Source organism: Paenibacillus thiaminolyticus (assembly GCF_003591545.1).
GTDB classification, from domain to species: Bacteria; Bacillota; Bacilli; order Paenibacillales; family Paenibacillaceae; genus Paenibacillus_B; species Paenibacillus_B thiaminolyticus_A.
In genome coordinates this window covers 208-57,878 of record NZ_QYZD01000028.1, presented here as the reverse complement: position 1 = coordinate 57,878, position 57,671 = coordinate 208, and the positions used below count along the sequence as shown (strand labels likewise).

Genomic DNA, 57,671 nt, shown 5'->3' with positions numbered 1-57,671 from the left:
TTCCGCGAGATCGAGCAATTGGCTGCAGAGCGGCTTATCGGCATGATTCCGGCTGAGCTGCAGACGGCCTATGCGCCGCTCATCGATCAGACGCTGGATGAGGAACTGAAGCGCTATGTGAAGGCTGCCGATCTGCTCGACGCCTACTTCAAATGCGGAAGCGAAGCGGCAGCGGGCAACCGGGAATTCGATGTGGCCCGGCGGCAGACCGAGCAAAAATTGCGGGCGCTCGGCCTGGAGGAAATCGACTATGTCCTTACCCGCCTCGCGCCAAGCTTCGACATGACGCTGGACGAAATGTCGTTGCCCGACAGCTAGACTCACGTAGTTCCTCCTCCCTATCCCGCAGACTGGCGATGGTTTTGGAAATCATCCCGCGGTCTGTTAAAATTAAGGTAAAAAATACAGCGAAAATTGTCGCCGTTGGATAGGAAGAAAGGAAGAACGCCATGCCATTATTCAATGTCACACTGGTTCATCGCATTTTTCGCGGCATATGGGTAACCATCGTCACACTCGGGGCTATCCTGCTATTTTATTATGGCTTCCGGATAATTTACCCGTTCCTGATTGCCTGGCTGCTGGCCTATATGATGAACCCGCTCGTCCGGTTTTTGGAGCAAAGATGGAGGTTCCCGCGCTGGACCGCCGTAGCCTCCTCCATTCTACTGTTCGGCTCGATCATAACCTTCGCGATCTTCGTCTTCACGACCAAGATCGTGTCGGAGTCCTGGCATATCGTCGGCCTCGTGCAGGAGCAGATCGCCGAGTGGAGGAATTGGCTGAATGATTACTATCATTCCGCTGAATTCCAAGCTATCCTGTCCGATCTAAATGAGACGCTGACAGCGATCGACTTGCAATCGTCCTTGTCGAAATATACGAGCACGATCGCGACGACCGGCTCGGCTCTCGTCGCCTACTTATTCAACTTTATTAAAGCGAGCGTGCTGTTCCTGCCCAAGCTGGCTGTGATCACCGTCATTATTATGGTCGCTACCTATCTCATCAGCAAGCAGTGGAATTCGCTGGCGACGGCGAGCAAGCAGATGGTGCCCGAACGGGTACGCGCCTCCCTCAGCGTCGTAAGCGGCGATCTGCAGCATGCCATTTTCGGTTACGTGAAGGGGCATATTATTTTATCCAGCATTACCGCACTCGTCTTTTTCCTCGGGTTGCTTGTTCTTGGCGTCGAGTATGCCTTCACGATCGCGATTATCGGCGGCATCGTCGATCTGATTCCGCTGATCGGCATCCCCGCCATAGTCGTCCCGTGGGCGGTGTTCTCCTTCATCGAAGGCAACCTGTTCCTGGGCACCGGTCTTCTGGTGTTATGGCCGATCATTCTTGTGACGCGGCATGCCTTTGAACCGAAGGTGTACGGCTCCAGCATCGGACTGAATCCGCTTATGCTGCTTATCTTTTTGTTCGCGGGACTTCATCTGTTCGGGGTGATCGGCATTTTTGTTGGCATCATCGCCCTCGTCGTGCTGACGGCGCTGCAGCGGGCCCATGTATTCCGCGATGTCTGGCGCTATATTATGACCGGCTCCTTCTTTCCGATGGCGCCCCCTGCACCCAAATAATCACGCAGCTTCGCAAGGACAACAAAGAGAGCGCCATTCCCCCGGAATGCGCTCTCTTTGCCTGTCAGGCCCGCCGCAACTCTTCACGCTTTCTTACCCGAAGGACGTCACTAGCCCATTCAGCAGCGTTCTAATGTCATATTGATACTCGTTGCAGTCCGACATTTTTTTCTTCACATAGTCGCCTTCATTATCCGGGTACAGACCGTAGCCCTAGAACACGCGGACATGCTCCGGCTGGTTCCGGAAATGCGGCTGATGCGCTAGCACAATCGACATCAACCAACTGGACTCCTTGAATGTGACCAAGGCGCCTGTTCGTGCTTTATTGCGGGAGAAGGCTTCCATCCGATCGAAAAATCTCGAGTCCTGACAGGTTACGGTGAAGGACTCCCACTTCGAGCCTTCGATATGGTCGTCGAATGAAGAAGGGATTTCCCAATCCGGGCTTCTTCGCGGCGATGCGATCCCATAGCTTCCACGAGCTTCCCTTGCCGTTCAAGCTTGGGCGGACGTCATCGAGCCAAGGCTATAGCCCTCCGTCATCGACCCGTCACGATGATAAGGTCGCCGTCATTGAGCTCTATCGTTCCCGGCGATCCCTCTTTGACATAATGAATTCTCGTTACCGTAATGCCGCTGCCTTCTTTGAAATCCAGATCGGTCACCGTGCATTTCATATTGAAATCGACGCCATGCGGCGGCTGTATAATTTTTTGCCATTGGCAATAAAATGTATAGTTTTCTAGCGAGAGGCAGCCTCGCTTACTGGGGCTTGTGCTCATAGCGATGCAGCGCTTTGGAGAAATTGCCCTCCAACAGCTCGTTCAATTTTTGGATCATCCGGTCCGGATTCTCGGTCATTCCGTTCTCCATCCACTGAATCACGAGGCCAGTAAAGGCAAGCGTATAGAAATTGGCGATAAATTTCTTATCCTCTTCCCGAACCTCCATTGTATCCGAGACTTCGTTCACCACATCCCTCATTAAGCCCATCGTGACGCTGTACAAATAATGATCGAGATGGTTCCTTGCCAATGAGTTAAGCGTGTTGAGACAAAATGCTTTGTTGTTCTCGATATAGAGAAAAATTTTGCGGAGTCCTTGCGTCCATGTGCTGTAGCTTCGGTAGTGGGCGATGCTCTCGACGGCTTCAGATTGGTAAACCCAGCCGAGCAAATCGTAAATGTCCTGGAAATGGTAGTAAAACGTTTGCCTGTTCAAGCCGCAGCGATCCACGATATGCTTGACCGTAATTTTATTGAAAGGGCGGTCGTTCATCAGTTCCTTGAGTGAGGTCGCAAGCGCTTTCCTCGTTATAAGCGAGCTGGACATTCCATCACCTGCTGTATCAGAATACAACTCTGAAATTTATGCTTATTATACCCGCAATCGTATCCCGCTACAAATGACTATGGGAATCAAGCCGATTATGTCGTCAGCCGGCCCGGATCTGCCCGATTACTTGAAGGACAAGCTGGAATGAGTAACCTTGGTGGATGCCGGCTCCGTGAAGGTGGAAGACGTAATGGCGCTGAATCCGGATTTGATTATTACGAGCGGCCGCACGGAGAAATTGTACGATCAGCTTACGCAAATTGCGCCGACAGTGCAGTTGGAGGGCGATTTTTACACTTGGCGCGAACGCTTCCCCGAGATGGCCGGCATCTCGGGCAAAGAAAAGGAAATGAATGAATGGCTTGCTCATTATGAAGAGAAGGCCAAGAAAATCGGCGATGAAATTAAAGCCGTCACGGGAGATGCAACGTTTGCCCTGTACGTGACAAATGCGTCGCAATACCGGAATTACGGAAAAGCTTTGCTCGGCGACGTCCTGTTCTCTGATTTGAAGCTGCCGATAGGCGAAGGGGCGCCGACGGAGTCAAGCGTCGAAATGGTATCTCTTGAAAATCTATTCATGTTCGATCCGGACTATATTTTCTTGGGGCTGTATGGAGATAATCTGGCAGTGGCTCAAAAAAAGCTGGATGACATGCAAAAATCCGAGCTGTGGAGCAAGCTGAAGGCAGCGAAAAACGGCCACGTCTATATGTTGGACAATCCAACATGGTCGTTAGGAACATTCCCGCTCGGCAAAGAAAAAGTGCTGGAAATGGTGCGCGATATGGTGTTGAAAAAATAGAGCGATTGGCAAGAAAAAAAGGGCGGTCCCGTTCGTCATACTGCATGACGTACAGGACGGCCCTCCCTGTTCCGCTTCGGATTAAATGTAGCGGTAGACCATCAAAATAACCATGATGATGAACAGGATGAAGACGAGCGTGGCGAACATCTGCGTCTTGTCAATCGCCGCCGTATTACTCTGGCCGGCCTTCGCCGACTGCAGCGCAACCTTGATCTGCTTGCCCATAATGCCGCCCAGCGCGGCGATGGCGAGGAACACGACCATCGTCAAAATAATCCACAGCATGGAATAGCTGCCTTTGCCAATCATATAGCCGCCCGTCAGAAATTGCGCGATTAGTGCATATTGGGCAATCCGGTTCGCGGAATGAACGCCAAGCAGCAGCCCCTCCTGCCCCGATGCCGACACGAGCTTCAGCTTATTGACGACAAACGGGATGACCGCATAAATCCCCATTGCGACTGCCCCCAGAATATGCAAGAGTACAAGAGCCGTGTACATAAGGAACATTCCCTCCATAGTCATGTTATGTATGTAATTTTGCTTCCTATTATACTAGACTCTCCCTCTGAACACAAAGAAAGATGGCCATTTTTGGGCCATCTTTCTGTATATCGCTATAATATTTGTCACAATTTCAATTTATCCGGCGACAACTTTGATAACATTCCGCACGGATTCGGCTGATTTGTCCAATGCCGCCCGCTCTTCCGGCGTCAAGTCAATCTCGAGCACTTTCTCGATGCCGTCGCCGCCCAGTATGGCCAATACGCCCATGAATAGCTTGTCGTAGCCATATTCACCTTCCAGGTAAGCAATGACCGGCAGAATGCGCTTCTTGTCCTTCAGAATCGCTTCGGTCATCTGTACCAGCGATGCCGCCGGCGCATAGTAGGCGCTACCGTTGCCAAGCAGGTTCACGATCTCGCCGCCGCCTACGCGGGTGCGCTGCACGATCGCATCAATGCGCTCCTGCGGAATCAGCTTCTCAATCGGCACGCCGCCGACATTCGTATACCGAACGAGCGGCACCATGTCGTCGCCATGTCCGCCAAGCACGACCCCGCGGACATCTTCCACCGACACGTTCAATTCCTGCGCGATGAACGTACAGTAACGAGCCGTGTCCAGGACGCCGGATTGGCCGATGACGCGGTTCTTCGGGAAGCCGAGCGTTTCAAATGCTGCGTAGGTCATCGCATCAACCGGATTGCTCAAAATGATGACGTAAGCATTTGGGCAGTACTTTTTCACATTTTCGCAGACGGACTTCACGATGCCTGCATTCGTGTTGACGAGATCGTCCCGGCTCATGCCCGGCTTCCGCGCTACACCCGCCGTTATGATGACGATGTCGGAATCCTTCGTATCTTCATAGTTGGAGGTACCTGTAATCTGGCTGTCGAACCCTTGCACCGGGCTTGCCTCCAGCATGTCAAGCGCCTTCCCCTTCGTTGGATTCTCGAGTTGGGGGATATCCACCAATACAACGTCTCCGAGTTCCTTTTGGGCGAGCATCAAAGCAGTAGTAGCGCCCGTGAATCCCGCACCTACTACCGTAATCTTGTTGCGTCGAATAGCCATTCCGGTCGACCCCCTATTTCATATGGTTAATGATATGATCAGCGAATTGCGAGCATTTCACTTCCGTTGCGTCGTCCATCAGACGGGCAAAGTCATAGGTTACGGTCTTATTGTTGATCGCCGTCTCCATGCCTTTGTAGATCAAGTCAGCAGCTTCCTGCCAGCCAAGATGCTCCAGCAGCATGACGCCGGACAGAATAACGGAGCCCGGATTGACGACATCGAGATCCGCATACTTCGGCGCGGTTCCGTGCGTCGCTTCGAAAATGGCATGTCCGGTCACATAGTTGATGTTCGCGCCAGGCGCAATGCCGATGCCGCCGACTTGCGCAGCCAGGGCGTCGGACAAGTAGTCGCCGTTCAGGTTCAGCGTAGCGATGACGTCGAAGTCCTTCGGACGCGTCAGCACTTGCTGCAGAGCGATATCAGCAATGGCGTCCTTGATGATGATCTTGCCAGCCGCTTCCGCTTCCGCTTGGGCCTTGTTGGCCGCATCTACGCCTTCCGCTTCCTTGATGCGATCGTACTGGCCCCAAGTGAACGTCTGCTCGGCGAATTCCTGCTCGGCCACTTCGTAGCCCCAGTTCTTGAACGCGCCTTCCGTGAACTTCATAATGTTGCCTTTGTGAACCAGCGTTACGCTCTTGCGCTTATGAGTGATCGCGTATTCGATCGCTGCGCGTACGAGGCGCTTGGAGCCTTCGGAAGATACCGGCTTGATGCCGATGCCGGAAGTCTCAGGGAAGCGGATTTTCTTCACGCCCATCTCCTGCTGCAGGAAGGCAATCACTTTCTTCACTTCTTCCGATCCGGAAGCATACTCGATGCCGGCATAGATATCTTCGGTATTTTCACGGAAAATGACCATGTCAACCAATTCCGGACGCTTGACCGGAGAAGGAACGCCGTGGAAATAGCGAACCGGACGCAAGCATGTGTACAGATCCAGCTCTTGGCGAAGCGCGACGTTCAGAGAACGGATACCGCCGCCGATTGGCGTCGTCAACGGTCCCTTGATCGCGACGATATATTCGCGGATCGCTGCCAGCGTATCGTTAGGCAGCCATTCGCCGTATGTGTTATAGGCCTTCTCGCCCGCGAACACCTCATACCAAGCCAGCTTGCGTTCGCCATTGTACGCCTTCTCGACTGCGGCATCGAGCACCCGCTTCGATGCGCGCCAAATATCGCGGCCCGTTCCGTCTCCTTCGATGAACGGGATAATCGGATGGTTAGGCACTTGCAGCTTGCCGTCTTGAATTGTAATTTTCTCGCCTTCAGTAGGTAATTCGAACTTCTCCAATTGAACCATGGACGTTCCTCCTTAAGTAAATTGCCGCACCATCATGTGATGCAGCCTTCGTCTGCCATACGATCGGCGGGAGCCACAACTCCATTGTAGCAACCCGCCGTCTGGTAGCACAAGCCAGTTCGATTATTCGCTGCTCCATCCCGTGTCCGTCGATTATCGCTCCGCGAGCGGAACGTAGCGCTGGACGGCCGGTCCGGTGTACTCGGCGCGCGGACGGATAATCCGGTTGTTCTCGTATTGCTCCAAAATATGAGCCGTCCATCCGGATACCCGGCTTATCGCGAAGATCGGAGTAAACAGATCGCGCGGTACGCCAAGCAGCGTGTACACCGAGGCTGAATAGAAGTCGACGTTCGGCTTCAGGCCCTTCTGACCGGTCACAATCTCTTCAATGCGGACCGACATGTTATACAGCTCGAGATTGCCGCTCTTGCCGCCAAGCTCACGAGACATCGCCTGAAGATGCTTCGCGCGCGGATCTCCATTCTTGTAGACGCGGTGTCCGAAGCCCATGATCTTTTCTTTGCGATCGAGCTTATCTTGAATGTAATCCTCCACGCGATCGGGAGAACCGATCTCTTCAAGCATCTTCATGACGGCTTCATTGGCTCCGCCATGAAGCGGTCCCTTCAACGCTCCGATAGCCGACACAACGCCGGAATAGATGTCTGAGAGCGTCGCCACCGTGACGCGCGCGGCGAACGTGGAAGCGTTTAACTCATGATCTGCGTGAAGGACGAGCGCTTTGTCCATCGCCTTCACGGCGCTTGCCTCCGGCTCTTCCCCTGTCAGCATATACAGGAAATTGTATGCGATGGAACGGCCGGCTTGCGGAGCCACCGGCTCCTTGCCCGCACGCAGACGCGCGTAAGCGGCAACCACGGTAGGCAGCTTCGCCTGCAGCTTCACCGCCTTGGCGACATTCGCCTCCCGGCTCATGTCGTTGGCCAGATCGTCATACAGGGCCAGAGCGGAAATCGCGGAGCGGAGAACAGCCATCGTATTGGCGTTCGACGGGTACAATCTCATTTGATCGATGACGGCAGGAGAAATTGCCGCACTCTCGTCGAATTGCTTCTGTAATGCAGATAATTCGTCACGGTTCGGCAGCTGGCCATGCCAGAGCAAGTACACAACCTCTTCAAAGGTTGCGTAATCAGCCAAATCGTCGATATTGTAACCGCGGTAGGTCAGCGTGCCGTCGATAATCGAGCTGATCGACGATTCCGCTGCAACAATACCTTCCAAACCTTTCGTCGCTGTCATCTGTCCTCTCTCCTTTGCATTACTTACCTATATCAATCCTAGTTTCCCTTTTCTCTGCCAATCCTGATGTTCCCTGACTATTTGAAAATAGGCAGGTTCTTTCTACTTTAAATCATAAAGGATTTTGTCGGAACTGTGAACGGTTTCATTACAGAATGTGGATAGAAATGCTTTATCACGTCTATAAATGCTTTTTGTGAAAATAAAAATGAAAGTCTTGTGATTTTAAGCATAGCATTACTTATAAAGGTCTGTCCTACGTACGGATCCGGGAAGCAGGAATCCCGGTCACCCAAGCCGGAAAGGAGACGGGAAAATGAATCACATATCGTTGAAACGGCTATGGAGAGGAAGCCTTGTCCTGGGGGGATCCATCCTTGTCTGCGTCGCTTGCTACATTCTCTTGCCTGTGATGTACCCGTTCCTGATCGCATGGCTGATCGCGCTCCTGCTGAACCCGATCGTCGATTGGATGAGCGAATCGCTGCGCTTTCCCCGCTGGCTTAGCGTCACGGTGTCGCTGCTGCTGTTCCTGCTCGGAATGATGACGATTGCGGCCGCCGTCATTACGCGCATCGTCAAAGAAATATATACAGTATCGTTAACGATGGATTATACACTCAATCAATGGAGGGAGTTGTTCATCCGTTTTTTCGATAGCGGGGAGGTACAGCAGCTCATTCATTTGATCAGTTCGATCTACAAGGACAATCCGAATGTCCAGGAATCGATCAACCGCAATCTGGCCGATACCGCGCAGACCGTCACGACCGCGATTACGAACCTGATCACGCTCTTCCTGGATGGCATCGTCCGGCTGCTCACCAGCCTGCCCAACGTCGCAACCATCGCGATCGTCGTCCTGCTCGCCGCCTTCTTCATCAGCAAGGATTGGCTGCGATGGCGGCGCACGGTGCTCGCCTGGGTGCAGGAGCCGCTCCGGACGCCAGCTGGCACCATTTGGCACGATCTGAAAGGGGCCCTGTTCGGCTACTGCCGGGCACAATTCATGCTCATCTCGATGACGATGGTCTTCGTCACGATCGGCCTCATCCTGCTCCGGGTCGACTACGCGATCACAATCGGACTACTGGTCGGACTTGTCGATCTGCTCCCCTACCTGGGAGTGGGAGCGGTCATGGTGCCTTGGATGATATACAGCTTCGCGATCGGCAATACCTCGTTCGGCATCGGACTTGCCGTCCTCTATGCGATTGTCCTCGTCGCCCGCCAGGTGATGGAGCCGAAAGTGCTCGCCTCCAGCCTCGGGCTCGATCCGCTTATCATGCTCATGGCCACCTTCGCCGGCCTCAAGCTGCTCGGCGTGCTCGGCCTGATCGCCGGGCCTGTCGCCGTCGTCATCATTGCCGCGCTGCACCGGGCCGGAATCTTCACGGACTTGCGCAACTACATTATGGCCGGAAGGCAGTAAGAAGCCGGACAAGCGCCCGCATCCTATCACCACCAGGAGGGGGTAGCCCCCCTCTTTCCACTTCGGCCGCCGGATTCCGCATGCAGTTATCAATTTTGGCTGCGGGACCGATCGAAATATGACATAGAGGTGTCAGGTTCAATCTAGTAAAATAATAGAAAAATCTGAAAAGGGGAGTCGCCATGGCGAGCTACGAATACGCATCCAAACAACAGCTGAAAGAAACCATCCATTCTGCTTATCTGCTGCTGGACGGTGAGTTCGAGGGGATGGACGACAGTCAAAAGGACAAAAGAGTTCCTGAAGTCGATAGAACTCCCGCCGAAATCATCGCCTACCAGCTCGGATGGCTGAATCTTGTTATGGGCTGGGATAAAGACGAACTGGCGGGAAAACCCGTTATCATGCCGGCGCCGGATTATAAATGGAACCAGCTCGGCGGCCTGTACCAGTCCTTCTACGCTGCTTACGCTGATCTTTCCTTGACCGAACTCCGGCGGTTGTTCCGAGATACAGAACGCCAGTGGCTGGACTGGATCGACACCTTAAGCGAAGAAGAACTGTTTATCCAATCTGTCCGCAAATGGACCGGGGACAAACCGAACTGGCCGATGGCCCGATGGATCCACATCAATTCCGCCGCTCCCTTCAAAACATTCCGGGCAAAAATCAGGAAGTGGAAAAAGCATCAGGAACAAGCGTAATCCGTCACCTCTGTCCAGCGACGCGGGTCTGGAAGCTTGAGGGGCAAGGTACCAGCCATTCTGCACATCGTTGGTTCGATAGGGAGCGCCAGGTACTTATGCTGATTCTTGTTCTTCGATCTTGTTCTTTGATCTTGTTCTTTTTGTTCTTGTAATAATTGTTCTTGTAATTGTTCTTGTCTCGTGCCGGGCCTTTATCGAATGGAAAGGTACCTTAGAAAAGTCCTTATAACCAATATCCCAACACGTCAGGGGCCCGGCTCTTGCCGGAAAGGCCACTCACCAAACTTCTGCAACTCGTTACTGCATAGGACGCACTAAGTACAAATGCTGATTCTTGCGCTAGTAATATTGCTTGTATTGATGGTTTTGTCGAATGGAGATGTAGCATAGGAGCGTCCTTATAACCAATATCCCAACGCGTCAGGGGCCGGATCATCCACAAAGACCGAATTGAACAAAGCCTATAAGCCCCTACCCTGAATAAACGGGATAACACTGATAAGGCTCGGTTACGGTTATGCTACCTGTCCTGACGCATTGGGATATCATTCATAGGGCCTCATTCGTGCTTACCTGACCTGAGGCATAGGGATTTCGTTCATAGGGCGCTCATTCGCGCTTACCTGCCCTTCTGACGCAAGGGGATAGCGTTCATAGGGTGCTTATACGTACTTACCTGTCCTGACGCAGTGGGATATCTTCCATAAGGAGTTCAGACGCTCCTACCTTCCCCCTGATGCAAGGGGATATCGCCCATAGGGCGCTCAGACGCGCTTACCTGTCCTGACGCAAGGGGATATCGCCCATAGGGCGTTCATACGCGCTTACCTGCTCCTGACGCAAGGGGATAGCGTTCATAGGGTGCTCATACGTACTTACCTGTCCTGACGCAGTGGTATATCGTCCATAAGGCGTTCATACGCGCTTACCTGCCCTGACGCAAGGGGATAGCGTTCATAGGCGGTTATACGTGCTTACCTGCACTAATCGAGGGGGCGATTTCTCAAAAGTGGCCGGAACGGAACAACGACGTGATGCACGCATCATGTCGTTGTCTGTGCAGGCGCACCTCATCAATATCGCTTATAGTAGATGAAGCTGCCATCCTTCATTTTCTTTTCAATCCATTTGAGCAAGTAATGCCTGTATAGGGGCCGGGTCAGTGGAAACACGAGCGTGAAGCCCACGATATCCGTGAAAAACCCGGGGGTCAGCAGCAGCACGCCGCCAGCCAGTATACAGAGACCGTCAATGACCGCCCGCCCCGGAACCTGTCTCGCTTGAAGCTGCTTCTGGGCCTCTCCCCATACTTGAGCCGCTTCGTAGCGTGCGATGATCGCGCCGATCACACTGGTCAAAAGGATCAGGAGGAACGTGTTCCACCCTCCTATCCAGCCGCTGACGAGGAGGAATCCATATATTTCCAAAGCCGGAATTAAGGTCAATACGATAAGTATGCCTATCATAATCGGGTTCATGCTCGCATCTCCTTCCCACTGAAGTTCATGCTGTAGCTGCGAAGCCGAGGCTCGCGCGAACACAGCCTGCCACATTATCTCCTTTGCTGGCGGCCAATGGCCAGTCGGTCATCAGCCCATACCACAACGCGAACGGCCGCCTAAGCAGCCCTGGAAGGAGCGTCAAGGGCATGCCTGCTTCAGCAGCTCCCATACATCAGGCGCTTCCCGCTCGATTCGAGCCGGTCTCCAGTTCGCGTTCAGCCAAGCCAGCGTCGTCTCGCCTTCAACGAGGCGCTCGCCTTCCGGCTCAACATACCAACCGGCTTCGGCACCCTCCTCGCCTGCACGGCAGATACTGGAGGCGAAGGTGAGGCGCAGAGGCGTCCGCTGAATGAGCTTCGTGAACACGACAACCGTGTCGTCGTATATAGCCGGGCGCATAAAATGCAGATGCAGGTCGACGACCGGCAACAGCAATCCCCGCGCTTCCAGTTCACGGTAGGTTAAGCCTTGGGCACGAATCCATTCAGTCCGGCCCACCTCGAACCAGGTGACGTAATTGCCGTGGAATACAACATCCATCCTATCGGTCTCCTGATATCTAACACGAAGCGGAAATCCATACCACGCGGCTTGCGTGTTCATTTCGGAATCGCTCATTCCCTTTCTCCCCCTATTGTATCCTATGGAGCCTTCGCTCACAAATGCAACAGAAGCAATGGCGGTTGCACCATTGCTTCTGCTTGTTTTTATGGAATCATTGTTCGTATCAAAAGCTGCCAATTAGGAAAGGCGGCTTTGGCCGATTTGGCTAATCTTGATCAAGTTCGTCGAACCTGCGCAGCCAGTAGGCACGCCAGCCGTAATGACGACGAGGTCGCCTTCGGATACGATACCCGTCTTCACGCCGCCGCGAACCGCTTCATCGAACATTTCGTCCGTCGAATTGGCCGCTTCACTCTTGACGGTAACGACGCCCCAGGACAGGCACAGTCCGCGCATCACTTGCTCCGATGGAGTGACGGCGATGATTGGCGCCTTCGGACGGTATTTGGATACCATCCGTGCCGTATAGCCTGTCTGCGTAGAGCTGATAATTGCCTTCGCATCCAACTCCAATGCAGAGTTCGCTACCGCTTGGCTGATAGCGTCGGTTACAGTTGCCTGCTGCTTCGAGCTTTGCTTCGCCAGAAGCTCATGATATTCGAGCGCAGACTCCGCTTTCTCCGCAATGCGGGACATTGTCAGCACCGACTCTACCGGATATTTACCTGCAGCCGTCTCGCCCGACAGCATGATTGCATCCGTTCCATCGAAGATGGCGTTCGCCACGTCGCTCGCTTCGGCGCGGGTCGGACGCGGGTTGCGCTGCATGGAATCAAGCATTTGCGTCGCAGTAATGACCGGCTTGCCGGCCAGGTTGCACTTCTCAATCATTCGCTTCTGAACGAGTGGAACTTCTTCGGCCGGAATCTCGACACCGAGGTCACCGCGCGCAACCATCAGACCGTCGGACACTTCCAGAATCTCGTCGAGGTTGTCCACGCCTTCTTGGTTCTCGATTTTCGAGATGATTTGGATGTGGCCTGCGTTGTTCTCTTCGAGCAGGTTGCGGATCTCCATGACGTCGCTCGCTTTACGCACAAAAGAAGCCGCAATAAAGTCGACACCCTGTTCAATACCGAAGCGGATATCACTTGCGTCTTTCTCTGTAATACCTGGCAGCGAAATCTTAACGCCTGGAACGTTTACGCCTTTTTTGCTCTTAATCGTTCCGCCGTTAACGATTTTACATTTGATTTCCGTGCCTTGAATATCAACAACAGATAGTCCGATCAGACCATCGTCGATCAAAATCGTCGAACCTACTTCCACATCTTGCGGCAATTCTTTATATGTAACCGAGATGCGGTCCTTGTCTCCCAAAATTTCTTCCGTGGTCAATGTGACATATTCGTCCTGAACGAGGTCAATCGGCTCTACCGCCAATTTTCCCGTACGGATTTCCGGGCCTTTCGTGTCGAGCAGAATAGCAACTGTCTTGTTGAGCTCAGCGCAAGCCTGGCGAATATTTTTGATGCGGTTGCCGTGCTCATCGAAGTCGCCGTGCGAGAAGTTCAGACGGGCGACATTCATGCCGGCCATAATCACTTTCTTGATGTTTTCCAAGGATTCGCTGGAAGGACCGATCGTACAGACAATTTTCGTTTTACGCATATGAGTTTCCTCCAATGTTGTGCTCTCTTTTTCTGTCTATTGTTGCATATCTTGCGTATGCCCTCATCTATCTAATTTACTATAATTCGACAAGTTTGTATATGAAGATTATCATAATATTTAGTTTTACCAGCATATACCGTTTTTATGATTCGGTACTTCCTACCTTGGTATGTTCTTCAAATACCCCGATGCGGCGGAATTTCTCATACCGGTCCTCCCGCAGTTCATCGGCGCTCATCTCCAGCAGTTCTGCCAGATGGCGGACAAGCGCTTCTCTGACTTCGGCCGAGGCAGCCGGCACATCTTTGTGAGCTCCGCCCTGCGGCTCGGGAATGATCTCCTCGATGACTTCCATTTCCTTCAGATCGTCTGCCGTAATCTTCATCGCTTCCGCCGCCTGATCGGCCTTCGACGCATCCTTCCACAAAATGGAAGCCGCGCCGTTCGGAGAGATGGCGGAATAGATTGCATTTTCAAGCATCAGCACGCGGTTGCCCACACCCAAAGCCAGCGCTCCACCACTGCCCCCTTCGCCGATTACGACGCAAATGACCGGCACGCGGAGCAGCATCATATCCCGCAGGTTGCGGGCGATCGCCTCGGATTGGCCGCGCTCTTCCGCCGTATTGCCCGGATAGGCACCCTTCGTGTCAATGAACGTTATGATCGGCCGGTTGAACTTGTCCGCTTGCTGCATTAGGCGCAGCGCCTTGCGGAAGCCTTCCGGATGGGGGCTGCCGAAGAAGCGTGCAATATTGTCCTTCGTATCTTTCCCTCGCTGATGACCAATAACCGTGACGGGAATGCCGTTCAATCGCGCCAATCCGCCAACGATCGCAAGATCGTCGCCGAACAAGCGGTCTCCGTGCATTTCGATGAAATCGGTAAAAATATGCTGAATGAAATCAAGCGCGGTCGGACGTTGATGATGTCGTGCCAAGTGCATCTTCTGCGACGGACTGATCGTAGTGTAAATGTCCTCGGCCAGCTTGGCGTAACGCTGCTCCAACCGGGCGATTTCTTCAGTAAAGTCAATGTTCTTTTCTTTGCCGAACCGCTTAAGCTCGTCTATTTTTTTCTTCAACTCTACCAAAGGCTGCTCGAACGGAAGCTCACCCGCCATGCGTCACCTCTCCTTTCACGGTATGCAGATCAATCAGCTTGTTCAATGTTTGGCGCATGTCTTTGCGCGGAACGACCAGATCGATCTGTCCGTGCTTCAAATTAAATTCCGCCGTCTGGAACTCGTCCGGCAGCTTCTGGCGAATCGTCTGCTCGATGACAAGTCGTCCGGCAAAGCCAATTCTTGCGCCTGGCTCCGCTATAATAATGTCGCCAAGCATCGCGAAGCTGGCCGATACGCCGCCCATCGTCGGATCGGTGAAGACGGAAATGTACAAACCGCCCGCCTCATGGAACTTGGCCAACGCCGCGCTCGTCTTCGCCATTTGCATCAGGCTCAGAATGCTTTCCTGCATCCGCGCTCCACCAGAGGTGGAGAAGATGATCAGAGGATATTGCTTCTGCTGCGCCGTCTCAATCGCGCGCGTCACCTTCTCGCCGACGACCGAGCCCATGCTGCCTGTGAAAAACTCGAAGCTCATGACGGCAACCACAACCGGAAAACCGCCTATGGTGCCTTCCCCCGTGATTACGGCTTCTTTCAAGCCCGTCTTTGCTTTTTGAAGATTTAGCTTCTCCATATAATCTGGGAATTGAAGCGGGTCGACAGAATCCATTTCCGCGTCATATTCAAAGAAACGGCCTTCATCCAAGGTCATTTCGATGCGTTCCCACGCATTCAATCGCAGATGATGAGTGCACTCCGAGCATACCTTCAGGTTTTTTTGCAATTCTTTATGATACTGAATCGTGCCGCATTTCGGGCATTTGTTCATTAACCCTTCGGGTATTTCACGCTTAGGACGATCATCGTTCATCATCGGCGAAGGCACTGTTGCGTACTTTTTCTTTTGAAATAAGTCTTTAAACACCCGTTACACCTCTTTAGGCGTGATTTCTCAGCAAGGAGCAGTCTTGCGGCTCCCCAGAGATTGTCCTAACCGCAGGCAATAAAAATCGGCTGTCTGAACAACCTAGCGTTCATCCATCAGCCGTCTCATGCATGCAAAATCGAATTGAGCACCTCTTGAACTTCCTCGACTTCCCCGGAAGGTACCAGGATTTCAAATTGTTGTTTGGAGAGATGGACAGGGCGAACCTGAACGAGAAATCCTTCCTCTGTCAATCTGATCCGGATCTTCTCTGCTAAATTGGCAGTCGGAGCGATGTAGATGACTGTCCACATGCGCGTATGACCCCCCTAACGTCCCAAGTACGGCTCATATAATGCCATTATGATAACATAATTGACATTTTCACCGCAACCAAATCCGGTGGAATCGCTAACCGCCATGTATGTCAGGGGAGTCCTCGGGGCCTCCGTTCAAGCTACAGCGCGTCATCTGCCGCATCGTAGCTGCGTGCGTCCCGGTTCCGGTGCGCGATGCGGGCGGAAGCTGCCGCTGCCAATCCGGCGACGATATCGTCGAGAAAGACGTGCACCTGTTCCCGGTTATCGTTGAGCTCACGGATGACGCCGATTTTTGCTTTGTCCAAATAGCCGAAGCTCGTTAACCCAATCATGCCGTATACGTTCGTAATCCCCATCGCGAGCGTTTCGTCCACCCCGTACAAGGATTCATCCGCCTCCATAATCGATTGCAGCGGCTCTGGCAGCCGTTTCTGCTCCGCCAGCTCATCCAGCGCAATGCCGGTAATGAGCGTGTATTGGACTTCCCGCTTGCGGATTACCGTCTGCACACTATCCAGGCACGCTTCCATCGTCAGGGACGCATTGTAAGGCGACTGAAGCTGATAGACGATGTCCGCGATGCTGTCCAGGGTGACACCCCGCCGGTTGAGCCATTGCTCGGCCAAATCGAGCGGCATGGCCATCCCCTCCCTTCCCTGTCCTCCGTTCGGACTTGTCTCCTGCATCTGAGACGTATCTAAAATGTATGCGGAAGGGCGGGGAAATGTTCACCGCTTCATCATTATTTTACGCGTACGCTTCCTTCGCCGAAGAGCGCCTCGATGCGCTTGAACAGGTCCGGCGAAGGCTTCAGCGCGTACGAGTCGTTCAGCGCGAGCAGCTGCTGTTCGCGCTCGTAGAACAGCACGGTCGGCAGCGGGCCGGGCTGCGTCTGGAGGAGCCGCTTGAGCTCCTCCAGCAGCTCCGGCCGCTCGCGGTCGGCCGTAATCTTGATGTAGACGCGCTGGCGCTTCGCCCCGCGCGGCGCGCCCTTGGCGCCGGAGCCCGCCGATGGCGCCTGCTGCGGCTGGCGGGCCGGAGCCGGGCGCTGCGGCGCAGCGCGGTGTCCGGCGGCTTCGGCCGCTACGGGCGCATCGCCGTCCGGCACGCGCATCCCTGCGGCAAGCGGCTTGCGCCGCCGGGCGGCGATGCGCTTCGCCAGGCCGGAGACCGCGCCGGCCTCGAGCGGCACCACCTCGTGGGCGAGCAGCTTGAAGCCCTCGTCCTCAAGCTGCACCTTCGCCTGCACCGCCACGAGCGCGCCCTTGCCAACGAGCCGCTCCGCCCGCTTCCACACTTCCGGGAACAGCACGACCTCGGCCCGTTCCACGCGGTCCTCCAGCTCGGCGAAGGCCATCGGCTTGCCCTTTTTCGTCGTAATGGTGCGGAGCGACACGATCATGCCGGCGACGATGCACTCGCTCTCGTCAGGCGCTTCGTGCAGATCGACGAGCCGGTCGGTGTCGAGCTCCTCCAGCAATTGATCATATTCGTCCAGCGGATGCCCGGACAAATAGAGACCGAGCAGCTCCCGCTCCAGCTCCAGCTGCTGCGACATTGTAAGCGGCTGGACATCGGGATAATCAATCGTCCAGTTGTTCACCTCGACGAGATCGAGGAATTGGATCTGCAAATCTTCCCGATCCTTGCGCCACTTCGCGGCTGCCTCCAGCGTCTCGTCGATCATGGCGAGCAGTTGGGCGCGGTGGCCCGGCAAGGAATCAAAGGCTCCGCCTTGGATGAGCGACTCGATAACCCGGCGGTTGCAGACCCGCAGATCGACCCGCTGGCAAAAATCGAGCAAATCCGCATAAGGCCGTTCCTGCCGCTCGCGAATAATGCTCTCGATCGCCAGCGTGCCGACATTCTTGATCGCGCCCAGGCCGAAGCGAATGCCGCCCGCAACCGGGGTGAACGGCACGAAGCTCTCATTGACATCCGGCGGCAGCACCTCGATGCCGAGCCGCCGGCAATCGTCGATATATTCCGCCACCTTCCGGTGGCTGCCCATATTGGCCGTCAACATGGACGCCATGAATTCTGTCGGATAATGCGTCTTCAGATAAGCCGTCTGGAAGGCAAGCACGGCATACGCCGCCGCATGGGCACGCGGGAAGCCGTAGTCGGCGAAGCGGACGATCATGTCGTACACCCGGTTCGCTTCTTCCGCCGAATAGCCTTGCCCCAGACTGCCTTCCACGAAATGCTGGCGCTGCTGATCCAGCACTTCACGCTTCTTCTTCGATACGGCCCGCCGCAGCAGATCCGCTTCCCCCAGGCTGAATCCCGCCATCTGCGAAGCGATATGCATAATCTGCTCCTGGTAGACGATAATGCCGTAGGTATCCCGGAGAATCGGCTCCAGATCGGGATGCGGGTATTCCACCGGCTTCAGGCCGTGCTTCCTCTGAATAAAATTCGGGATGAACTCCATCGGACCCGGCCGGTACAGAGCGAGGACAGATATGATATCCTCGAACGAGGACGGCTTCAATTCCCGCAGCACGCGGCGCATGCCGGCCGATTCCAATTGGAATACGCCCGTCGTATCCCCCTTGCCCAGAAGAGCATAGGTGGCCGGATCCGTATCGTCGAGCGCGTTCAGGCTGATCTCGTCCCCCGTATCCTTCTTCACCCAGCCAAGCGTGCGCTCGATGATCGATAAGGTGCGCAGGCCGAGGAAGTCCATCTTCAGCAGCCCGACCGCTTCCAAATGCTCCATCGAATACTGCGTAAGCGCCGCATGCTCCGTCCCGGCCTGGAGCGGCACGTAATGGGTCAGCGGCTCCCGGCTGATGACGACGCCAGCCGCATGGGTCGACGCGTGGCGCGGCATCCGTTCCACCTTCGCCGCCATGTCGAGCAGCTCGCCGATGCGGGGCTGGCGCTCCTTCCATTCACGCAGCTCGCTGCTGGCGTTCAGAGCCTTCGCCAGCGTCATGCCTACCTGGTTCGGGATCAGCTTGGCGGCCCGATCCGTCTCGTTATACGGCACGTTCAGCACCCGGCCGACATCCCGTACGGCCGCTCGCGCGGCCATCGTGCCGAAGGTGATGATCTGCGCCACTCGATCATGGCCGTATTTGTCTGCCACATAGCGGATGACCTCGTCGCGCCTCTCGTCATTGAAGTCGATGTCGATATCCGGCATCGTAATCCGTTCCGGGTTGAGGAACCGCTCGAACAGCAGCCGGTATTTGAGCGGATCCACATTCGTAATACGCAGGCTGTAGGCGACCAGACTGCCGGCGGACGAACCCCGGCCGGGTCCGGTCATAATGCCCTGCTCATGCGCGAAGCGGATGAAATCCCACACGATGAGGAAATAATCGGAGAACCCCATCTTCTCGATCGTGTCGAGCTCATAGTTCAGCCGCTCCTGCGCGGCCGTACGGAACTCCTCGTCCGACCAGGCGGGCAGCTCCGCATAGCGCCGTTCAAGCCCTTCCTGACACAGCTGGCGCAAATAATCAGGGGCGGACAGCCCCGGCGGCAGCGGCTCGAAGGAAGGAAGAATCGAGGCTCCAAGGTCCAGCGTCACCTGACACTCCTCTGCAATGCGCACCGTATTGGCCACCGCCTCCGGAACGTGGCGGAACAGCGCGTTCATCTCCTCCGCCGACTTGAAATACATCTGGGTCGTCCCCATTTTCAGCCGATCCTCGTCTTCCTTCGTCTTGCCCGTGCCGATGCAAATGAGGACATCCTGCACCGCGGCGTCCTCTTCCTCCATATAGTGCACATCATTCGTCACCGTAAGCGGGATGCCCGTCTCCTCGCTGAGCGCGACAAGGCCGAGATTGACCTTCTTCTGCTCAGGCAGCCCGTGGTCTTGCAGCTCGAGATAGAATCCGTCCTTGAAAATATCGCGGTAACGCTCCGCCGCCTCGCGGGCGGCCTCTGCTCGCCCGTGGAGCACATGCTGGGACACCTCTCCTCCAAGGCAGGCGCTCAGCGCGATGATGCCGTCCGCATGCCGGCGCAGCGTGTCCATGTCCACCCGGGGCTTGTAATGAAATCCTTCCAAATGCCCGATGGACGTAATCCGCATCAGATTGCGATAGCCTTCTTCATTTTTTGCCAGGAGAATCAGGTGATAGTTCGGCTGCTCCTTGCGGGAGCCCTTATCATGAAGCGACCCGGCCGTAACATAAGCTTCCATGCCAATAATTGGCTTGACTCCGTGCGCAAGGCAAGCTTTGTAGAAGGCGATGGTCCCGTACATGACCCCATGATCCGTAAGCGCCAGCGCTTTCATCCCATATTGAGCCGCCCGTGCGGCCAGATTCTCGATGCGGGCCGCACCGTCAAGCAGGCTGTATTCACTGTGAACATGCAGGTGCACGAACGGTTCCATAGCCTTCCCCTCCTTCTTATGCCGTGCCATGTATGGGAACATATTTTCGTCTATCTTGTATTGTATCATATTTTTTCACGGAAATTCTATATATGTATAAAGGACATCTTGTCCGCAGGCACCCGCGGGAGCAGGAAAGGAGAAGCCATTCAATGGGTACGTTTCTGTCCAAAGCGCTTATCGATTTTTTTATCGCCTTCGGTGTTGTGCTGGGCGGATCAATACTAGCCGGCATCGGAGCCGTCGTCGCGCTGCAATCGCCGATCGATACGATGCAGCATATTTCCGAGCAGCTGAAAATATGGGCCGTCGTCGCCGCCGTAGGCGGAACGATCGACCCGATACGTGTCATCGAAAGCAACTTCCTGGACGGGAACCTCTCCCCGGTGTTCAAGCAGCTGCTCTACATCCTCGTCTCCTTCATCGGCGCCCATATGGGAACCGAGATGATTCAATGGATATGCCGAAGCCGAATCTAGCCGCAGAAGGGTGCCGTCAGCGAGAGGAGGCGGGCCTATGCGGCTGAAGGCAGTACCTAGATGGCTGGGCGACATCGCGCTCGTCCTGGTCGGAGCCGTCATTGGGGCGGCGGTATACCACGCCATGCACCTGCACCAATTCAACGAGTTGATGATGATGAATATCGATCTGCAGGACAGGCTGGCCCACTATAAGGCGGAGGCGGAGGATCTGCTTCGCTACAAGAATCGGCGGACGATTATCAAGAGCATCGAGGTTCATATTTATGAGCCCGCTACGGGCACGGCTCTTCCCCAGGCCCATGAGACCGAGATTCGGCGCCGCCTGCTCAAGGATTTATCCGGCTTGAAGGGCAGGGACGTCTTCCAGATTGACGAACATTCGAAGCTGGTCGAGGGTCTCTTGGCCCACAAGATATATCCCGATGTGCAAGAGAAGGACTACACCGTGCTGCTGCGCACGATGCTTGTCACCGAGGGCGTGCTTCACGTGTGGGTCGATGTCAAACTTTATATTCCGGCGAAGGTGTCCTAAATATTGGGATGAGGCGCAATCTGTGATACACTAGGGACAGCCAGAAGCTATGAAAAGCAAGTGAGAAGGAGAGTTCTTCCTGATGGAATGGATTCAATGGACGCTATTCCTGTTATTGTGCATCACATCCGTGCTGTCCGTCTTTTTCAGCATCCGCTCCCGGCGGCAGACGGACACGGTGCTCCGCGGCCTGTTCACGGCCAGAATGAACATCTGCATGGGACTGATGCTGCTCTGCCTGGCCGGCATTCAGGCGATCGCGTACTCCGCCTCGACGATGCGCATCATTGTCGGTGCCGCCGTTATGCTGATCGGACTGTTCAATCTGCTGGCCGGAGTGCGCAACCATATGCATTTCCAGCGCATTCTTGACGGGGTCGGCTCCTCGAAATAAGCCCGTCATACATCCGTGCGTCACGCGTCAGCGCGCGACAATAGCCTCTGCCCGAGATGGGCAGAGGCTATTCGCCGGTGAAAGACGGGGATCAGTCGTGATCGATCGACTGCATCGTCATCATCGCTTTGGCCGCCAGCACCTCTCCATGCCGAATCTCGACCTCCAGCTTGCAGAACTTCCGGCTCATTTCGATCAATTGAGGCTTCAGGGTAACGACATCTTCAATCTGGAGCGGACGGACGAAATACGTGGTGATATTGTCCATCACATGATCGTAGCTTCGCATCTCCTTGACCGCCCTCAGCGCGGCTTGCGTCATCAGCGTCGTCAGTATGCCCTCCGACACCGCGCCGAAGCCGTTGACCATCTGGGGCGTAATCCCCCCACGGAACATCGGATTGCCTTCCTCGTCCCGCTGCTCCTCAAATCCGTTCCATATCAAATCAACGAACGTCTCCCCCAATTGCGTCTCCTGACGCGCGTCACGCAGCGCGCTCAGCACCTCGCGGCGCGTTACGACGGCAATCAGCTTGCGGCTCCGATCGACGACAGGCAGCAGCTCCACCCCTTCCCACACCATCGTATGGGCGGCCGTCGCCAGCGTCATCTGCAGCGTGGCCGTCAGCGGGCTGCGAGTATATAGCTTCTCGATGGTCTGCTGCGAATCCGCACCAAGCATATCCTTGTACGTCATCATCCCGATAACGCGGTTCCATTCGTCCACGACCGGGAAGCGGCTGTGCCCCGTCTCTTCCCGCATCCGCTCGAAATCCTGCACCGTGCTCGAAGGACGCAGCACATACATTTTCGATTTCAACGTAACGATATCCTCGATGATCATGATCTTCTTCTTGATTAACCGGTCGAACAGCGCACGGTTAATGATCGAGGCGACGGTGAACGTGTCATATTTCGACGAAAAAATCGGCAGATTCAGCGCATCGGCCAACAGCTTGACCTCGCGGCTGGTGCCGAATCCCCCGGTGATAAGAACGCCCGCGCCGTGCTGTAGGGCAAGCCGGTGGGCATCCTCCCGGTTGCCGACGATAAGCAGGCTGCCGGCATCGATATAGCGCTCCATCGCGTCGAGCTTCATCGCCCCGATGACATATTTGTTCAGCGTCTTCTCAAGACCTTTGCCGCCGCCCAGTACATGTCCGCCCAATATGTCGACCACTTCACCGAAGGTCAGGTTGTCCGACATATTACGCGGCTTTTTCTCGACGCGGACCGTTCCTATCCGCTCCTTCGTAATGACGATGCCGATGCTCTCCGCCTCCTTGACGGCGCGGTAAGCGGTCCCCTCGCTCACCGACATCTCCTTCGCCAGCTTGCGCACCGATATTTTCGTTCCCGGCTTCAAGCCCTCGATATGATGCAGCAACTGCTCATACTTCGTAACCGTCCCATCATTCCCTTCCATCTGTTACACCCCCGAACTCCGAACTGTTGTACTCTGTATTCATGATAGCACATCTTCAAAGAACGATGCAAAAAAAACGAGTCCGGCACTTGCATCCCATAGCATTCAAGGTAATACACCCTTCATCAAACTGCTCCTCATGCGGAGAACTATGAAGTGGCGCCTCATATTCAGGCGGCATTCAATTATAACAGCAGCTTCTTTCCCGACTCCTTGAACTGTTGAAAGATATAATGAAAAAAATGACCGGTTCACCGCCATTTAACGCCCTTCTCTCTTTGTTTGCTCTCCCGTTCAGTCAGGTACCCCAGGCATACTGGACGGCGGAGAACCCAACCAAAGAAAGTACCCTCCAGCTATCTTATGATTACTATCCCATCGAATCAGGTCTCCTTGCTGTCTTACGTTCACTATCCCATCAGATCAGGTGCCCCTTACTGTCTTTCGTTCACTATCCCGTTAAGTCAGGAGAGTCCAATCGACTTCTTTCAACACATCAAATTTCATCATCCTGGTTCAAACAACTGGTCAATGCCCATCTCTGGTTCAATCCTGACTTTTCTCGCAGGAACGGAACTATTCCAGGAAGCTACATCTATTCATCAAAATTTATCAAAATAAGGCGTGAAACTCTGGTTCACTGATTCGTCCATCGTGAACGGCGTTAGGGGTGTCAGGATGAGGGCGCTGGTTGAGTCATCGCGTTCTTTCTCTGAGTCGTTGGGATATTGGTCATAAGAGGCAAATAAGGGTACTAGTTTTATCCGCGATACGCCAGGTTTTTTCATTCCGGTAGTAACGGCTACTTGTCCTTGCTGTCCTGTGGAGATACTCGTCATTGCGCAAAATTATAACCGCCCATTAAAAAAGACGGTCACTTTATCTCGTCCACCTCAAAGAGTTCCGAATATTTACAGTATACTTCGTGACCATGTTGCCATCCTGAAAAAGAAAGATATAGGAAAACCAATTCCCCAGCTCCGATGGAAAAATATACCAATCAGTTCCTCTCATCATTCATGGCGAAATCGACAAGCAGATTCATTATTTCTTGTTCACTTCTCAATGCAGTAGTCCTCCGTTCTACCCTTTATCTGAGGTAAAAAGAATAACAGAGTGCCAATACGGCCGCATCCCTTGAACGAAGGCTTACATTTGTTGCTTTTTTCATAACAGACATCAATACCACGCGCGTGTTTTTCTTATTCGACGTTTTATTTTCATATTCCTTGCCTTCTCAGGTACGAACCATTGCCCATCAACGGTTACAAACGAAAAAAGACGCGGGAACGAAATGTTCCCAGCGTCTTTCTTCTTGCCGGCACCTATATTAACCTTTTTCACGATTTTTCTCTCTATCGGTACGGGCTGCGGCCGAATCGTCAACCGGTCATTGCGGTTCCGTCAATCGACGGCTCCGTCTTCGCCAGCTTCCGGTGGCTGAGAATGAAATAGATCCAGCTGCCGAGAAGCGACAGCACGAGGAAGATGGACAGCTTGCCGAGATTCAGCCAGACGTATTGGATGTCGCCCAGCGACACGACGCCGCGGAAGGCCCGGATCGTGTAAGTCATCGGGAACCAAGGGTGCAGCATCTGGAAAAATTTCGGCGTTAATTCAATCGGGAAGGTGCCTGCGGTCGAGGACAGCTGGAACACGAGCAGCAAAATGATAATGAAGCGCCCTACGTTCCCGAATGAGGTAATGAAAAATTGGATCATGGCAAAGAACGTTAAGCTCGTAACGAGACAAACGACGAAAAACATCGGCACGTTCGTCACCGGCAAATGAATCACATGGAGGACGACCAATCCGGCAATGGCAACCTGCAGAACGCTCTCCACCGTCATGAATCCGTATTTGCTCGTCATCCAGGCGGTGCCGGAAGGCGGCCGGGTGTAGGTCTCCCGCAGCGGGTAGACCATCGAGAACATCAATGCCCCGACGAAAAATCCAAGCGACAAAAAATACGGAGCCATGCCTACGCCGTAGGTCGTGACATCATGATTCGCGACTTTATCGCTGCCAACCGGGGACGTAATCATTTCATACGTCTTATCGGTCGGGTTCTGCTGCGCTTTATCCGCGCCTTCCTGTAGCTTCTGGCGAAGCTCCGCGCCGCCGGATAAAAGCTGCTCCTGACCGTCCAGCAACTGCTCGAATCCGCCGTTGATTGCATCCTTCGCTTGATCGACCTGATTCAGCATCTCGCTCATCTTGACGAAGATCATCTCCTGCACCTTATTGGCGGCTTCCTTCAGCTTCATCTCCGCCATGTCGTGCAGCAGATCTCGCGCCATCGGCTCCAGATTGTTCACCTTGTCGTCGGCCGCCTGATGAATCTTTGTGAGAATCTCCGGCGTCATCCGATCCAGCTCGTCATTCGCTTTCCGATGGAGGCCCGCCACGACCTGCGGCTCGTACTCCATCCATTTGGAATCGACCGTATCATGAAGCTTGTCGGTAAGCTGTTTCAATTTTTCCTGATAAATATCTTCGGCAACGAGATGCGCTTTGGCCAGCAGCTTCGGAGCCAGCTCATTCGCTTTGGACATCGCTACCTGCTGTGCGAGCGAACGCACCTGCGGATAGACCTGGTCGAATTTCTGGTCTGCTGCCTGATGCAGCTTGGCGAGCAGTGCGGGCTTCAACTTGTCGAGCTCCTTGTTGACCATGTTGTTCAAATCCTGCTTCACCTTGTCGCGCAGCTGCTCCAGATTGACCTGAGTCAGATTTTCCTCGACCTGGGATCGAACCTGTTCCAGCTGCTTCTTCATCGCCTCCCACTGCTGCTGGAGCTCTGGGGGCAGCTTCTCGCCGATGGGCTTAAGCTTCTCTTCCAGTTGATCGAGATTTGCCTGGATGTTATCCAGCTGCTCCTTCCCGCGCTTGATGGCATCGTCGAAGATCTGATCCACTTTCTCATCAATATAACGGTTCAGCGTCGAACGGATTGAGCTGTCAACATTCGCATACTCCTTGTCAATAATGCTGTGCATCTTCACCCGGGCAGCCGGCTCCATGTCGGCAATCGACTTGTCGACCTCCTGACTGATTTTGCCCAACACCTGGTTGAGGTTGCTATTATACGCAGTGTCGATTTCCTGATGCAGCTTCTTGCGAATCTCATCTCCATAGACGGCGGATTGCTTGTCGATCTGCGCATGAAGCTTCTCCTTCGACAATGGCGAGTACTCATTGACCATGTCGTCGATCCGCGTATGGACGGTATCATATACAATCTTGGTATACTTCTCGGCTTCGGTATCGATGTCTTGATGGACCTTTTTCATCAGTTCGGGCTTCTTCGTATCCATCGTTTTGTCTATTTCATCATGAATCAGTTGATCGAGCTTCTTCTCGTTCTCGGCCAGCATCTTCTCGACCATCGTCTCCGCTTCCGCCGTCTTCGAGTCGACCTGCGCATTCAATTCGTCCCGGAACATCTCGATTCCGGCGCCCAACTGGCTGAGACCGTCTTCGATTTTACCGGCCCCTTCGCTGGCGGCGCCTAATCCTTCGGCGACGGTATCGATCGCATTGAACATCTGCTCAACATAGGTCTCCGTCACCTTTTGCGACAGCTCCGACTTGATGCTCTGCACGACCTTGTCAGAGATTTGGCCGGACAAGAAATTATAGCTGCTATTCTCCTTATAGATCAGATTCATCGGCTTCGGATTGGGGTCGAGAATCGTGGTCGCGTTGTGCGACATCTCTTCCGGCACGATAATAAGCAAATAATACTTGTTCTCGCTTAATCCGCGCTCACCCTCCTTGCGCGACACGAAATGGAAGTCCACCGCATCATTGCTATGCAGCTTCTCAATCAGCTCATGCCCGATCGCAATCTCCTTGCCTTCATACGTCACCGGCCGGTCCTCATTAACGATTGCGACAGGCATGTTTTTGACATTGCTGTACGGATCCCAGTTCGCCACCAAATAGACGCCACTGTACAACAGCGGGATAACCAGGAGACCGAGTATCGGAATCAGGACATCCTTCGACCGGATGACCCCCATTAATTCCGACCAAAAAAACCGAAGACTCTTCATGCTGTCACCTCCTCACTGACCGAATGACCATTTTGTTAAAATAGTTCTGACACCGCAGATGTTTGATATTATACCGCCCGCCTTTTCAGAATTCAAACAGATTATTTCTGGCAATTACCCTTAAAATGGTTCGAAACTGGATTAAAATTGATATAAAAACGGCGATTTTCTCTTGTTTATAAAAATTTGCTACGGTCAAGTTCGCTGCATGAAAGAGTGGAGCGCGCATCGGCGCTTGAAGCTACGAAGAATGTATGCGAAGGGAATTCAGAACATGAAAAAACCTCCCTCTTCCTCAACGGGAAGAGGGAGGCATAGCCAGCCCATGTCGATTGCTGTTGATATTATATTACCGCTTGCCCGGCTCATATGGCGCGCCAAGCGCAGACGGCGAATTGCTCTTGCCGGCCGTGAAGATCAGCACGAGGAGCGTCAGCACATACGGTAGCATGTAAAATACTTCCGTCGGTACCGCATTGGCGAAGGAGTACAGCTGAACCTGATCTCGCAGCGCCTGCGCGAAGCCGAAGAACAACGCTGCGCACGTCGCGCCGATCGGATTCCAGCGGCCGAAGATAACCGCCGCCAGCGCGATATACCCCTGGCCGGAGATCGTATTGGACGCGAAGCTGCTGTTCGCTGTCAAAGCAATCGTCGCTCCGCCCAAGGCGGCAATCGATCCGCCGACCATGACGGACCAGCCGCGCAGCCGATTGACCTTCACCCCGGCCGTGTCCGCCGCTCCCGGGTGCTCGCCGACCGCCCGCAGCCGCAGGCCGAGCGGCGTCTTGAACATCACGTAATAGACGATGATGACGAACAGGAGCGCGATATACGTCGTCGGATACGACTGGAAGAACGCTCTACCCACGAACGGAATATCACTCAGCCAAGGAATGTGAATCCGGTGGAACACATGGCTGAGGACCGGCGTCTCGGCCGCCCCGTTGAAGATGAGCTTCACCAGGAAGAAGGTTGAGCTGGCGGCGAGCATATTGACCACGATACCGCTAATGACCTGATTCGCCTTGAAGCGAACCGAGGCAATGACATGAATGCCTGAGAAGATGACCGTAAAGATAAGCGCGGCCAGACAGCCCAGCCATGGGGAAGCCGCACCCAGTCCTGCCTGTTCGGCGTAATAAGCCACAACCGCGGAGGAAAACGCGCCTGACACCATGAAGCCTTCCAATCCGAGGTTGATAACCCCCGAACGCTCCGCAATGAGTCCGCCGAGCGCGGCGAAGACGAGTGCTGTTGCAAATACGAGAGTTCCGTTGATTAAAGATCCAAGCAATTCCATCTGTTATCCCTCCCGCTTCGCCTTTTTGGAACGTGAAAACCGTGCTAACAACCAGCGAATCATGCCTGGAGCCGCGGCGAAGAAGATGATGATGCTGATGACCATCTTGATGACCTCGCCAGGAACGTCCGCTCCGAAGCTCATGCCCTGCGCTCCGTACATTAACGCCCCGAACAGCGCGGCGGCCAACAGGACGCCCAGCGCGCCGTTCATGCCAAGCAGCGCGACGGCGATACCGTCAAAGCCGATACCGGAAGTAACGGAGGAGATAGCCATATATTTGAAGACGCCCAGCACTTCCAGCGTTCCGATCATGCCGCCCAGCATCCCCGAGAGGAAGAACGTCCGGGTAATGACCTTGGACACGCTCATGCCGGCATATTCCGCCGCATGTCTGTTATTCCCTACGGCGCGGGTCTCATACCCCCACTTCGTCCGGTTCATATATAAGTGGTACCCGATAATAGCGACGATGACGATAAAGAACCCCCAATGAACGCGGGCCCCGCTCATCAAATCGCTGAGCCAGCCGATCTGGATGCTGGCCGATTCCTGGATGCTCTGCGAACGGGACGTTCCCGATTCCGCCATGAACGCCTTGATGACTATATGGCTGAGATAGAGCGCGGTCCAGTTCAGCATGATGCAGGAGATAACCTCGTTAATGCCCCGCTTCGTCTTGAGCAGACCGACAAGCGCGCCCCACAGCCCGCCCAGAATCGTGCCGGCGATAATGGCGACGATGCCGTGCAGAATCGGCGGCAGTGATATCATATTGCCTACGATGAGCGCACCGAGCGAGCCCATCACAATCTGGCCGTCTACCCCGATGTTGAACATACCCGCACGGAACGCAATCGCTACGGCCAATCCGGCGAAGATAAGCGGAACGATCGCCCGCAACGTCTCTCCCATGTCATAGGCGGAGCCAAATATTTTCTCAACCAGCGACTGATATGCAAGCAGCGGATTATAACCTCCGGCAAGCATAACGAGAGCTCCGATAAGAATACCGAGGATGATGGCCACGAGAGAGATGATAACCGATTCTTTGGCTAGCATCGATTTAAGTTTGTTCATGACGTTCCCCCCCTTGATGCTTGCCGGCCATCATGAGACCCAGCTCCTGGTCTGTCGTTGTCTCCGGCGTCGTCTCTCCGACAATGCGCCCGTCGAACATGACGAGGATGCGGTCGGCCACATTCAATATCTCTTCCAGCTCGAACGACACGAGCAGGACCGCCTTGCCTGCGTCGCGCTGGGCGATTAATTGCTTATGCACGAATTCGATCGCCCCGACGTCCAGCCCCCGTGTCGGCTGGGCTGCGACGAGCAGCTTCGGATCTTTGTCGATCTCGCGCGCGATAATGATCTTCTGCTGGTTCCCGCCGGACATCGCCCGCACCAGTGTATGGATGCTTGGCGTCCGAATATCGAAATGCTCGACATACCGTTCCGCCACCTGTTCAATCGCCTGCTGATCCATCAAGCCTTTGCGGCTGAACTTCGGGCTGTCATATGATTTGAGCACGGCATTCTCGCTTACGTCGAAATCGAGCACCAGCCCATGCTTATGCCGATCCTGAGGGATGTAAGAGATACCCTTGTCCGAAGCGGCACGCGGAGACACGTCCGTCACATCCTGGCCAGCCAGCCGGATATGCCCGCCCGCGGTCCGGCGCATGCCGGTTATCGCTTCAATCAGCTCATTCTGACCGTTGCCGTCCACGCCCGCGATACCGACAATCTCTCCGGCGCGCACTTGGAAGCTGACGTTGTCCACGGCATGCTGCCCGTGCTCGTCCTTCACGATTAGGTTATCAACCTGAAGCATGACATCCTGCGGTGAAGCCGGCGCCTTGTCTGTCTTGAATTCGACATGCTTGCCAACCATCTTCTCGGCTAGCATCTCCGGATCCGTCTCAGACACCTTCACGGTATCAATGACTTTGCCGCGGCGGATAATCGTGCAGCGGTCCGCAACCTCCATTATTTCCTTCAGCTTGTGCGTAATGAGCAGAATCGACTTGCCTTCCGCCGCCAGCCGCTTCATAATGTGCAGCAGCTCATCGATCTCTTGCGGCGTCAGCACCGCGGTTGGCTCATCGAAAATAATAATCTCGGCGCCGCGGTACAGCGTTTTCATAATTTCGACCCGCTGCTGCATGCCGACCGAAATCGATTCGATGACCGCCTCCGGCTTCACATTCAGCCCATACTGCTCAGACAGCTGGCGTATTTTAAGGGCAGCGCCCTTTAAATCCATCTTTATGCCTCGCGTCGGCTCCATGCCGAGCACGATATTTTCCGTAACCGTAAAAGGGTGAACAAGCTTGAAATGCTGATGCACCATGCCGATGCCGCATTCAATCGCCTTGTTCGGGCCGTCCATCACAATCGGCCGGCCGTTCAGTTCAATACTGCCTTCATCAGGCTGATACAATCCGAATACGATATTCATCAATGTCGATTTGCCGGCGCCGTTTTCGCCGAGAAGCGCATGAATTTCGCCTTTTTTCAACTGCAAGCTGATTTGATCGTTTGCTACAATGCCGGGAAAGCGCTTTGTAATTCCTTTCAATTCCAGTATGATATCTCCCTTGTGCATATGGCGTTCCCCTCCGTAACACATCTCCCCGCCGCTCTAGCGGCGGGGAGACGGTATGGTGAAATTAAGTCGTCGGCACTTCAATCTCGCCGTTTACAATTTTTGCACGGTATTCTTCGACTTTGTCCAATATATCCTTAGGCACGTTTTTGTCGGAAGTCGGCGCAATATCGACGCCTTTTTCCTTCAGGCCCATAGAAGTGACTTGGCCGCCAGGGAAGTTGCCGTCCGCCAACGCCTTGGAAATCGTATATACCGCTTCGTCGACCTTCTTAATCATCGAGGTCAGCGTCACATCGTCGCCGAACTCAAGCGACTGGTCCTTGTCTACGCCGATAACCCAGACGCTGTCGCCGCGCTTCACACGCTCTTTGGCTTCATTGAATACCCCGTTGCCTGTCAAGCCGGAAGCGTGGAAAATAATATCGACGCCGTCGTCATACAACGTGGAAGCAGCCGATTTCCCCATATCGACGCGGGTGAATTGCCCCGTGTAAATCGCTTTGAAGGAAGCATCCGGATTAACCGCCTTGACGCCTTCGCGGAAGCCGGCTTCGAAGCGCTTGATAACCGGAATTTCCATGCCGCCGACGAATCCGATTTTGTTTGACTTCGTCATCGATCCGGCGATAACGCCGACCAGGAACGCGCCTTCGTTTTCTTTGAAGGAGACGGAAGCGACGTTCGGCACGATGATTTCCGAATCGACGATACCCAGCTTCGCGTCTGGATTCTCGTTGGCAATCTTCGTTACCGCATCATCCAGCGTATAAGCCGTGGCCCAGGTCAAGTCGTAGCCGCCCTTGACGAACTGGTTCAAGCTCGGATTGACTTCACCGTCATTTTTCGGCTCCAAATATTTGACTTCATAGCCGAAGTCGTCGCGCAGCTTCTGCAGGCCTTCCCAAGCGCTCTGGTTGAACGATTTATCATTCACGCTTCCCAGATCGGTAACCATCCCGACCTTGAGCTTCTTCCCGCCGTCTTCAGCGCCTTCGCCGCCGCCAGCGTTCGTGCCCCCGGATTTGTTGCCGCAGCCGGCCAGAGCGAAGGTGAACAATAGCATCGCTGATAATACCAACAACATCGATTTCTTCATTGACAAGTTCCCCCTTGAGATTAATCAATCCTTCTTCGTCTTGCATCTATCTAAAGCGAGCACGTCAGCGGGCCGCCAACAGCGATAAAAAGCTGGTCCCGTGACCTGTTCCCGTGACGCCGAAGTTGTCTGCCAGCGTAGCGGCCAAGTCGGCAAAGGTCGAGCGTACTCCGATGGAAGCGGTCTTGCCCGCAAACGTCGGATTGTAGATTAGAATCGGCACATACTCGCGTGTATGATCCGTTCCTGCATGAATCGGGTCGTTGCCGTGATCGGCCGTAATGATGAGCAGGTCTTTCTCGCCGACCCGTTCCATCATCTCCGGCAGCGCTCGGTCGAACTCCTCCAGGCAGCGGGCGTAGCCCTCCGGATCGCGCCGGTGTCCGTACAGAGAATCGAAATCAACCAGGTTGGTAAAGATCAATCCTTTCCCTGCATCTCCTAAGCGCTCAATCGTCGTCTCCATGCCGTGTGAATTGCTCTTGGTAGGATAGGAGTGATTGATTCCGCTTCCGGAGAAGATATCGTTAATTTTCCCCACGGATACCACTTCATACCCGCCCTCGGAGATGAAATTTAGAACCGTCTTCGCCGGCGGAGCAAGTGCGTAATCATGACGATTGGCGGTCCGCTTGAAGTTGCCCGGCTCACCGACGTACGGCCGCGCGATAATGCGTCCGACGGCATATGGCGCGGTCAGCGTCATCTCCCTAGCGATCTCGCATGCCGCATACAGCTCTTCCAGCGGAATAATGTCTTCATGCGCCGCAATCTGGAATACGCTGTCCGCGGACGTGTACACGATCCAGGCGCCGGTGCGCATCTGCTCTTCACCGTACTCATTCAGCACATCCGTCCCGGAAGCAGGGCGGTTGCAGAGCACCTTGCGTCCCGTCTTCTCCTCGAAAGCCTTGATGAGCGGCTCGGGAAATCCTTCCGGATAAACCTCGAATGGAATGTCGACATGCAGGCCCATCAACTCCCAATGGCCGGTCATCGTATCTTTGCCGACGGAAGTCTCGGCCATTTTGCCATAGAAGGCCAGTGGAGTTTCGGCGGGAGGAATATGCGGCAGGTCCGCGATATTGCCCAGACCGAGCGCCTGAAGATTCGGAAGCTGAATTGTCGGTACGCGCTCCGCAATATGGCCGAGCGTGTGAGAGCCGACGTCTCCAAAGCGTTCCGCATCGGGAAGCTCTCCGATTCCTACACTATCCATGACGACGACACATATTCGTTCAAACATGTTTACCACTCCTCTTCTGTTATCCAAGTTGTCTAATCGGACACCCGCGCCGGTACTTGGCTTATCCGGCGAATGTCATGTAATATATAGATGTATAAATGTAATTATGGTTTTTCGACAGGCAATATATCCATATTCCTGCCGATGAAAGGAGAATCCATGCTCAGCAGTTTACAGCACGTTTTTTTGTTACAAGACTTATCACAGGAGGATTGCGACAATATCCTTCCCCTGCTGAAAACCCGAACCTATAAGAAGAACCAGGTGCTCATCCATGAAGATGATGATAGTTCTGATATATATATTTTGCGGGAAGGACTAGTAAAAGTATATCGTCTTTATCACGACAAGGAAATTATTTTAAACTTCCAGTTCCCCGGCGATATCATCGGCGAGATGGAAACCATCGCTACCTACCCTCGCCGCGTCGCTACCGTAGAAACGATGGAGACCTCCCATTTCTGGGTCATGAACCGATCAGATTTCAACGCGATCATGGACAGACACCCGTCGGTAATGAAGAGAGCCTATAACCGGCTGCTCGATCACTTGAGCAATATGAACAACAAAGTCCGCTACCTGTCTTATCTCGACGTGCGATTGAAGCTGGCGAACTTGCTCCTGGATCTGTATTACAACCTGGGCAAGCCTGCTGAATCCGCTTACAAGATCGATTGTAAAGTGACGCATCACCTCTTGGCCAACATGATTGGTGTGACCCGGGAATCGATCTCGAAGGTCATGCGCGATCTGCAGGACGAAGGTGTGCTGATGATGAATCAGAAATACATTTACATTACCGACTTGGAGAAGCTGCAATCGATGTGCGATGACATGGATGATTCGCCCGCTTACCGCAAATGGCGTTCGCAAGATATCTTCCAACCGTAAAAATCCATGGTGCCGAATACGCGCCATGCATGCATAGAACTGATGGCGGCTGCCGACGATAAGGTCGGGGCCGTTTGTCATATCTTGATTATAATTGGCGAAGAAGACGCATTCAGTTACCAACCCGTCAATAATTTGGTGAAATTGTTCACAGAATATAAGGGCCGCCATCACGGTTTTTCAATCCGTGTTCATGGTATCGTATAAATACAAGTAACCGTTTTCATATTAATAACGGTTCTAAATTTATTTTGTGAAGGACAATGGAGGGATTCAGCATGAGTATTCATTTGGAAGCACAAGTTGGAGATATTGCACCCGTCGCCTTGATGCCTGGCGATCCTCTTCGCGCGAAGTACATCGCAGAAACGTTCCTTGAGAACGCCGTTTGCTACAACCAGGTTCGCGGCATGCTCGGATACACAGGAACCTATAAAGGACATAAAGTATCGATTCAAGGCTCCGGCATGGGGATTCCTTCCTTCTCCATATACGCGACGGAATTGATCAAAGATTATGGATGCAAGACCATCATCCGCATCGGAACATGCGGCGCGATTCAAGAAGACGTGAAGCTGCGCGACGTGCTGCTGGCGCAAGCGGTATGCACCGACTCTTCCATCAACAAGCACTACTTCCCGGATGCCGAGTTCGCCCCGATTGCGACATTCGATTTGCTTCGCAGCGCCTATGAGATCGGCCAGGAAAAAGGGCTTCATCTTCAGGTAGGGAACATCTTCTCTTCGGATCATTTCTATGCCGACACTGTAGAGATGCAGACGAAGATGGGCAAATACGGGGTTCTCGCCGTAGAAATGGAGACGGCGGCGCTTTATATTTTAGCGGCGAAATACGGTATTGACGCCTTGGCGATGTTCACCGTCAGCGATCATATTCTGACCGGGGAGCAGACGACGGCCCAAGAGCGGCAGACGACGTTCAACGACATGATCGAAGTCGCGCTGGAGACAGCACTTCGCGGCAAATAAGACAACCGGACAGACAGGAAAAAGGGGCAGCCCGCGGTCAATGCCAAGACCGGGCTGCCCCTTTGCTCCATGCTCACTTCATCCGCACGATTTTGCGGCTCAGCCGCTCCTCCCAACGCCGCAGCTTCTCCTGCTTGATACGCTGCAGGTCCCTCTCGGTCTCTTCATCCACGCACAGGAGGCGGTGCAGATGGGCGGCAATAATAAGCAGCGCGAAGGCGCACCAGACGATGCAGAACCAGACGGCCGGCGTCCAGCCACCCTGGAAAGACAGTGTCGGCAGTACGATGACAAGCATGGCAAGGGCAGCCCCTATCGACAGGACATGCTTCCATACACTACGCTTCGAAGAACGGAAATAAGACATTCGGTTCATCATGGGCAATCGCTCTCCTTCAACAGCAACGAAGACAGCCGGCGGCGCCATCGTTCTGTAATCCTATAGCTTGGCTATAGTAGAGCGTATGCGGCATCCATAGATAACATGCCAGATTCGTTCACACCGCAGCACCCGCGGCATCAGTATCGCTCGGCCGCGTAGGCCTCGCGCTCAATGTGCCGGTATCAGGCATACAGATGGCCGAGCGCATCCGATACGATCTTGTTCACATCCTGAATGACGACCGCCAGCCGCCGTTCGGCTTCGAACAGCTGCGCGATCTCAGAATTCATGCTGATGACTTCATACAGCTTCTCCATTTTGTCCAGCTCCGACTGCTCCGGCATCTCGCCAGTCATCATCTTCTGCTGCATCTCCATCTGGCGCAGGCGGAAATCATCCAGCATTCGCTTGCTGTCCCCATCGGCCTCAATCGCCTTCATCGCCGTCTCGACGGCCTTCGCCTCGTCCGATTGCTGCAAGGCGCGGGCCAATTCATGGGCTTGATCATATACACTCATCCATTCTCATCCTTTCCGTTCTTCCTCGTAAGTCAGCATACCATACAGGAGCGGCCGCTGTCGCGAGTGCTACTAACCGATGGCCAGAAGAATCAGCGACTGAATCAAGCCGATAATCCCACCAAGCAGCGCCCCGAGCCACGTGATAGCACGGAACTCCTTCCCCGAGACGCTCAAAATAATCGTCTCCAGCCGCTCGATCGGGAACTGCTCCACCTGTGAACGGACGACTTCCTCCAGACGAGCGGCACGCACGACCTTGTCCAGATTGCGATCCAGCAGCGCGATCGCGGAATCGACGAGCCGCGGCACGTAGGGCTGCCAAGCCTCCTTGCTCTCCTCCAGCCAGCGGCTCGGCCGCGCGTCTCCCCACCGTTCCAAGCGGCGGCTCCACTGCAGCCATGACTTCGCCAGCCCGATAATCTGGCCGGCAGGCTCGGACTCGTCGCCCGACCAGACGCGCAGCAGCTCGGCCGGCGGCTGGCTCAGCCAATCCTCCAGCTTCCGCTCCAGCATGCGGGTCACGGTCTCATGGACCTTGTCGGAACGAAGCTGCTCCGCCAGCAGAGGCGTAATCCGCGTGACCAGCTTATCTTCATCGACGAAGATGGCCGCCATCACGCCCATGAAGCCCTTCGACCGGTCCACGAACTCCTTCGCCATCCGCAGCAGCATGCGCTGCCCGCTGGACGACAGCAGTTCCCGCTCAATCGACAGCAGGATGGCGGAAGCGGCCTTGCCTGCCAGCCGGTTCAGGCTCTCCTCCTGCCCTGCCGGCAGGAACTCGGACAGCGGACGCTCGTCCCAGCCGCTGCCCGCCAAGCCGCGCCGGATTCCCGACTCAGTCAGCTTGTCGAGCCGCTCCCCGCAGGCCGCACATAGCTCAGGCCAGCTGTGCCCGGGGAAGGCAAGCGCGGCCCATTCGCGCAGCGTGCGATCATCCGCCAGCAGCCGGTCGAGAAAGCCCGCCAGGCCGGCCGCCGCCCGCTCCTGCACCTCCGGCTGGCGCAGCATCACCCGCAACCCATCGCTGGTCACCAAATATTCAGATACGACATCCCCTAACGAGCCCGCAATATCTAACTTCCGCTTCGGAATGAGGCCGGGCGTGAACGGCACTCTCCGTCCGAACAGATGAATCGGCTGCCGCGGGTGGAACAGCATCTTTATTGCAAAATGATTCGTAATGCCGCCGACAAACGCAGCCACAATGACGCTAAATAGAATAAACAACCAATTGGGCACGTCCACCCCTCCTTTCATGGTGCAGGTCAATCACCAAGGGAAATATGTCCTCATATGATGAATTACGTATGCGGTTCACCTGTATTAGTATCGACTCCAGCCCGGTGCATACCGTGATTCATCATGCAAGTCGTCGTTGGAAGGAGAACCAACATGTCGAAATCAAAAGTGAGGCTCCACGTTGTGAGTGCCGGCATCTTGCGGGAAGACACAATCATGTTGGGCGACAGCTATGTCAAGCAATGGAAAATTCCCGTAAACCATCCGATTACGCTGCGCTTTGGTTCCTTCAGACAGAGTGTGACCGTATCCTCCGTTCCCAAATCTGACGGGCTCCGGATCAATCATGCGCTTGCCCGTAATATGGGCCTGTCGAACGGTGGTACCCTGCGGCTAACGTATACCCAGCAGACGTTGAGAATCGGTCCGCTCATCGGCGTCCTGATCAGCCGGGATTATCCTGATATTCCAGATCGGCCGTTCGGCACGATTACCGCCTTCTGCCGGGAGATGGTCGATGCCTGCCAATCCCAAGGAGCCGTTGCCTGCTTCTTCACGCCCGAACATCTGAAGGACCCTCAACGGATACAGGCATGGGTTTTTACAAAAGGAACTTGGCAGCTCACCAGCATGCCAATCCCGGATGTCGTTAACAATCGCTTGACTACACGATCTCTGGAGAACAAACCTAGCGTACAGCATTTCATGAAAGAAGTAAAATTACGCTACCAGTCGCATGTATTCAATGAAAAGTTTCTGGATAAGACCGAGGTATTCGACGCGTTGAAGTCGAGTGCGGAGTTGACCCGCTACTTGCCGGAATCGTATTTGTTGCGCAGCTACTCTACCCTCAAGACGATGAGCGGACGATACCAGACCCTCTTCCTGAAGCCAGCCCGGGGAAGCCTCGGCAAAGGCATCATCTGCATTAACCGTACCTCGGATAACGGTTATCAAGCCCTCTATTCCAATATTAGCGGCACCAAGCGCCAGAACTTCAACAGCTTAACCAAGCTGTTCTCTTCCCTGTCCGGGAAGCTGAAGACGAACCGCTACCAGATCCAGCAAGGCTTGAACTTAATCGATTATGCCAAGCGCCCGATTGATTTCCGCGCGCTCGTTCAGAAGAACATTCATGGCCGCTGGAGCATCACGTCCATCGTCGCCCGAACCGCGAGCACGCAGCATTTCGTGTCGAATGTGGCGCGCGGCGGAACGCTCAGCACCGTGAAGGAAGCGGTCAGCCGCTCGAATCTGCCGACCGGCGCGAAGAGCGATATCGTGGGCAAGCTGCAGCGGGCCGCGCTCGATATCGCGCGCGGCATCGACACGCATATTCCCGCTCACTTCGGTGAATTGGGGATTGACCTGGCTATCGATACGTCAGGCAAAGTGTGGCTGCTTGAAGTCAACTCCAAGCCTTCCAAAAATGACAATACTCCGTTAAACGTCAACCGAGTCCGTCCCTCCGTCCGCAAAACGGTGGAATACGCCCGGTATTTGTCCGGATTTTAAGGAGGTGGCAGGGAATGAAGAAGAAGAGAACCGATCAGCAGCCTGTCATCGGCGTTCTGCAGAACGAGTCGCCCGGCACTCCCCCCTTCACCGAGCCTGAATATTGCCGCCGACTCTGTCAGGCCGGACGCAAACACGGCGTCCGAGTTATCGTATTTTCGCCTGAATGGGCCGACCTTGCTTCCGGTACGGTGAACGGTTATGTCTACGGCGACCAGCGATGGGAGCCTTGCACTACCGCGTTGCCTTCCCTTGTGTACAACCGGTGCATCTTCTCCGGCGGAAGCGCCAGCGCCAAAGCTTCAACCGCCCTTGCCAAGCTGCTGCGGAGCAGACGCACAGCCCAGTTGGGGGTCGGATTGCGGGGCAAATGGGACATCTACCGCTCCTTATCCACAGAGTCTGGCCTGAGCGCGATTCTGCCGCCCACTCATCTTTACAAGGGCAAGCGCAGCCTCGCTGCTGCGCTGTCCCGCTACGACGGAAGCCTGTTCCTGAAGCCTCATGCCGGCTCCAAGGGGAAATCTGCGCTCCGGGTACAGTATCGCCGGACGGCACAGCAAAGAGATGGAAGCCATGCCCCCTTACTCCATATAACAGGACGCGATCAACGCAACCGCCCGCTGACGAAGCATTTTGAATGCACCGAGAATGGATACGACTGGATTGCCGGCTTTATCGGCAGACGAACCTTTGTCATGCAGCCTTGCTTATCCTTGCTGACGCAGGCAGGCGAGCCATTCGACATTCGTGTGCTGATGCAAAAGAATGACCGGGGCCGTTGGGCGATGACCGGCATGGCCGCACGCATCGGTGCCCCTGACAGCATTACTTCCAATCTCCATGGAGGCGGGCGGGCCGTGTCTGTCCTTCCATTTTTGAAGCGCGAATACGACCTGGAGCGTGCCGAGCGGCTCATGGAGCAGCTGCATGCCTATAGCGAGCGCATTCCCCCTCTACTTGAAGCACGACACGGGCGTCTGATGGAGGTCGGCCTGGATTACGGCATTGATCGGGAAGCCCGCATGTGGCTGCTGGAGGTCAATTCGAAGCCGGGCAGGACGGTCTTCCGTCAGACAGGCGAGCGGGAAGCCGCTGTGAAATCCGTGGAAAATCCCATCTTGTATGCGCGCTATGTATTGGGTCGACATCTTAGGAGGGTAAGTCCATGAGTTTGACGGTATGCAACGTCCACTTAACACCTAAATCCGAGAAAACAGTGTATCTCTCCAGCACCTTAATGAAGCAACTGAAGCTAACCGGCAAAAAATCAGTACGGCTTCGATTGGGCAAGGCGACAATCCCTGCTACGCTGAAGCCGGTGAAGCGTCCAGGCAACCATGTCATCATACCAGCTGGCCTTCGTAGCTTCGTCCGGGTGCCGAAATCCGGTATGGTCTATCTTCGCAACGATCAGGAAGGCGATCTGCAATTGGGACCGCTAATCGGCATCTTATCGGATTCCTCGCTGCGCACGCAGTCGCATCCATTCGGCGGCCGAACCTCGTTCATTAAGCAAATTTTGCGCGCCGGCAATAAGAAAGCCTACGTCTTTGCCTTCACTCCGCGCGACATCAATTGGCATAACGAGACCGTCAACGCCTACTTCCTATCGGAATCCGGCAGTTGGATCCGGCGCACCGTGCCGCTGCCGGATGTCGTATATAACCGGCTGCCGAGCCGGAGGGCAGAGACGACGCCCTCGATCCAGATGCTGCGGGAGCGGTTCGTTCGCCGGAACATCCCTTTTTTCAACTGGAGCTTCTTCAAAAAATCCGATATCTACGAGCTGCTGGAAAACGATCTGGAGGCCAATCTCCACGTGCCGGATTCGGTCATGAATCCGACGCCGGACACGATTCGCGACATGCTGGCCCGCCATCAGTTCGTCTACTACAAGCCGACCTCGGGAAGCCTCGGTATCGGCATCTATCGGCTGACCTACCTACCGAGAAAAGGATATTTCGCACGTTACACAGTCAACGGCAAAAACACGCTGCTCCGCTTCAAGCAATTCTCAAGCCTCATGCGCATGCTGCAAGGAAGGCACGGCCGTTCGCTGCGTAACTATGTCGTGCAGCAGGGAGTTCGGCTCGTCGAGATCGATGGCTGTCCGATCGACTTCCGCTTCCATATGCACAAGAACGGGGAGAATGACTGGACCGTTGTCGGAATCGGGGCCAAGAAAGCCGGCAAAGGCAGCGTTACCACCCACGTGAAGAATGGCGGTCAACTGATGACGCCGGAGCAGGCTCTCCAGCGGATGTTCGGCAACAGAGCCGACGAAGTGCTTGTCAATATGAAAAGGGTAGCCATCGAACTGGCGCTGGCCATTGAACGGAACTATCCTCATCTGCTTGGTGAGCTCGGCTTCGATCTCGGCATTGACCGGGATGAGCATGTATGGATGTTCGAGGCCAATGCCAAGCCTGGGCGCTCAATATTCAAGCATCCATCCTTGCGCACTGAAGGTCAATCATCCATTGAACATATCCTGGATCACTGTTTGTTCCTAAGCAAATTCCGCAGGAGGGATCCGATGTGAGTGGCATAGAGCAAGATCAGCTGCCGGTCGTCGCCATTCTGACGATCGAGGATGCCAAGGAAAAATTCCGCGGCAATCGCGATAACTTCCTGGATATCTTGCGTGCGGGCAAGGATCTCGGATTTACCGTATATATCGTGACCGTGAGGGATCTGAAGCTCGATGCCAAGCGAATCGCGGGCTATGATTACAACGAGGATAAGCAGGCCTGGCAGCAGGATTGGTTCCCCCCTCCCCGCATCGTCTATAACCGCATACCGCTGCGGGAGGATGAGAATCTGCCTGCCGTCCGCAACAAGATTGAGGAGATTCTGGAGCATCACAGCATTCGCCTGTATAATCCTTACTTTTTCAACAAATGGCAATTGTTCGAATGGCTGAAAAAATCGAGGGCCACCCGGCCCTTCATCCCCGCGACGCGGCGGCTGCGCACCTCTGTCGCGCTGGCCAAAATGTTGAACAAACATCCCTATCTGTTCCTGAAGCCGGAGACGGGAAAGGCCGGCATGGGCATTATGACGCTGCGCGTCAATCATACGAAAGCGATGAAGTTCCGGCTGAAAACCCAGGACAAGAGAAGGAGCGCCCTGTTCAAATGCGCCACGATCTCGAAGCTGTGGGCCCGGATACGCAAGCAGGCCGGGACCCATGATTATATCGTCCAGCAAGGCATTCCACTGGCTACGTTGAACCGGCGGCCGTTTGATTTGCGGGTGCTCGTGCAGAAGAACAGCAAAGGCCAATGGGATATTACCGGTGTCGGCGCCCGTGTCGCCGGCTCTTCGAGCATTACGACCCATGTCCCCCGCGGCGGAAGCATCGAGAATCCCGAGAAGCTGCTCAGCGCAAATTTCGGTGCCGAACAAGCGCGGAGAACGATGGCCCGGACTAAAAACGCGGCCATCATCATCGCCCGGCAGATCGAACGAGGCTCCGGGCATATGCTTGGCGAGATGTCGATGGATTTGGGCGTAGATACGAACGGCAGCATCTGGTTCTTCGAAGCCAATGCGAAGCCAATGAAATTCGATGAGCCTCATATTCGGAGGCGCTCGCTGGAACGAATTTTCCAGTATTCGACTTATTTGTCCCGAACCGGCGGATAACGTCAAAGAAGGTGAAGACGCTTGGATGAACCCGTTCTTGGCATCTTGACGCTCTATATGAATGAACACAAACAATTGGAAGAACGGCATATTTATCAGAAGATGACTGTGGCCGGCAAGAAGCTGGGATTGACCGTCTTCGTATTCACCCCGGAGGATGTCGATGACCATCAGAAGCGAATCAACGGTATGTGGTACCATCCGAAGAGCGGGCGCTGGACGCGTAAATGGACCCGCTTCCCGACTATGATCTTCGACCGGTGCCGCATTCAGAAAAGCTACCGGTTCGAGCAGCTGAAGCGGTTCCGCAGCAAATACCCGAAACTCCTGTATCTGAATCGTCCGCTCCGCAATAAATGGACGATCTACCAAGTGCTCTCCACGGTCCCGTCCTTGAAAAAATATCTTCCCGACACAAGGCTGTATTCGGGAATTCAGGATGTGCAGCGCATGCTGAAGGAGCGGCCGCTGATCTACCTGAAGCCGATTAACGGTACGGGAGGGCGCGGCATTCTTCGCATCCAGCGCCTCCGCTCGGCGGACGGTGTGGTCTATGTCGAGGGAAGGGATCATCAGCGGCAGGTCATCCGGCCGATGAAAATGACCTTCTCTCAGTTGGCCGCCAGGCTAGCCTCCTGGAAGGCGAACGACCGCTACCTCATCCAGCAGGGCATCGCGCTCAAGCTGCCGAGCGGACGCGTGCATGATTACCGGATGCTCGTTCAGAAGAACGGCTCTGGCGCCTGGTCGGTTACGGGCTGCGCCGGGCGCGTCGGACCGATCAATAGCATCACATCCAATCTCCATGGCGGAGGCCAGGCCGTGCGGATGGAGGAGCTGCTGACACAGTGGATAGGAGACAAAGGCCGCATCCAGGATATCCGCAAGGAGGCCGAAGCCCTCAGTCTCGCGGTAGCCGAATTCCTGGAGAAGCGATATGATGCTCTCTGCGAGCTGGCGCTCGATCTCGCGATCGACCAGAAAGGGGGCATCTGGCTGCTTGAGGTCAATCCGAAGCCGGCGCGAGAAGTGTTCCACCGCATCGGCGACAAGAAGACGTACCGCAACTCGATTGTGCGCCCGCTGGAATACGCATCCTGGCTGTACCGGAAAAAGGCGGGCATTAAACTGCCGGATTCCGACAAATCGCCGCCGCCGACAGCCGACAACAAATCGGAAGGATAAGAATGACGGTTGAATTCAGAATCGTCCATCATATACGACAGGCGCAGCTCTCAGAGTCTGCGCCTGTCGCGGTTAAGATGCTGTCGTACGGTATAAGTCCAACAGCTCGTCGAATTGACGGATGATGACGTCTGAGCCCTCAAGCTCCTGTTCCTGACCGAAGCCGGCATACTGGCAGCCGATGACGGCAAGTCCGTTCTCCTTCCCCGCTTCCACGTCAGAGGAGCGATCGCCGATCATCCAGGCCGAATCGATGCCATGCTCCGACTTCAGGATCCGCACCAGTTCCACCTTAGTCTCGGTGCCTCTTCCCCCCGCACTGTATAAACCGGTGAACAGCTCGTCCATGCCGAAGGTCTTTATGATCGCCTGTATATATTCCTCCAGCCCGTTGCTTGCGACGAATAGCTTCACGCCTTCCCGCTGCAGTTCGGCCAATGTCTCCTTCACCTGCGGATACAGCTCCGAGATTCCTTCGTTCAATCCGGATAACTCGTAGTGCAGCAGAAGCTCGTCCGCGCGCCGGTGCGCCTCCGGGCTGCCTTCCGGCATGACCTGCTTCCAGATGTCCGCCAGCAGCATACCAAGCGATCCGAGTATCAAATCTTCCGGGGGCGTCGGCCCCTCATGCAGCTTCTCGCTCCGCAATGTATCGAATACCCGATGATACGCTGTCACCAAAAGCGATTCCGTGCGGAACAGCGTCCCGTCCATATCGAAGATCATCGCTTCCGGGCGCGGAAGCCGGTCTGCGCGCAATGTGGCCATACTCACAACAAGTCCCTCCAATTGTCGTCATTAAGTTAACGGTCAGTGACCCCACTATACCATAAGCAGCGGCCCAACCGGAGCGTTTTCCCTTATTCTTCTCTTTAAAATTATGTTACGGCTCCTGCCCGTTCACTTGAGGAACGTCTGCATATCGGATAACATCATAGTACAGCATGTAACACGGAGGCGAACCGATTTGGAACAAGTGATAATTATAGGCGCCGGGCCCTGCGGGCTGTCGGCCGCGATCGAATTGCAGCGCAGCGGTTGGGATCCGCTCATTATCGAGAAGCAGTGCATCGTACACTCCATCTACCGTTATCCGACCCATCTCCAGTTCTTCAGCACGCCGGAGCTGCTGGAAATCGGCGGCATCCCGTTCGCGACCCCGAATGAGAAGCCGTACCGTCACGAAGCGCTCGTCTATTACCGCAGGGTGTCGGAGCAGTATGGGCTCCGTATCCGCTCCTATGAAGAAGTTAAGGATATCGCCAGGAAGGAGGACGGCATCTTCACGCTGCACACGGAGACCCGCAGCGGAGAAGCGCTTACTTACCGAAGCCGGCATGTGGTCATTGCGACCGGCTATTTCGATTATCCGAACCTCCTGGGCATCCCGGGCGAGGATCTCCCGCATGTCACCCATTATTTCCAGGAGGCGCATCCGTACGCCGGCATGAAGGTCGTCATCATCGGCGGCAGCAATTCTGCCGTCGATGCCGCGCTCGAATGTGAGCGGGTGGGCGCCCAGGTAACCATCGTCTATCGCGGCACAGAGATCTCCGGCAATATCAAGCCGTGGGTCCGCCCAATTCTGGAGGGCAAGCTCGCCAAGGAGCGGATCCATATTCGTTATGACTCCCGTGTCGTCGATATTGCCCAAGATCAGGTGCGCCTTGAGTGCGGCGACGGGTCGACAGAAGAGATTAGCTGTGACTTCGTGCTCGCCCTAACCGGCTTCCGTCCCGATCGCAAGCTGCTGGAGTCGAGCGGTGTCCGCATGCAGAACGATCAGGACAAGCCCGTCTATGATACGGAGACGATGGAGACGAACGTGCCCGGCCTGTATGTTGCGGGCGTCATCGCATCGGGCCGCAATGCGAACGAAGTCTTCATCGAGACCGGCCGCTACCATGGCCGGTTGATTGCCGACCATATCGGCCCCAACCCCGACGCCGCGGCGGAAGACCGTACGACCAACGGATAGCCGCCCGGCTCCCAAATGGATGGAGTGCGATCCGCCAATCATGGACCGTACTCCGTCCGTGATTGGTCCGCATGCCGCCCTCCATCGGACTAGCATCGTCCGGTAAACGGACACGTGCCCCTTTCCATAGAACCAGGCTTCATCCGTAAATTATGCTGTCTTCGTTCGGCTTACTAGGCATCCTACGTGAATGAACACGTTCTGTTCTTATTGGACTAAGCAAGCACCTTCCACGAGTGTAAGGCCCATTCTAACGGAATGCCGCCTCCCACGCATTACATCACAGGCCGTAAACGGATAGCCCTCCACCATATTTCATTACGGTACATGACACCACTCTCCCATTGCATCAGGGCAGCCTCACTTTCCGTCTCTTTTCGTCGATATCCCATCGAGTCATGACGATCTCATATTTCAACTCTTTGCATCGCTATCCCATCGAGTCAGGGCGATCTCACTTTTCAACTCTTTCCACCACTATCACATCGAGTCAGGACGATCCCCCACTAGTTCTTTACATCCCCATCGGCTCAAAGTTCTAACACACAATATCCAATATTCAGATAAACACATTATTTTAAAGCAAGAACACTCCATCCAAACCATCTTATTTTGATTGTTAGATCTAATTCTATTATGGTTATTCACTTTCTACCTGGCTTATGGGGAGATTGGCTATAAGAGACTCCGAGTTCATTCATCTTCCTGACCGAAAGGGAGATTGGTTATAAGGCAATCCAAACACATTCCTCCTGAACGACGGGGAGTTTCGTTATAAGGTAACCTGCACATATACATCTTCCTGACCCAAAGGGAGATTGGTTACAAGGCTATCCGAGCACACCCTTCTTCCTGACGACAGGAGAGCTGGTAATTGGGCAACCCAGGCTCATCCAGCTTCCTGACCGACGGGGAGAGTGGATATAAGGCAGTTGGACCTTCTCCGACTCCCTACCCGACATTGAAAATCATGCTCTCTCAAATGAAAAAAGCGGATTGCCAACTGGCCTCCGCCTATCAGTATCATAAATATTTTGAAGCTGCTGCTTACTTCGCCAAGGCTGGCAGCAGGGCCGTTCTCGTCTTGAAATCGGCGCCCTTGTAGTACATATCTGCGACAAGCAGATTCGGTCCGCAGCAGGCGGCCGCCGGGCAATGGCAGTCGACTGTGCGGGACAGCGGATGGTCCTGCAACCAGGAATTGAAAATATCGTCCAGCCGGCTCTCGTAAATGCTGCCGAAGGCCGGAATGTCCGCGAAGTCGGTCACGAAGACATCGCCGCTGAACAGGTTGACATTCAACCGGTTGCGCCCGTCCGGATCGTTCCGCAGCGTGACCATCGGCTCAGAGCGGAGGCGCTGAAGGAGCTTCTGGTCTTCTTCGTCCGTATTGCAAGCGAAGAAAGGCAGCGTCCCGAACAGCATCCAGACGTCTTGGTGGCGGGTGTCGAGCAGCCGATGTATCGACTGTCTCAGATCGGACAGCGGCAGCACCGGAAGATTCTGAGCGAACGAGCTAGGGTACATTGGATGCACCTCATGGCGCTGGCAGCCCATCTCGACGATAAGCTGATGAATCTCGCTCAGCTGACTGTGTGTCCGGTAGTTGATCATCGACTCGGCCGAAATGTACATTCCTGCCTCGCTCAGCCGCTTCGTATTCTCGATCATGCGCTCATATAACCGGGATGCGGCCCCGGACTTGACCTCATGGCTTGTATGAGTGAACCCGACCGCATGGAAATCTTCCATGCACGTATAGTTGAACGAAATGTGCATGACGTCCAAATATGGAGCGACCAGTTCATAGCGGCCGATATCGAAGGTCAGATTCGAGTTGATCTGGGTCCGTATTCCTCGTTCGCTGGCGTATCTCAAAATCGGAACGATATAGTCGGTTACGGTCTTCAGATGGAACATCGGCTCCCCTCCCGTAATACTGAGCGTCTCCAGATGCTCGACCTCATCCAGCCGCTTGAGCATGAGGGAGAGCGGCAGCTTCGGCGGCTCGCTCATCATGAGCGTGTGTCCTACCGCACAATGCTCGCAGCGCATGTTGCACATCTGGGCCACCGTCATCTCGACGCTGGTCAGGACATGACGTCCGTACGCGCGCAGCGAGCGAATCGGATCCCAAGGATCATACGCCGGGCTGATCTGTTGCTTTTCCTTGACTCGTTCCATTTCTAGTTGATTCATACTACATTCCACCTTATTTTTCCATTAACCTGTTGGCTGGCGATTTCCTTCGCCACCCTGCCCGAACAGCAGTCATCTCTCCAACTGTCGAGCGGCCAGAGGCTCGCTCCGTGCAGCCGAAGCGCTTGCTCCGGGCAAAGCTGGTCATCCGGGCCGATTATCGATTAGGCCGCACGCTTCTTCTCCTTGCGACGGAACCCCTTCGGCGCCCACCAATTGGCCCGCCCCATCAGCTTCATCAGCGAGGGCACGAGGAAGATGCGGATCAAGGTCGCATCGAGCAGTACCGAAGTGGCCAGCCCAAGGCCGATCGCTTTCATCATTTCATTATCCGTGAAAATAAAGGCGCCTACCACGACGATTAAAATGAAGGCGGCGCTCGTAATGATTCCGCCGGTCTTCATGAGGCCGTCTGCCGTGCTGTGCTCGTTATGTCCCGTACGCTCGTATTCCTCGGCAATCCGCGACAACAGGAAGACTTCATAATCCATCGATATGCCGAAGACGACGCAAAATATGATGACCGGCAGCATCGCAACCACCATGCCGGTCGACGTGACCTGGAACAGATCGGCCAAATATCCGTGCTGGAAGACAAGCACGACGATGCCGAGGCTCGATCCGAGACTCAATATGTTCATCAGCACCGCCTTCAATGGAAGCAGAACCGAACGGAAAGCGATGAACAATACCAAGTATGTCACGATCAGGATGAAGACGACGACATAAGGAAGCGCCCCCGTAATGCGCTCGATTATGTCGAGCTGCACCGCCGGTCCGCCTGTCACATATTTGGCGGTCATTCCGCCCTGGAGCTCCCAATTCCGCAGGCTGTGGACGAGATCGCGCACTTCCTGCCCTTCCGGGTCGCCATCGGGAATGACCTGCATGACGATAAGCCGCTCCTTCGACAGATGGCTGCTCTCCAATTGAGCGCGCAGGGCAGGATCCTTCAAGGCCTCCGCCTTCGCGTCCAGGCCGGGCAGTCTGCTCATCAAGCTTACGTAACTGTCGACGCGCCGCACTCCATTGATCCGGCTCAGCTCGGTCTGCCAGGCTTCCACCTGCCGGATCGTCCCGGCATCCGTATAGGGCTGCTCCATACGCAGCGCGATGAGAATCGGGTTCAGTTCCCGCTTGTCATATGCCTCGTTCAGCAGATCGGAGCCAGCTCGCGACTCGTACTTCGGCGGCAGCATCTCCGCGTCCGGAATACCGATATTCATGCCGGCCATCGGCAGCGCGAGGCCGGTCAGCAGAACGAACAGGATGATGACAATCGTAACCGGCCGCTTCATTACGCGATGCGCGATTCCGCGCCAGAAGGCGCTGCCTCCTTCCGCATCCAGGCTGCGGAAGCGCACAGGAATAACCGGAAAGCGATTGATGCGCTCGCCGAATACGCCCAGCAGAGCCAGCAGCAGCGAGTTGCCTACGATGACGGACATCGTCACGACGAGCACGCCGCCCAGGCTCAAGGAACGGAACAGAGCCAGATCGATGAACGCCATCGCCACCAACCCGATCAACACTGCCACACCGGAGAAAAATATCGAGCGCCCCGCTTTCTGGGCGGTCATCGCCACCACGGCTTCAACCGAGCCCTGCTGCCGCAGCTCTTCCCGGAAGCGGCTTACCATGAACAGCGCATAATCGATCCCGACGGCGAGCCCGAGCATCGTCACGACATTCGGGAGAAAGTTGCTGAGCGAATCGGTCCCAAATGAGATGAAGTAGATCAGACCGAGGGTGATAATCACGCTGACAACACCGACGATGAGCGGCAGCAGTCCGGCCAGCAGCGTGCCGAATACAGCAAGCAGAACGATGAGCGCAATCGGCAGTCCAATCAACTCCGACTTCACAATGTCCCGCTTGCTCGCTTCCTGCATATCGTAATAGACGGGGGTCGCTCCGCTGACATAGGTGTCAGCCTGCGGAAGATCGGGTATCCGGCTGCGGATCTCCGGATATCTCTCCAACGCTTCATTCGTATCCAGATTGAGAATGACGTGGACGGCGACGACATCCTGCCGCGCGTCATCCTGCCGCCCTTCCTGGCGAATACGGACGTCGCTGACGTACGGCTCCTGCTTCAGTCCGGAAAATCGTTGTTCGATCAGCCTGAATATGTCTTCCGTCATCAAGGAGGAGCCATCCCGGCTCTCATAGACGATATCCATCGTCGTCGAAGAGAGCCCGACCTCGCTGCGCAGTATGGACAGCCCCTGCTCCGATTCGCTGCCGGTGGGCGTAAAGCCGTTATCCTTGAGCATCGAAGGAACCTGCAGGGCTAAGAGAGACATGGCCAAAAAGAATACCGTCCAACCGATCCACACAGCGTGTCGTCGACGGTATACCCATTGTCCCCATGTCCAAAAAAAGCCGCGGCTGTCCGATTCCCGCACGTATGTCGCCCCCTGACCACTCTTATTATAGCTTCATTGTAAGCTTCCCGAGTGACAGGGTCAATTTTGGATGTGCGAGCTGACGATCGTCACATTCAACGACCGGGCCAGATCGACCTCGTGCGGCACGGCGAGCTTTTCTCCCTCGGGTCCGGTCAAGATTCGCACAATCGGCCGTTGGGGGTATTCCGAATGAATGCGGGCAACGACGCCGGTCTCGCCCGTGCTCAGGCGGACGGACATCCCGACGGGATAGACTGCAAGCCGGTCACGGAACACGGCAAGCATCGATGCATCATAGAGCGTATCCGCTCCCGTGTACAGCAATTCCAGCGCTACGTGGGGCAAGATCGCCTCCTTATACACCCGATGCGACGTCATCGCATCATAGGAATCGGCGATCGCCACCCATTTCGCATATTCATGAATCTCATCGGAACGAATTCCGCGCGGGTAGCCGCTGCCGTTCAGACGCTCATGATGCTGAAATGCGCAATGGGCGGCAAGCAGCGGAATATTCGGCTCCTCCTTCAAGATGAGATAGCCAAGCTCGGCATGCCGCTTCATCTGAGCGAATTCCTCATCCGTCAGCTTCCCGGGCTTGTTCAAAATATTCAGATCAATCTGCGTCTTCCCGATATCATGAAGCAGCGCGCCCATGCTCAATACCCGCTGCTCTTCCTTCCCATACCCGTGGTGGATGCCAAGCAGCGTCGTATAAATGCATACATTCAACGAATGCTGGAACAGGTAATGATCGGTCGCCTGCATATCGTTCAGCATGACCATTGCGTCTTCATGGCCGGACAGCTCGTCGATAATCGAATCGAGTATGCCTCCAAATGCTTTGCCAATCGAAGAGGGTTGCCGCGGCTGCTTCCGTGATGTCGAATCATTCATCATCTGCTTGAACTGGTGCCGAACTACGCCCGTCGCTTCCCTGCGCGTCTCCTCGCTTAACAGCGAAGGAGCCTCGATCCCTTCCGTCCGGTTATCCTCAATGTAGACATAAGAGACGCCCATCTTCCAGAGCCGGTCAATATATGCTTCGGACAACTGTACCGCCTCGTTCAACAGGACGAGGCCTTCTTCATTGAAAATTTTTTTCGCTAGCCGCATGCCGGGACGGCAAGCCTGAATTGGCATCCAACGCACACATGGTCAACCCCTGCTGTTTCTGACTTTGCAATTTCTTTTCCTATGATCGTACGACTCCATCAGCTACTCTATCATAGCAAAAATGCTGCCGTGCGCGAAGAGGAGAATGTTGCTTTCTGTCGCTACCCGGAGCGGGTTGTTGCAGAAACTGTCGGATGGTGAACGTCCGCATTGGCATCGCCGATTTACCGGATAATAAAGAACCAGAACAGTCCGGCAAGCACGAAGCGATAGATGGCAAAATGGCGCAGCCGAATGCGCTGGATATGCTTCAAAAAGATGACGACAACGATATACGCAACGATAAAGGAAACGATAAAGCCGAGAGCAAAAAAACCGATAATATCCAGGGTAAGCATGCGATACCCGTCGATCAGTTCGTAGCCGCTCGCCATGAACATAATCGGAATCGCCATCAGAAAGGAGAAGTCGGCAGCCGCCCGATAGCTGACCCCGCTTAGCATGCCCCCGGACATCGTCGAGCCCGAACGGGAAAAGCCCGGAAAGACGACAGAGAGAATCTGGTACAGTCCGATCAAAAACGCCTGCAGGTACGTAATGTCATCCATCGTCTCTGCGGCCGGCTTGCGCCGGGAGCCGAACCATTCCGCAATCCACATGAATACGCCTCCGGCCACAAGAGCCCATAGTATGGTCGGAGTATTGTCGAACTGGCTCTTGATGTAATCTCGGGCGAAGAAAGCGACGATGAGGGCGGGACCGATGCCAAGCGCCACATGCAGCAGATTGAGCTGCTGCGTGCGGACATGCCCCTGCGCCACCGTCCGGCTTCGCAGTCCGAGCATCTCAAGAATCCGCTGCCAGTACACGACCGTAATCGCGAGAATCGCGCCCAGTTGGATGACGATCTCGAACGTCTTCAGAAATTCCTCCTGTTCGGCGATGCCCATAAGCCGGGTCGTCAAAATCATATGCCCGGTAGAGGAAACCGGGATAAATTCCGTCAAGCCTTCCACGATGCCCAAAATGACCGCTATCCAAATATAGACCATGATAGGTGTCCACCTTTCCGACTAACGATAATGGACAATCGCAAGCCGATCCTCGCGGCAGCGGCGCAGTTCCTCCGCCTTCCGCAGCTGGACGGCCAAAATATCGCGCAGCATCTCCGGCAGGAAAAACGTGATATCCTGTCCATTTTTCAAGCTCGGATAGCCTCCGCCAAAAACAAACATGTCGATCGTGCCGACGACAAGCCTGTCGTTATCGGCCACTTCCCGGCCGTCGAACCACAGCCGGATCCGCTCCTCGTCCGGTTCGGACGGATCGAACGTCCATTCCACCTGGAGCCCGTCCACGCACAGCGTGCCAAGCTGATCCCCGCGGAACCCATAACCGCGGACCACCCGCCCGTAGCATTCCTCATGGAGACTCTCCCGGATTGCCTGCTTCACGTCTGCGCCGGATAGATGCATCCGGACCGGATTAATGGGAGAGGGACATAGCGTATGCAGTATGCCCTCGGTCACCGTGCCGGCTGGCAGATCCCCAAGCAGTTGGCCCGCATTGACGAGACCGATATCCGCTCCGGTATGGTCGCGAATAGCTTGGGCCAGCAGCTGGCCGAGAGGAGACGGCCGATCGTAACGCACGGCGAGCGGCTCCGCGACTTGAGCGACAGGGACAGACAGTGTCCGGGTCCCCTCGGCCCTGACCTGGAGAAGTTCGGCCTCCACGATCGGATCAGGAAGCTCTCCGGTCACTGGAGTACAACGCACTGACAGCTCCATCTCCCCCGATGGGGCCCGCCGGCACTCGGCCACACCCAGATGATCGCCGTATTTCCCCGCAGCCAGCAGCCAGGTCCGGCCCACTTTATGCCCGTCCGGAAGCAGGTGATGGCTGTGCCCGCCCAGAATAAGGTCGATCCCTTCCGTTTCTTCTGCCATTCTCACATCCGTCGTCAGCCCGCAGTGCGACAGGACGACGAGCAGATCAACGCGAGGACGGAGAGCAGAGAGCGCCTCCCGAACGGCGGATATCGGCTCGCCTACCTCCCATCCGAGCAAACGGTAATAATCGACATAAGGAGCAGTAACGCCGACGATGCCGATCCGAATTCCTTCGCGCTCCATCTCGACCCACGGCTTCAGCCAGTCCGGACGCTGCCCGGTGCTGAGCGCGGTGACGTTTGCGGCCAGGACAGGAAAGCGTGCATTGCTCCGATACACTTGCCCGAGCCGCTCCGGCACGAATGTCAGCCCTTCATTATTGCCGATCACAGCGGCATCGTAGCCGAGCCGGTTCATAAGCCGCACATTCGCTGCGCCGTAGGTCCCCTCTGTCTCCATATAAGCCCGGTCCATATGATCGCCACCGTCCAGCAGCACGATCTTCTCCCCGCAATGCTGCCGGTAACGGCTCATGAGCGAGGCTAGACGGGCCGCTCCGTTCCAATGGCTATGAATATCGTTCGTGTATAGCAATAGAATCGAAGCCGATGTATTCAACTGAGGCGATGGCATCGTATCTCCCATCCTTCCCTAATCTAGAATGTCATGCACAGATTAGAATAGCATGTGTCCGATTCGGGTGACTACTGTGGAAGAACGAAGGGATGGCCGGGCACCCTCGCCGGAAGGAGCGGAGCATACAAGCCTTATTATTCTGTATACGAGCGCTGCGTTGATTTGATGACCGATAATTTTTAAGCAAAATGGGAAATGCTGTTGTCACGTTCCAATGAAGTTGATATGATTACGGTACATATGTTGTCTATTTTTGGCTAGGACGGTGAATGAACGTGAAGGTTCATGTCTTAAGCGTTACGGACGGCGATATCGTAGCGAAGGATATTTTTAATTCACACGGTCTTCTTGTGATTTCCGCTGGAACGAAATTGAAGGAGAAGGATATCGCCCTGCTCCTGCGGCATCATCTTGATTTTATCGATATTGAAGAGAGACAAGCCGAATCGATGACAACGCTTCCACAATTAGTTTCCTCTTCCGGAACGGATCAACTGCAGTCTTCCTATAAGGAAGCGGTCGCCGGAGTGGAGCAGTTATTCTATGAGGCGGCTGCCCATGGTCATATACAAGATGAACAGGTGGAACAAACATTAACGCCGCTGATTCACCAGATCAAAGCGGAACGGGATGTCGTCTCCCTGCTCTTGAGGATGGAGGCGGAAGATGATTGCACCTACCAGCATTCGGTCCAAGTCGGAATGCTATCCTATTATTTGGCGAAGTGGCTGAATTATAATGAAGCGGATGCGGTGCGTGTCGGCAAGGCCGGCTTCCTTCATGAGATCGGCATGGCTCTGGTGGATACGGATACCTCATCGCTTACTGCTGCGGGTATTCAGAACGAGGAAGAAGTCGAGAAAATGAAAAAGCACACCCGTTTCGGGTGCGACTTGCTACGAGGGACCTATGAGGACGAATGGCTGTATCTGACCGCGCTGCAGCATCACGAACGGCTAGATGGAAGCGGTTATCCGTCTGGCCTGAAGGAAGACGAGATTCATCCCGTCTCCCGTATCGTTGCAATTGCCGCTGTGTACAGTGAGATGACCTCGACCTGCAGCGGTCAGCCGAAGCAGAATCTGTTCTGCGTATTGCGGGATCTGCACGCGATGAGTTTTGGTCAATTGGATCCGACGATGACCCACACCTTTATCCGGAACATGATTCCGAACTTCCTGCACAAGCAAGCCCGCCTGAATGACGGCCGGACGGGAGTCATCGTGATGTCGAATCAGACCGAGCTGTTCCGCCCGCTCGTGCAAATCGATCAAGAGTTCGTCGATCTGGCACAGCGGAGACAGTTGGAAATCGAGCATGTATACGTGTAGCTGCATCATTATTATTTGCGGGGCGTTTTCAATTCTCCCTTGACCCGGTGCGACATCAACTCGGAGACCGTGACTATGGAGTAGCCCCGCTTTTTGAGTTCCGGCAAAATCTGCTTCAACGCCTCCACCGTCTGCGCACGGCCCTCCGCGAAATCATGCATCAGCACGATATCCCCATTTCGGGCCGAATTCAGTACTTTATTGACGATGCGCTGCACACCGGGCGAGCTCCAGTCCTTCGTGTCCTGATGCCATGACCACATGACGATGCGGTAATCGTTGGCACGAGCGACGTCGACCAGTTGCTGATTATAGTAGCCGCCGGGCGGACGATACAAGTGAGGGGCCGTTCCGGTCACCTCTTTGATGACCCGGTGCGCCTTCATCATATCCTCCTTGATCTCAGCGGCCGAAATCCCGCGGCGGAAATATTTATGGTAATACGAGTGGTTCCCGACCTCATGCCCTTCACGGACGGTACGTTTCACCAATTCCGGATTATCCTTCACCCGCCAACCAACCAGGAAAAAGGTAGCCTTGGCGTCATGCTGCTTCAGCAGCTCCAGAATGGCAGGCGTATTTTTGGGATCAGGACCATCATCAAAGGTGAGGGCAATTCGCTTACCGGCTGACGGCACCTCCCATACGATATCTCCCCGCTCCTCGAAGTAAGCCCGATCTTTACGAACCGGCTTTATAGCTGCGTTCGCCGGCATTGGCTCCAGTTCTTCCATAGCCGCAGCAGCAGGGTGTCTCTGCCGGACGGCCTCATCGCCGGCAACGTTTCCTGCAGCCTCCCCTCTATGAACCTTCGTCTCTGGCGCAACGAACAGCAAGGCTATAGCCACAAGACAGCTCATCCCGATTCGTGCCGCACGCTCCAGGCTTTTCCTTACGCGCTTCATGTCGCTTCCTCCTTCACAACTGTCGAGCATTCTCTGCGGTGCGCGATGCGGCGCAAGCAGTGAAGATTCACTTATTATGCGCCAGCGGAGGGAAGACATTCATGCGGCGGAACCGAATTCGAGGAATTCTGCGTTGGCAGAAGGAGCCTGGGAACAGAGGTGAGGAAATACTGCATATCTGGTTGCTATTGTTCAATTGACTCCATTACACGAAAGCCGCCTGACGAATTTTTCTTCAAGACAAGAATATAGATTATATTCCGATCGATATCATTAGCAGAGATAATGTAGGTCCTCTAGAGAAATCATGTTCTACCCTTCATCTATTTGAAAATTATCGGCGTAGGTCGCTTTCACATACTGTCTGGAGAATTCAAGCGCCGCCTGCTTTTCTGTATAGGTGTACGATCGATATCCAGCAAAAAGGATTATCAGGGCGGCGAGAACGAGCCAATTCATCAATCGGCGATGGTTGCGCATACGGTTCAGGTGCAAGAGATGGCTGCGCATAGGCTATCCTCTAAGACTTGCGGTTTCCAGCTATTTCTTCTACTGTACCACGTTCTGGTCAGGATGTATCATGCCGATCGCCCGCGGCCGGTCAGCGGCTTCCAGGATAAAATGCGTTCCAGCCGGAACGGTCGCCATCCCCTTGCCGCGAGACAGGTTGCATGCAGGACGTCCTCCCGGATATTGCGCACGACAATTCGCCGCTGAGTAATGGTTCCGTGCCGATCCTCATAGATGATTTCGATCGTGCTGCCTATATAATGCTCTGTCTTCACTATACATCACTCCGAATATTCGCATTTGTTTACTTCTAGCTAGCATATACGAACACATATTCGATATACAACGGTAAAAAGATGCAGTTTTCTCCGCTGCGAGGGAAGTGTAAACTGGATTGACTATGATGGGCGGCTTGTCGCGAGATAAGGTTGTCCTGTATGTTCGAACGGTTCCTTCGCCTGCCAGGAATGATGCAAAAATACAGGAATTCTACATGATCCGATCGTTGGAAAAGGGGATCCTGCAAAAGTGCAGGAATTTCACTCGTTTTCGCTTGAATACGTCGCAGTTTGAAGAAAATGATGCAGCTGCGCAGCAATTTCGTGATATTTCCCCTGACCTTGCCAAAATTGCTGCACTTTTGCAGGAATGCCACTTGGCGCAATTGCTGCTCCCCTTACAATGCCGCGGCTAGGCCGCTTGGGGCGCTATGCTGGTGCCCTTGCAAGGTTGCGCGGCTAGGCACTTGGGGCGCCTAGGCTGTTGCCACTAGCAAGGCTGCGCGG

Annotated in this window: 52 protein-coding genes (1 of these 52 running past the window's edge); 18 read left to right on the top strand and 34 right to left on the bottom strand. The window is 54.7% G+C overall.

The window, feature by feature from the left end; genetic code table 11:
* Together yfbR and ytvI (DQX05_RS23060) are read left to right on the top strand one after the other, a co-directional pair.
* Positions 1 to 318: the 3' portion of a 5'-deoxynucleotidase gene (gene yfbR / locus DQX05_RS23065; RefSeq protein ID WP_119795460.1), read on the top strand. 312 nt of this gene lie to the left of the window's left edge; the window shows 318 of its 630 coding nt (coding positions 313-630); the start codon falls outside the window, past its left edge; it ends in the stop codon at positions 316 to 318.
* Between the two features lie 131 nt (positions 319 to 449).
* A complete protein-coding gene (gene ytvI / locus DQX05_RS23060) occupies positions 450 to 1,586 on the top strand; it encodes a sporulation integral membrane protein YtvI (RefSeq protein ID WP_119795459.1) in 1,137 nt (378 codons plus the stop codon).
* A gap of 213 nt (positions 1,587 to 1,799) precedes the next feature.
* Here ytvI (DQX05_RS23060) and DQX05_RS32475 read toward each other — a convergent pair whose 3' ends face one another.
* The 3 genes from DQX05_RS32475 to dhaS form a co-directional block, all read right to left on the bottom strand.
* The gene (locus DQX05_RS32475) at positions 1,800 to 1,997 is read right to left on the bottom strand and encodes an oleate hydratase (RefSeq protein ID WP_259392159.1); all 198 of its coding nucleotides are present in this window, start codon (positions 1,995 to 1,997) and stop codon (positions 1,800 to 1,802) included.
* 131 nt (positions 1,998 to 2,128) lie between these two features.
* Positions 2,129 to 2,266, bottom strand: a complete 138-nt coding sequence (locus tag DQX05_RS32470) for a hypothetical protein (RefSeq protein WP_259392158.1) — start codon at positions 2,264 to 2,266, stop codon at positions 2,129 to 2,131.
* A gap of 85 nt (positions 2,267 to 2,351) precedes the next feature.
* Positions 2,352 to 2,921: a dihydroxyacetone kinase transcriptional activator DhaS gene (gene dhaS, locus DQX05_RS23050; protein ID WP_119795458.1), complete on the bottom strand. Its 570-nt coding sequence runs from the start codon at positions 2,919 to 2,921 to the stop codon at positions 2,352 to 2,354.
* A 160-nt stretch (positions 2,922 to 3,081) separates the two neighbouring features.
* Here dhaS and DQX05_RS23045 point away from each other — a divergent pair, with 160 nt between their 5' ends.
* On the top strand, positions 3,082 to 3,729 hold the full coding sequence (locus DQX05_RS23045; RefSeq protein ID WP_259392157.1) for an ABC transporter substrate-binding protein: 648 nt from the start codon (positions 3,082 to 3,084) through the stop codon (positions 3,727 to 3,729).
* Between the two features lie 81 nt (positions 3,730 to 3,810).
* Here the strand turns inward: DQX05_RS23045 and DQX05_RS23040 are convergent, their stop codons facing one another.
* The 4 genes from DQX05_RS23040 to citZ all read right to left on the bottom strand — a co-directional run bounded on the left by DQX05_RS23040 (position 3,811) and on the right by citZ (position 7,894).
* The gene (locus tag DQX05_RS23040) at positions 3,811 to 4,188 is read right to left on the bottom strand and encodes a hypothetical protein (protein WP_259392156.1); all 378 of its coding nucleotides are present in this window, start codon (positions 4,186 to 4,188) and stop codon (positions 3,811 to 3,813) included.
* Positions 4,189 to 4,374: 186 nt separating this feature from the next.
* The gene (mdh, locus tag DQX05_RS23035; RefSeq protein WP_119795456.1) at positions 4,375 to 5,316 is read right to left on the bottom strand and encodes a malate dehydrogenase; all 942 of its coding nucleotides are present in this window, start codon (positions 5,314 to 5,316) and stop codon (positions 4,375 to 4,377) included.
* A gap of 13 nt (positions 5,317 to 5,329) precedes the next feature.
* Positions 5,330 to 6,628, bottom strand: coding sequence for an NADP-dependent isocitrate dehydrogenase (icd, locus tag DQX05_RS23030; RefSeq protein ID WP_119795455.1), 1,299 nt, complete (start codon positions 6,626 to 6,628; stop codon positions 5,330 to 5,332).
* A 153-nt stretch (positions 6,629 to 6,781) separates the two neighbouring features.
* Positions 6,782 to 7,894: a citrate synthase gene (gene citZ, locus DQX05_RS23025; RefSeq protein ID WP_119795454.1), complete on the bottom strand. Its 1,113-nt coding sequence runs from the start codon at positions 7,892 to 7,894 to the stop codon at positions 6,782 to 6,784.
* A gap of 316 nt (positions 7,895 to 8,210) precedes the next feature.
* Between citZ and ytvI (DQX05_RS23020) the strand changes: the two genes are divergently transcribed.
* Both ytvI (DQX05_RS23020) and DQX05_RS23015 read left to right on the top strand, forming a co-directional pair.
* Positions 8,211 to 9,326, top strand: coding sequence for a sporulation integral membrane protein YtvI (gene ytvI, locus DQX05_RS23020; RefSeq protein ID WP_119795453.1), 1,116 nt, complete (start codon positions 8,211 to 8,213; stop codon positions 9,324 to 9,326).
* A 182-nt stretch (positions 9,327 to 9,508) separates the two neighbouring features.
* Positions 9,509 to 10,030 (top strand): ClbS/DfsB family four-helix bundle protein, encoded by a 522-nt coding sequence (locus DQX05_RS23015; RefSeq protein WP_119795452.1) that lies wholly within the window; start codon positions 9,509 to 9,511, stop codon positions 10,028 to 10,030.
* A 1,076-nt stretch (positions 10,031 to 11,106) separates the two neighbouring features.
* Here DQX05_RS23015 and DQX05_RS23010 read toward each other — a convergent pair.
* From DQX05_RS23010 to DQX05_RS22975, 9 genes are all read right to left on the bottom strand, one after another.
* Positions 11,107 to 11,511, bottom strand: a complete 405-nt coding sequence (locus DQX05_RS23010; protein WP_087445252.1) for an FxsA family protein — start codon at positions 11,509 to 11,511, stop codon at positions 11,107 to 11,109.
* Between the two features lie 25 nt (positions 11,512 to 11,536).
* On the bottom strand, positions 11,537 to 11,677 hold the full coding sequence (locus DQX05_RS31060) for a hypothetical protein (protein WP_182914848.1): 141 nt from the start codon (positions 11,675 to 11,677) through the stop codon (positions 11,537 to 11,539).
* Positions 11,674 to 12,153, bottom strand: coding sequence for an acyl-CoA thioesterase (locus DQX05_RS23005; protein WP_119795451.1), 480 nt, complete (start codon positions 12,151 to 12,153; stop codon positions 11,674 to 11,676). Before DQX05_RS23005 ends, DQX05_RS31060 begins: the two co-directional genes overlap by 4 nt.
* 123 nt (positions 12,154 to 12,276) lie before the next feature.
* Positions 12,277 to 13,710: a pyruvate kinase gene (gene pyk / locus DQX05_RS23000; RefSeq protein WP_119795450.1), complete on the bottom strand. Its 1,434-nt coding sequence runs from the start codon at positions 13,708 to 13,710 to the stop codon at positions 12,277 to 12,279.
* 145 nt (positions 13,711 to 13,855) lie between these two features.
* On the bottom strand, positions 13,856 to 14,836 hold the full coding sequence (gene accA, locus DQX05_RS22995; RefSeq protein ID WP_119795449.1) for an acetyl-CoA carboxylase carboxyl transferase subunit alpha: 981 nt from the start codon (positions 14,834 to 14,836) through the stop codon (positions 13,856 to 13,858).
* Positions 14,826 to 15,707 carry an acetyl-CoA carboxylase, carboxyltransferase subunit beta gene (accD, locus tag DQX05_RS22990; RefSeq protein ID WP_119795448.1) on the bottom strand — a complete coding sequence of 294 codons (882 nt, stop codon included), beginning with the start codon at positions 15,705 to 15,707 and terminating at the stop codon, positions 14,826 to 14,828. The genes accA and accD overlap by 11 nt, the downstream gene beginning before the upstream one ends.
* A gap of 125 nt (positions 15,708 to 15,832) precedes the next feature.
* Complete coding sequence (locus DQX05_RS22985; protein WP_087445247.1) at positions 15,833 to 16,021, bottom strand: glutamate decarboxylase; 189 nt, start codon at positions 16,019 to 16,021, stop codon at positions 15,833 to 15,835.
* Between the two features lie 143 nt (positions 16,022 to 16,164).
* Positions 16,165 to 16,665: a phosphatidylglycerophosphatase A family protein gene (locus tag DQX05_RS22980; RefSeq protein ID WP_119795447.1), complete on the bottom strand. Its 501-nt coding sequence runs from the start codon at positions 16,663 to 16,665 to the stop codon at positions 16,165 to 16,167.
* Between the two features lie 104 nt (positions 16,666 to 16,769).
* A complete protein-coding gene (locus DQX05_RS22975) occupies positions 16,770 to 20,384 on the bottom strand; it encodes a DNA polymerase III subunit alpha (RefSeq protein WP_119795446.1) in 3,615 nt (1,204 codons plus the stop codon).
* Between the two features lie 152 nt (positions 20,385 to 20,536).
* Between DQX05_RS22975 and DQX05_RS22970 the strand changes: the two genes are divergently transcribed.
* The 3 genes from DQX05_RS22970 (at position 20,537) to DQX05_RS22960 (ending at position 21,792) form a co-directional block, all read left to right on the top strand.
* Entirely contained in the window at positions 20,537 to 20,863 is a 327-nt protein-coding gene (locus DQX05_RS22970) for a YtrH family sporulation protein (RefSeq protein ID WP_119795445.1), read from the top strand.
* A gap of 37 nt (positions 20,864 to 20,900) precedes the next feature.
* The gene (locus DQX05_RS22965; protein ID WP_119795444.1) at positions 20,901 to 21,398 is read left to right on the top strand and encodes a sporulation membrane protein YtrI; all 498 of its coding nucleotides are present in this window, start codon (positions 20,901 to 20,903) and stop codon (positions 21,396 to 21,398) included.
* An 82-nt stretch (positions 21,399 to 21,480) separates the two neighbouring features.
* On the top strand, positions 21,481 to 21,792 hold the full coding sequence (locus DQX05_RS22960; RefSeq protein WP_119795443.1) for a YtpI family protein: 312 nt from the start codon (positions 21,481 to 21,483) through the stop codon (positions 21,790 to 21,792).
* Positions 21,793 to 21,883: 91 nt separating this feature from the next.
* Here DQX05_RS22960 and DQX05_RS22955 read toward each other — a convergent pair whose 3' ends face one another.
* From DQX05_RS22955 to deoB, 7 genes are all read right to left on the bottom strand, one after another.
* Positions 21,884 to 23,218, bottom strand: a complete 1,335-nt coding sequence (locus DQX05_RS22955; RefSeq protein ID WP_119795442.1) for a DRTGG domain-containing protein — start codon at positions 23,216 to 23,218, stop codon at positions 21,884 to 21,886.
* 1,382 nt (positions 23,219 to 24,600) lie between these two features.
* Complete coding sequence (locus DQX05_RS22950; protein ID WP_119795441.1) at positions 24,601 to 27,276, bottom strand: YhgE/Pip domain-containing protein; 2,676 nt, start codon at positions 27,274 to 27,276, stop codon at positions 24,601 to 24,603.
* A 349-nt stretch (positions 27,277 to 27,625) separates the two neighbouring features.
* Positions 27,626 to 28,579: an ABC transporter permease gene (locus DQX05_RS22945; RefSeq protein ID WP_119795440.1), complete on the bottom strand. Its 954-nt coding sequence runs from the start codon at positions 28,577 to 28,579 to the stop codon at positions 27,626 to 27,628.
* Positions 28,580 to 28,582: 3 nt separating this feature from the next.
* A complete protein-coding gene (locus tag DQX05_RS22940; RefSeq protein WP_119795439.1) occupies positions 28,583 to 29,659 on the bottom strand; it encodes an ABC transporter permease in 1,077 nt (358 codons plus the stop codon).
* A complete protein-coding gene (locus tag DQX05_RS22935; RefSeq protein ID WP_119795438.1) occupies positions 29,646 to 31,187 on the bottom strand; it encodes an ABC transporter ATP-binding protein in 1,542 nt (513 codons plus the stop codon). Before DQX05_RS22935 ends, DQX05_RS22940 begins: the two co-directional genes overlap by 14 nt.
* A gap of 64 nt (positions 31,188 to 31,251) precedes the next feature.
* Positions 31,252 to 32,286: a BMP family lipoprotein gene (locus DQX05_RS22930; RefSeq protein WP_119795437.1), complete on the bottom strand. Its 1,035-nt coding sequence runs from the start codon at positions 32,284 to 32,286 to the stop codon at positions 31,252 to 31,254.
* 64 nt (positions 32,287 to 32,350) lie between these two features.
* Positions 32,351 to 33,532: a phosphopentomutase gene (deoB, locus tag DQX05_RS22925; protein WP_119795436.1), complete on the bottom strand. Its 1,182-nt coding sequence runs from the start codon at positions 33,530 to 33,532 to the stop codon at positions 32,351 to 32,353.
* A 159-nt stretch (positions 33,533 to 33,691) separates the two neighbouring features.
* Here deoB and DQX05_RS22920 point away from each other — a divergent pair, with 159 nt between their 5' ends.
* Both DQX05_RS22920 and deoD read left to right on the top strand, forming a co-directional pair.
* Positions 33,692 to 34,423 carry a Crp/Fnr family transcriptional regulator gene (locus tag DQX05_RS22920; RefSeq protein WP_119795435.1) on the top strand — a complete coding sequence of 244 codons (732 nt, stop codon included), beginning with the start codon at positions 33,692 to 33,694 and terminating at the stop codon, positions 34,421 to 34,423.
* A gap of 278 nt (positions 34,424 to 34,701) precedes the next feature.
* Positions 34,702 to 35,412 (top strand): purine-nucleoside phosphorylase, encoded by a 711-nt coding sequence (gene deoD / locus DQX05_RS22915; RefSeq protein WP_119795434.1) that lies wholly within the window; start codon positions 34,702 to 34,704, stop codon positions 35,410 to 35,412.
* 73 nt (positions 35,413 to 35,485) lie between these two features.
* On the opposite strand, the gene DQX05_RS22910 is transcribed toward deoD, so the two are convergent.
* The 3 genes from DQX05_RS22910 to DQX05_RS22900 all read right to left on the bottom strand — a co-directional run bounded on the left by DQX05_RS22910 (position 35,486) and on the right by DQX05_RS22900 (position 37,557).
* Positions 35,486 to 35,791: a hypothetical protein gene (locus tag DQX05_RS22910; RefSeq protein WP_259392155.1), complete on the bottom strand. Its 306-nt coding sequence runs from the start codon at positions 35,789 to 35,791 to the stop codon at positions 35,486 to 35,488.
* A gap of 185 nt (positions 35,792 to 35,976) precedes the next feature.
* Positions 35,977 to 36,312, bottom strand: coding sequence for a YlbF/YmcA family competence regulator (locus tag DQX05_RS22905; protein WP_119795433.1), 336 nt, complete (start codon positions 36,310 to 36,312; stop codon positions 35,977 to 35,979).
* 72 nt (positions 36,313 to 36,384) lie between these two features.
* The gene (locus tag DQX05_RS22900; RefSeq protein WP_182914847.1) at positions 36,385 to 37,557 is read right to left on the bottom strand and encodes a DUF445 domain-containing protein; all 1,173 of its coding nucleotides are present in this window, start codon (positions 37,555 to 37,557) and stop codon (positions 36,385 to 36,387) included.
* Between the two features lie 153 nt (positions 37,558 to 37,710).
* Here DQX05_RS22900 and DQX05_RS22895 point away from each other — a divergent pair, with 153 nt between their 5' ends.
* From DQX05_RS22895 to DQX05_RS22875, 5 genes are read left to right on the top strand one after another with little or no spacing between them, the layout of a single operon-like run.
* On the top strand, positions 37,711 to 39,072 hold the full coding sequence (locus tag DQX05_RS22895; RefSeq protein ID WP_119795432.1) for a YheC/YheD family endospore coat-associated protein: 1,362 nt from the start codon (positions 37,711 to 37,713) through the stop codon (positions 39,070 to 39,072).
* Between the two features lie 14 nt (positions 39,073 to 39,086).
* Entirely contained in the window at positions 39,087 to 40,244 is a 1,158-nt protein-coding gene (locus DQX05_RS22890) for a YheC/YheD family endospore coat-associated protein (RefSeq protein ID WP_119795431.1), read from the top strand.
* The gene (locus DQX05_RS22885; RefSeq protein ID WP_119795430.1) at positions 40,241 to 41,617 is read left to right on the top strand and encodes a YheC/YheD family endospore coat-associated protein; all 1,377 of its coding nucleotides are present in this window, start codon (positions 40,241 to 40,243) and stop codon (positions 41,615 to 41,617) included. The genes DQX05_RS22890 and DQX05_RS22885 overlap by 4 nt, the downstream gene beginning before the upstream one ends.
* The gene (locus tag DQX05_RS22880; RefSeq protein WP_119795429.1) at positions 41,614 to 42,723 is read left to right on the top strand and encodes a YheC/YheD family endospore coat-associated protein; all 1,110 of its coding nucleotides are present in this window, start codon (positions 41,614 to 41,616) and stop codon (positions 42,721 to 42,723) included. The genes DQX05_RS22885 and DQX05_RS22880 overlap by 4 nt, the downstream gene beginning before the upstream one ends.
* 21 nt (positions 42,724 to 42,744) lie before the next feature.
* A complete protein-coding gene (locus DQX05_RS22875; protein ID WP_119795428.1) occupies positions 42,745 to 43,908 on the top strand; it encodes a YheC/YheD family endospore coat-associated protein in 1,164 nt (387 codons plus the stop codon).
* 72 nt (positions 43,909 to 43,980) lie between these two features.
* Here DQX05_RS22875 and DQX05_RS22870 read toward each other — a convergent pair whose 3' ends face one another.
* Entirely contained in the window at positions 43,981 to 44,676 is a 696-nt protein-coding gene (locus tag DQX05_RS22870) for an HAD family hydrolase (RefSeq protein ID WP_119795427.1), read from the bottom strand.
* 199 nt (positions 44,677 to 44,875) lie between these two features.
* Between DQX05_RS22870 and DQX05_RS22865 the strand changes: the two genes are divergently transcribed.
* Entirely contained in the window at positions 44,876 to 45,886 is a 1,011-nt protein-coding gene (locus DQX05_RS22865) for a YpdA family putative bacillithiol disulfide reductase (protein WP_119795426.1), read from the top strand.
* Between the two features lie 1,047 nt (positions 45,887 to 46,933).
* On the opposite strand, the gene yfkAB is transcribed toward DQX05_RS22865, so the two are convergent.
* The 5 genes from yfkAB to DQX05_RS22840 all read right to left on the bottom strand — a co-directional run bounded on the left by yfkAB (position 46,934) and on the right by DQX05_RS22840 (position 54,137).
* Complete coding sequence (yfkAB, locus tag DQX05_RS22860) at positions 46,934 to 48,085, bottom strand: radical SAM/CxCxxxxC motif protein YfkAB (protein WP_119795425.1); 1,152 nt, start codon at positions 48,083 to 48,085, stop codon at positions 46,934 to 46,936.
* Between the two features lie 164 nt (positions 48,086 to 48,249).
* Positions 48,250 to 50,493 (bottom strand): MMPL family transporter, encoded by a 2,244-nt coding sequence (locus tag DQX05_RS22855; protein WP_119795424.1) that lies wholly within the window; start codon positions 50,491 to 50,493, stop codon positions 48,250 to 48,252.
* Positions 50,494 to 50,553: 60 nt separating this feature from the next.
* Positions 50,554 to 51,639 (bottom strand): HD-GYP domain-containing protein, encoded by a 1,086-nt coding sequence (locus tag DQX05_RS22850; RefSeq protein WP_119795482.1) that lies wholly within the window; start codon positions 51,637 to 51,639, stop codon positions 50,554 to 50,556.
* A gap of 197 nt (positions 51,640 to 51,836) precedes the next feature.
* Positions 51,837 to 52,664: an undecaprenyl-diphosphate phosphatase gene (locus DQX05_RS22845; protein ID WP_119795423.1), complete on the bottom strand. Its 828-nt coding sequence runs from the start codon at positions 52,662 to 52,664 to the stop codon at positions 51,837 to 51,839.
* Between the two features lie 21 nt (positions 52,665 to 52,685).
* Positions 52,686 to 54,137 carry a bifunctional metallophosphatase/5'-nucleotidase gene (locus DQX05_RS22840; protein ID WP_119795422.1) on the bottom strand — a complete coding sequence of 484 codons (1,452 nt, stop codon included), beginning with the start codon at positions 54,135 to 54,137 and terminating at the stop codon, positions 52,686 to 52,688.
* A 272-nt stretch (positions 54,138 to 54,409) separates the two neighbouring features.
* Here DQX05_RS22840 and DQX05_RS22835 point away from each other — a divergent pair, with 272 nt between their 5' ends.
* Entirely contained in the window at positions 54,410 to 55,471 is a 1,062-nt protein-coding gene (locus DQX05_RS22835; RefSeq protein ID WP_119795421.1) for an HD-GYP domain-containing protein, read from the top strand.
* Positions 55,472 to 55,482: 11 nt separating this feature from the next.
* Here DQX05_RS22835 and DQX05_RS22830 read toward each other — a convergent pair whose 3' ends face one another.
* Together DQX05_RS22830 and DQX05_RS22820 are read right to left on the bottom strand one after the other, a co-directional pair.
* On the bottom strand, positions 55,483 to 56,376 hold the full coding sequence (locus DQX05_RS22830) for a polysaccharide deacetylase family protein (RefSeq protein WP_119795420.1): 894 nt from the start codon (positions 56,374 to 56,376) through the stop codon (positions 55,483 to 55,485).
* Between the two features lie 578 nt (positions 56,377 to 56,954).
* Positions 56,955 to 57,161, bottom strand: a complete 207-nt coding sequence (locus DQX05_RS22820) for a hypothetical protein (protein WP_119795418.1) — start codon at positions 57,159 to 57,161, stop codon at positions 56,955 to 56,957.
* Positions 57,162 to 57,280: 119 nt separating this feature from the next.
* Between DQX05_RS22820 and DQX05_RS22815 the strand changes: the two genes are divergently transcribed.
* The gene (locus DQX05_RS22815; protein WP_119795417.1) at positions 57,281 to 57,580 is read left to right on the top strand and encodes a hypothetical protein; all 300 of its coding nucleotides are present in this window, start codon (positions 57,281 to 57,283) and stop codon (positions 57,578 to 57,580) included.
* Positions 57,581 to 57,671: the final 91 nt, after the last annotated feature.

What these genes read in the sequence shown, in the direction of transcription:
- ytvI (WP_119795459.1), top strand. Translation starts at nt 450, where the DNA reads ATGCCATTATTCAATGTCACACTGGTTCATCGCATTTTTCGCGGCATA.
- DQX05_RS32470 (WP_259392158.1), bottom strand. Translation starts at nt 2,266, where the DNA reads ATGAAATGCACGGTGACCGATCTGGATTTCAAAGAAGGCAGCGGCATT.
- dhaS (WP_119795458.1), bottom strand. Translation starts at nt 2,921, where the DNA reads ATGTCCAGCTCGCTTATAACGAGGAAAGCGCTTGCGACCTCACTCAAG.
- DQX05_RS23040 (WP_259392156.1), bottom strand. Translation starts at nt 4,188, where the DNA reads ATGGGGATTTATGCGGTCATCCCGTTTGTCGTCAATAAGCTGAAGCTC.
- mdh (WP_119795456.1), bottom strand. Translation starts at nt 5,316, where the DNA reads ATGGCTATTCGACGCAACAAGATTACGGTAGTAGGTGCGGGATTCACG.
- icd (WP_119795455.1), bottom strand. Translation starts at nt 6,628, where the DNA reads ATGGTTCAATTGGAGAAGTTCGAATTACCTACTGAAGGCGAGAAAATT.
- citZ (WP_119795454.1), bottom strand. Translation starts at nt 7,894, where the DNA reads ATGACAGCGACGAAAGGTTTGGAAGGTATTGTTGCAGCGGAATCGTCG.
- ytvI (WP_119795453.1), top strand. Translation starts at nt 8,211, where the DNA reads ATGAATCACATATCGTTGAAACGGCTATGGAGAGGAAGCCTTGTCCTG.
- DQX05_RS23015 (WP_119795452.1), top strand. Translation starts at nt 9,509, where the DNA reads ATGGCGAGCTACGAATACGCATCCAAACAACAGCTGAAAGAAACCATC.
- DQX05_RS23010 (WP_087445252.1), bottom strand. Translation starts at nt 11,511, where the DNA reads ATGAACCCGATTATGATAGGCATACTTATCGTATTGACCTTAATTCCG.
- DQX05_RS23005 (WP_119795451.1), bottom strand. Translation starts at nt 12,153, where the DNA reads ATGAGCGATTCCGAAATGAACACGCAAGCCGCGTGGTATGGATTTCCG.
- pyk (WP_119795450.1), bottom strand. Translation starts at nt 13,710, where the DNA reads ATGCGTAAAACGAAAATTGTCTGTACGATCGGTCCTTCCAGCGAATCC.
- accA (WP_119795449.1), bottom strand. Translation starts at nt 14,836, where the DNA reads ATGGCGGGTGAGCTTCCGTTCGAGCAGCCTTTGGTAGAGTTGAAGAAA.
- DQX05_RS22985 (WP_087445247.1), bottom strand. Translation starts at nt 16,021, where the DNA reads ATGTGGACAGTCATCTACATCGCTCCGACTGCCAATTTAGCAGAGAAG.
- DQX05_RS22980 (WP_119795447.1), bottom strand. Translation starts at nt 16,665, where the DNA reads ATGCCGCTCGATTTGGCCGAGCAATGGCTCAACCGGCGGGGTGTCACC.
- DQX05_RS22975 (WP_119795446.1), bottom strand. Translation starts at nt 20,384, where the DNA reads ATGGAACCGTTCGTGCACCTGCATGTTCACAGTGAATACAGCCTGCTT.
- DQX05_RS22970 (WP_119795445.1), top strand. Translation starts at nt 20,537, where the DNA reads ATGGGTACGTTTCTGTCCAAAGCGCTTATCGATTTTTTTATCGCCTTC.
- DQX05_RS22965 (WP_119795444.1), top strand. Translation starts at nt 20,901, where the DNA reads ATGCGGCTGAAGGCAGTACCTAGATGGCTGGGCGACATCGCGCTCGTC.
- DQX05_RS22960 (WP_119795443.1), top strand. Translation starts at nt 21,481, where the DNA reads ATGGAATGGATTCAATGGACGCTATTCCTGTTATTGTGCATCACATCC.
- DQX05_RS22955 (WP_119795442.1), bottom strand. Translation starts at nt 23,218, where the DNA reads ATGGAAGGGAATGATGGGACGGTTACGAAGTATGAGCAGTTGCTGCAT.
- DQX05_RS22950 (WP_119795441.1), bottom strand. Translation starts at nt 27,276, where the DNA reads ATGAAGAGTCTTCGGTTTTTTTGGTCGGAATTAATGGGGGTCATCCGG.
- DQX05_RS22945 (WP_119795440.1), bottom strand. Translation starts at nt 28,579, where the DNA reads ATGGAATTGCTTGGATCTTTAATCAACGGAACTCTCGTATTTGCAACA.
- DQX05_RS22940 (WP_119795439.1), bottom strand. Translation starts at nt 29,659, where the DNA reads ATGAACAAACTTAAATCGATGCTAGCCAAAGAATCGGTTATCATCTCT.
- DQX05_RS22935 (WP_119795438.1), bottom strand. Translation starts at nt 31,187, where the DNA reads ATGCACAAGGGAGATATCATACTGGAATTGAAAGGAATTACAAAGCGC.
- DQX05_RS22930 (WP_119795437.1), bottom strand. Translation starts at nt 32,286, where the DNA reads ATGAAGAAATCGATGTTGTTGGTATTATCAGCGATGCTATTGTTCACC.
- deoB (WP_119795436.1), bottom strand. Translation starts at nt 33,532, where the DNA reads ATGTTTGAACGAATATGTGTCGTCGTCATGGATAGTGTAGGAATCGGA.
- DQX05_RS22920 (WP_119795435.1), top strand. Translation starts at nt 33,692, where the DNA reads ATGCTCAGCAGTTTACAGCACGTTTTTTTGTTACAAGACTTATCACAG.
- deoD (WP_119795434.1), top strand. Translation starts at nt 34,702, where the DNA reads ATGAGTATTCATTTGGAAGCACAAGTTGGAGATATTGCACCCGTCGCC.
- DQX05_RS22910 (WP_259392155.1), bottom strand. Translation starts at nt 35,791, where the DNA reads ATGATGAACCGAATGTCTTATTTCCGTTCTTCGAAGCGTAGTGTATGG.
- DQX05_RS22905 (WP_119795433.1), bottom strand. Translation starts at nt 36,312, where the DNA reads ATGAGTGTATATGATCAAGCCCATGAATTGGCCCGCGCCTTGCAGCAA.
- DQX05_RS22895 (WP_119795432.1), top strand. Translation starts at nt 37,711, where the DNA reads ATGTCGAAATCAAAAGTGAGGCTCCACGTTGTGAGTGCCGGCATCTTG.
- DQX05_RS22890 (WP_119795431.1), top strand. Translation starts at nt 39,087, where the DNA reads ATGAAGAAGAAGAGAACCGATCAGCAGCCTGTCATCGGCGTTCTGCAG.
- DQX05_RS22885 (WP_119795430.1), top strand. Translation starts at nt 40,241, where the DNA reads ATGAGTTTGACGGTATGCAACGTCCACTTAACACCTAAATCCGAGAAA.
- DQX05_RS22870 (WP_119795427.1), bottom strand. Translation starts at nt 44,676, where the DNA reads ATGGCCACATTGCGCGCAGACCGGCTTCCGCGCCCGGAAGCGATGATC.
- yfkAB (WP_119795425.1), bottom strand. Translation starts at nt 48,085, where the DNA reads ATGAATCAACTAGAAATGGAACGAGTCAAGGAAAAGCAACAGATCAGC.
- DQX05_RS22850 (WP_119795482.1), bottom strand. Translation starts at nt 51,639, where the DNA reads ATGCCAATTCAGGCTTGCCGTCCCGGCATGCGGCTAGCGAAAAAAATT.
- DQX05_RS22845 (WP_119795423.1), bottom strand. Translation starts at nt 52,664, where the DNA reads ATGGTCTATATTTGGATAGCGGTCATTTTGGGCATCGTGGAAGGCTTG.
- DQX05_RS22840 (WP_119795422.1), bottom strand. Translation starts at nt 54,137, where the DNA reads ATGCCATCGCCTCAGTTGAATACATCGGCTTCGATTCTATTGCTATAC.
- DQX05_RS22835 (WP_119795421.1), top strand. Translation starts at nt 54,410, where the DNA reads ATGAACGTGAAGGTTCATGTCTTAAGCGTTACGGACGGCGATATCGTA.
- DQX05_RS22830 (WP_119795420.1), bottom strand. Translation starts at nt 56,376, where the DNA reads ATGAAGCGCGTAAGGAAAAGCCTGGAGCGTGCGGCACGAATCGGGATG.